We start from the raw sequence: 57671 nt of genomic DNA, 5'->3' as shown, positions 1-57671 counted from the left end.
ATCATATTAAATTCACTCTAACTATACATTAAAAGGGTAAATTATCCAATTTAATTTTCAGACACTTCTAAACTCTTAAGTGTTATTAATTCTATGACAAAGCAATTATCGTTTGAGAGAGTGCTTTTTTGATTATCTAAATTTTAGTTTCAAAATCTATTAATAATAAACAGTACCAATAATAAAAGTCCTTAAAATACATACTTGTACTTTAAGGACTTTTGCTGATTTCATAATTATTTAGCAATTCGTGAACGTAGATATGCATGAATGAACGCATCAATATCGCCGTCCATTACAGCACCAACGTTTCCTGTTTCTTCGTTTGTACGATGATCCTTTACCATTGAATATGGGTGGAATACATAAGAACGAATTTGCGAGCCCCAACCAATTTCTTTTTGCTCACCACGAATTTCATCTAGTTGCGCTTGTTGTTTTTCGATTTCTAACTGATATAGTTTCGCCTTTAACATTTGCATCGCTTTTTCACGGTTTTTAATTTGCGAGCGCTCTGCCTGACATTGCACGACAGTACCAGTTGGAGTATGCGTAATACGAACAGCTGAGTCAGTCGTATTAATATGCTGACCACCAGCACCTGTTGCGCGATACGTGTCGATTTTTAAATCTTCCGAACGCACTTCAATTTCGATGTCATCATTGAATTCAGGCATTACTTCACAAGAAACAAATGACGTATGACGACGCCCAGATGAATCGAACGGCGAAATACGGACTAAACGGTGTACGCCTTTTTCTGCTTTTAAATAGCCGTATGCATTATGTCCAGAAATAGATAACGTTACAGATTTTATACCTGCCTCATCACCTGGTAAATAGTCCATTGTCGATACTTTAAAGCCTCGTTTTTCTGCCCAGCGCGTATACATGCGAAGTAACATTGAACCCCAGTCTTGAGATTCAGTACCGCCAGCACCAGGGTGTAGCTCTAAAATGGCATTATTTCTATCATAAGGCTCAGAAAGTAGCATTTGCAGTTCAAAATCTGCAATTTTCGCTTGGAAATCTGCAAGCTCTGTACCTAGTTCTTCCTGCAATTCTTCATCTGGTTCCTCACGTAAAAGTTCTAAAGTCATTTCTAAATTTTCATGTGTTGATAATAAATCATTATAATCATTAACTATTGCCTTAATACCGTTTGCTTCATTAATAACTACTTGTGCTGCTTGCTGGTCATTCCAAAAGCCTGGCATTAACATCATTTCGTCTAGCTCTTGGATACGTGCCTCTTTGTTTTCTAAGTCAAAGAGACCCCCTAAAGTCCGCCAATTTAGTGGCTGTAGTTTCTAATGCATTTCTTACATCTGCTAATTCAATCATGAGAAATCCTCCGTAAATATGGATATTGTATATAAAAATTGATAAAACCGAGCCATCTACTAATAGATAGCATCGGTTGGATTAATAAATATTCGGGTAAATCGTTTGGATGGTGCTTTGTATTGGTAAGGCGTTAGTATTTGCATGTAAGTTTCGGGTAGTCAGCATCAACCAATTGCACTTAACGTAATCCACGAGAAAACCGCATACAAACACCGAAAAAAACACGCAAGCATGGGGAAACCGCACAGTCATTCCGAAAGCGCACGCTATCACTGGAAAACTGCACAGTCAACCAAGCTTACAAAAAATAGTTTATTTTTTTGACTACTAATTTATACTAAGCAATAGCTAAAAATGATAAATTTTTCTTTACTGTCCGACACCGTGGCAGTTTTTGAATTTCTTACCGCTTCCGCATGGGCAAGCATCATTTCGACCGATGTTTTCAGCCTTACGGATTGGTGCTTTTTTCTTCGGTGCAGCTTCTTCTTTTGGATTCACTGCTTGTCCTTTTGCAACTTCTTCACGCTGTAGGTTGCTACGAATTTCGGCTTTCATTGCATATTTCGCAACATCTTCACGTATAGCTGCAACCATATCCTCGAACATCGCAAATCCTTCTTGTTGGTATTCGCGAAGTGGATCTGTTTGACCATAAGCACGTAAATGGATACCTTGACGCAGCTGATCCATTGCATCGATATGGTCAATCCATTTCGTATCAATTGAACGCAGTAAAATTACTTTTTCAAACTCGCGCATACGCTCTGGAGTTAGCAGCTCTTCTTTTTCGTTGTAACGAACTTGAACAGCTGCATAAATAAATTCAACCATTTCCTCAGCTGTTTTACCTTGTAGGTCGCTTGCTTTCACGGCACCTTCTTCTAATAAGTTCGCCGCAATATAATCTTCTAGCGCGTCTAAGTTCCAATCAAGTTCATCGCCTTGCGTATGCACAGCAACTGCATTTTCAATCGCTTGGAGAATCATCGACTCAACTAGTTCACGCATATTTTCTGTCTCTAATACGTCGTAACGTTCTTTGTAAATAACTTCACGTTGCTGACGAAGTACATCGTCATATTGTAACAAGCGTTTACGTGCATCAAAGTTATTTCCTTCTACACGTTTTTGTGCTGACTCTACGGCTCTTGATACCATTTTAGATTGGATTGGCTGAGAATCGTCCATCCCAAGCTTTGTCATCATCGCCTTCATATTATCTGAACCAAAACGGCGCATTAATTCATCTTCAAGTGACAAGTAGAACTGTGTTACCCCTGGGTTCCCTTGACGCCCAGAACGACCACGTAGCTGATTATCGATACGACGAGATTCATGGCGCTCTGTACCGATTACCGCTAAACCACCAAGTTCAAGTACACCTTCACCCGGTTTAATGTCCGTACCACGACCAGCCATGTTTGTTGCAATCGTTACCGCGCCTTTTTTACCAGCATCTGCGATAATTTCTGCCTCACGCTCATGGTTTTTCGCATTTAACACATTATGAGGAATTTTGTGCTTTGTTAGTAAATCAGAAATAATTTCTGATGTTTCAATCGCAACTGTACCAACTAATACCGGCTGACCTGCTCTATGACGTTCCGCAATATCCGCAGCTACTGCCTCGAACTTGCCTTTCATGGACGCATAAATTAAATCTGGACGGTCATCACGGGCAATTGGTTTATTTGTAGGAATCGCAACAACATCCATATTATAAATGTTTCGGAATTCCTCTTCTTCCGTTTTCGCTGTACCAGTCATACCTGCAAGTTTTTGGTACATACGGAAATAGTTTTGGAACGTAATAGTTGCCATAGTCATCGATTCATTTTGAATATCTAAGCCTTCTTTTGCCTCGATTGCTTGATGTAAGCCATCTGAATAACGACGCCCTTTCATTAAACGACCTGTAAAGCCATCAACGATAACAACTTCTCCGTCTTGCACAACATAATCTACATCTAAATGCATAGATGCGTGAGCTTTTAACGATTGGTTAATCGCATGGTTTAAACGAACATGCGTTAAATCGAATAAGTTATCGATACCAAATGCACGCTCCGCCTTCTCAATACCTTTCTCTGTAAGCGTAACGCCCTTTGTTGATTCTTCGTAGTTATAATCTTCTTCTTTTGTTAGCATACGCACAAACGCATTAGACTGTACGTAAAGCTGTGCTGTTTTACCAGCTTGTCCAGAAATAATAAGTGGTGTACGCGCTTCATCGATTAAAATCGAGTCAACTTCATCGATTACTGCATAATAAAGTGGACGTTGTACTCGCTCTTCCTTGTACAACACCATATTGTCACGCAAATAATCGAACCCTAATTCATTATTTGTTGTATACGTAATGTCAGCTGCATACGCTTCTCGTTTTTCTTCTTTTGATAAATTATTTAAGTTTAAGCCAACAGTTAGACCTAACCAACTGTATAGCTCACCCATTTCTGTCGCGTCACGAGATGCAAGGTACTCATTGACTGTTACTACGTGAACTCCTTTGCCAGTAAGCGCGTTTAAATAAACCGCCATTGTAGAAGTTAGCGTTTTACCTTCTCCTGTTTTCATTTCAGCAATGTTACCGTCATTTAACGCAGCAGCACCCATAATTTGCACACGGAACGGATACATACCAAGCACACGGCGAGATGCCTCACGTGCAACAGCAAATGCTTCAGGCAATAAACTTTCTAATGTTTCCCCGTTTTGAAAACGTGCTTTAAACTCTGCGGTTTTTGCCTGTAATGCCTCGTCATCTAATGCTTCCATTTGTGACGCTAATGCTTCTACTGAGTCTGCTACTTTTTCTAAACGTTTTAATTCTTTTTTATTAAAGTCGAACATTTTATTTAATATGTTTAGCATTTATATTCACCCCATATAGTATCAAATTCCATTTTATCATTACATATGTAGAAGGTGCAAATTGACGTACGTATTTTTGAAAATGTTTGGCAACTTTATTGCAGGAAAAAAAGAAATTGATCCCGTTAAAAGCTCGAGATCAACATTACTTTATATAAAAAGTTAACTATTCTTCATTTTAATTAAATACATACTTTAAATATAGTAAGGGCAGACCGTATCCTTGCTGCTTAATATCTTTTGAAAATGAGGTTAAAAGGCTGCCATCCGTTATGGATTCGTAAGTAGCATCCGTTTTAATTTCTACCCGATATTTATCTTTAGAAATTTTGATTTCAAGGCGTTCTTCGTTTCCACCATTCTCTATAACTATTCGCTTAACTACATCATAAGTTTGATTTCTAAATGCTGGATCGATAAACACTTTAGTGTAAAGGATTTCTTTCAAACAGGGGGCGTCATCTGCTGAACAATCATTTAACATACTTGGCAATATACCATTCAATGCCTGAATATATGCCATTTGTCGTGAATTACCCGGTGCAGTTAATTGATTAGTTCTTTCCCATATACTATCCCAAAGTGGGTCGTATACTTCAGGTTCTTCACCTTCTTCAAGCTCTGCATTTCTTTCCGCAATAATCCTTGCCATTTCAGTATCATATTCTTGGATTGCCGCTTTTGTTGTGGCGAGTATTTCATTTGTCGCGGCAATTGCGCCAAGCTGTGCCCCAGTCGCAGCTTGCTGTTTCACAACATATACACGGGCAATGTTTAATACAATAACCGAAATAATCACGATTGTTGTCATAATCCATAATAAATAAAAGATTGCGCTTCCGTTTTCATTTTTCAAGTATTTCATGGCACAAGTACCTTACCTGTTGCTTTTGAGTTCAATGTAATAAGCGTATTTTCACGCCAACTGTTTGGGAGGAATACTAATGGGTGTTTAGCTGTTACCGTTATTACAAATAAGTCACTGTTATGAGGATCTCGGTTTATTTGAAAGCTATAGTTAGTAAGTAACTCTCCACCTTCAAGTGATTGATTAATTACAGCTTCCGTCTCTAAGTCATTTTCAGACATTGCATAAATTTGAGCCCCTTCTAAAGCAGCTGCCTTTAAATTGAATACGGCAAAGCCTGATGCAACTACTTGCCAAAGAAGAAGAAAAAATAAAAAATAAAATGGTAAAATGCCTAAAAACTCTATCGAAATCGACCCTTTTTCACTTCTCAAAACTTTTTTTGCTCGCATCCATTTCACCCACTTTAGCTTAATGTTTACTCAAAATACACTCATAACTTTTTTGTTCAAATTGCTATGAGATCAACCTTTATCGTTACTCATTTAATCCACATTCCATTTTTAGTAAACCCTTTATAAAATAAAGAACTGAACAAGAAAGTCAACCAGCAACCTACTATATAAAGTATAATGGGCCCCCATACGAACATAAACGGATCACCAAGTACATTGTGCATCTGTCTGACTATTATGATGCTTCCTCCGCCACCTAAAAACATAGCGACGACAGGAATGGCAAAATATACATATGTAAGTTTTCGGTTTTCTCCGCTTTCTGGTAAAACAAGGGCATTTTTTGATTTTTGATCAATGACGGCAAGCAAAATACAAAGAAAATAAAAGAGCACTAATAACAATTGCAGCAGCACATACTCAATAGCTACTTTTATTAAAGGTACTGTAAAGAAAAAGCAAAACAATAACATATTAAAAGATATTATGAATCTTGCTGCATTAGGGCGTTTTTTCTTTTTAAAAATAAATAACGCTATAGGGTAAATGATGATGCTAAAAATGAAGATTGAAATAATAATATAGTTAAAAGTTTGATTAGTATCAGGCATAAAAAATGCAAATAAGCTTGAAATTATCGGCATAAAATAAGAAATTATTGAGGCTTTATATACCCCCACCATACGTTTATTCCTCCTATTGTCATTATCTATCATCCCCCAATTTTCTCTAACTTTTCCACTTGTTCAGGTGTAGCTAACATCGCGGGTGCTATCATGACAAAAAAGAGAGCAATAAAATACAAAATAATACCAACAGGAATCCAGGATTTTGGCTCAACTGCAAGCATGTATGCCCAAATAACACCTCCAACTAAAAGGAGAATACCGACATATAGCATCAATAAACTACTAAATAAGTAATGCTGAGGGTTCACAATCACCTTCGTCACAACTTTATACTTAATTAGTAAAAAGACCGCTAATCCTAAAGTTAATATGAGCAAAAGCCAAAAATAGATGGTTGGATAAAGCCCTTTAAAAACGGGTGACATCAAGTAAAATATAATCCCTATAAATATTACAAAAGAATGTAAAGAAAAATATCGCTTACTATTTTCTTTATGGTAAATCCAAATAATATAATTCGTTATTGCCAATAAAATTGCTAAACTTATATTAATCTTCAACCAGAATGCTATATTTTCTTCTGGCATAAAACTAATACCAAATCCAAGAACCAAATGCAAAAATAACGTTAGAAATACTCTATTTTTTGCGAATGATACATGTTCATTTGAATTTTTCATGAAATCATTCCTTCTCGATTTTTTAACTCAATTGGCCACCCCTATTTGTAAACTCATTTAGAATAACGATATCGGCAATTGTCATTACCGATTATTACCTATTTTTTTGAATTCTTTTACCTGTTCAGGTGTAGCTAACATCACGGGTGCTATCAAGACAAAAAAGAGGGCAATGAAATAAAATATAATACCAATAGGAACCCATGAAAGCGGTTCAAACACACGCATATACGCCCAAAATATCCCCCCAACTAGCATGAGAATTCCAACATATAGCATTAATAAACTACTAAATAAGTAATGCTGTGGATTCACAATCAACTTCGTCACAACTTTATACTTAATTAATAAAAAGACCGCTAATCCTACAGTTAACAAGAGCAAAAGCCAAAAATATACGGTTGGATAAAGCCCTTTAAAAACGGGTGACATTAAATAAAAAATATAACCAATAAACATTACAAAAGAATGTAAAGAAAAATACCGCTTACTATTATCTTTATGGTAAATCCAAATAATATAATTAGTTATTGCCATTAAAATCGCTAAACTAATATTTAATTTCAACCAAAACCCTATATTTATTTCTGGTATAAAACTTGTAACAGTTCCAAAAAACAGATGGGCAAATAGCGTAAGAAACACTCTATTTTTGGCGAATGATACATGTTCATTTGAATTTTTCATGAGATCGTTCCTTATCGATTTTTTTACCCAATCATACTCGACTTTTTGTAAATTCATTTAGAATAACGAAATCGGCAATTGCCATTACCGATTATTCCCTATTTTCTTGAATTCTTTTACTTGTTCAGGTGTAGCAAGCATCACGGGAGCAATCAAGATAAAAAAGAGAGCACAGAAATAAAATATAATACCTACAGGAACCCAAGAGCTTGTCTGTACTGTAAGCATATACATCCAAAATACACCACCAACTAGCAGAAGAATTCCAACATATAGCATCAATAAACTACTAAATAAGTGGTGCTGTGGGTTCACTATCACTTTTGTCACAACTTTATATTTAATTAGTAAAAAGAAAGCTAATCCTACAGTTAAGAAAAGTAACAGCCAAAAATACAAGGTTGGATAGAGACCTTTAAAAATAGGTGACATCGCGAAAACTATAATACCAATAAACATTACAAAAGAATGCAAAGAAAAATAACGTTTACTATTTCTCTTATGGTAAAGCCAAATAATATAGTTCATCACTGCTAATAAAATTGCTAAACCTATATTCACCTTCAACCAAAATCTGATATTTTCCTCTGGCATAAAACTAGAAATAAATCCAAGCATTAAATGCAAAAATAACGTTAGAAATACTCTGTTTTTTGCGAATGATACATGTTCATTTGAATTTTTCATTAGATCATTCCTTCTCGTTTTACGACTCTGCTATCACGTTATTTATAAATTAATAGTAACGAATCAGGCTTTATTGTATTTACCTTTCCTTCACTATTCCCTCTAATTCCTTCACTTTCTCAGGTGTAGCCAACATCACTGGGGCAATAAAGACAAAAAAGAGGGCTATGAAATATAAAATAATACCAACAGGGATCCATGAAATTGGCTCAAACGCAAGCATGTATGCCCATAATACTCCTCCAACAAGCAGGAGGATTCCAACATATAGCATCAATAAACTGTTAAATAAGTAATGCTGTGGATTCACAATCACCTTTGTCACAACTTTATACTTAATAAGTAAAAAGATAGCTAATCCTACAGTTATCATGAGTAAAATCCAAAAATACACGGTTGGATAGAGCCCTTTAAAAACGGGTGACATAAAATAAAATATAACACCTAGAAACAACACAAAAGAATGTAAGGAAAAATACCTCTTACTATTTTCTTTATGGTAAATCCAAATAATATAGTTCGTTACTGCTAATAAAATTGCTAAACTTAAATTAATTTTTATCCAAAACCCGATATTTTCTTCTGGTATAAAACTATTTACAAAACCGAGCATTATATGTAAAAATAGCGTAAGAAAAACTCTATTTTTAGCGAATGATACATGTTCAATTGGTTTTTCCATGGGATCATTCCTTTTCATATTTCGCCAATTTCACTGTGTTTCGTTAATTTTATATTGAATGTAAAATATGTGAAGAAAAAATATAAGATATTTATTTAACTCGATTGCATATGTTACCTCAAAAAATTCTCGCAATCTAAAAATCGAGTAATATAGTAAACCTACAAAAAAGAAAGAGAATATGATTTCATATGATTTAATATTAGCCATTCCATAATCACTAAATACCATTTCTCCAAAGAAATGAATAAACAAGAACAGGAAAGATACAATCGTAAACCATTTCCAAAGACCAAAGTGTATAGTTGTTTTACTTGACATATTCTGCATAGTGTTTTTGTTTTTCAAAAACCAAATGCCTATATATGCTCCAAATGTGATAAATGACAAAACAAAAAGTAAAAACAAGTTTGATTTTTTGAAATGGCTTCTTTCCTCTTTTTGAGCGTTTATTAATAGTTCCATCCATTTCATCTCCATTTATCGTCTATTTACTAAATTGTCCATCTACGCGATATCTCAACGTCAAATAAATATAAACAAAAGGTAATATAAGAATATTTAGCACTACTCTAATAATTAAATAAGCCAACATATTATTATCGTATTGAGAAAAAAATAGCATGACAGTTGCCCAAATCCCAAAGTTAATACTTAAAATAATTAAAAGGTCCCCAAATAGGGCGACATTTTCTTTTGCTATCGCTTCTATTGTACGAACAAATACTTCTTTAACACTCTTACTATCAGAAAAAAACGGGAAAATTAACATTACAAACAAGGCGAAAATCGTTGGAATAAATAATAAATACATTCCTATAAAGCCAATAAAATAAAAACTAGCCGTAAACAATAAAAGAAATCCAAATTGTTGAATAAATTGGGCAATCCCTTCAATTGGATGGAGCAATTCATCTTGCTCATCTTTTAATACCATCTTTACAAATGGTGGAATACAAATAATAAAGTTTATTACAAAAACTAAACTAGTGAAGTAATGCGGTGCAATCAAATCTTCCGATATATTTATAAATATCATCGTTAAGAAACTAAAAATCGTTACTGGCAAAATAATTACAATTGACCAGGTAAGAATCTGTGCCCAATTTCGATTATAAATATCTAAAATTTCACGTATCATGATAGAGCACCTTCTCTTTTATTCTTTATAAATATAGTTACTACCGCAAACATCATACTGACAATAACCGCTAGAGAAATACTTCTTGCAATTGACCCGGCATCTACAAATACTAAAATATTAAATATGAAATGTGATAATAGGAGATTAATAAGTGCTATGACAACAGCACCTAAATATGCGGCAGTATATGGTGCTTGCAGATTCCATTTTGCTCCAAAATACCCTATACTTCCATATGCAAGAATTGTTTGAATGAATAAAAAGATTGCAAAATTATTTATCGGAATGAAGCCTAAAATAAATGAAATTACTACTGTTAATAAAATACTTACACCAACTGCTTGTAAAAATTTCATCGTATTAAACATCATTTCACCTACCGCTCATTTAATATGGATTGCCCCAAATGGAGCAACCCTATCAACTTCCAAAACCAAACAGCTTTTTTGTCCCACTAAGGAAACCTTTCACTTTTTCAGCACCCTTACTATAGATTTTACTTAAGCCATCACTAGCCCATTTCTTAATATTTCGTCCCCGATTAGTTCCATGAATTAGATATGAAGTTCCTATACCTACCAACAAACCTGCAACAGCACCTGCAACTGTTCCCAAGCCAGGCACAACCGAACCTGCAACTGCTCCAGCCGTAATACTTGATGCAATACTCGAAAGAACTGTGGTACCAGCGCCAATCGCAAGATCTACTGTTAAATCAGCATGAAAATTGGAAGAGCTAAAACCTAAATCAGACTTAGTGCCCCATCCATAATCGTATACACTGTTAAAAGCACTTGTAGCAATACTCACAGGGCCATTTAGTTTTAGCACATTAGATTTTGACCGAAAACTTTTGGAAAATATATTAAAACCATCATTCAAACCTGATTTAACACTTTTCCAAGTGCTGCCCAAAAAATCTTTAGCAGATCCAAATTGCGTAAATTTTTTACTCTCAAAAAAACTATCTATTTTGTATTGTTTTGGATTTGTCTTACCCGCAGGCATATAAGCAGATTTATTATCAATCTTATATTTTTTGTAATTATCATAAAAATAATTCATTATTGGATTTTTCAAACTAGCATTACCTTGTACTTTATACTTTCCAGATTTCAACTCATCAAATCTAAAACCTGCGTAAGTGGCTGCCATCCCCTCAGAAAAGTTCTTTCCAAAACTTGTTATAAATCGCTTCCCATCTTTCAAAATTCCAGATATAACCCCTAAAGGTCCTCTACTAGTATCTGTTGAATTAAAAATGATATTCATTGTTGATGGAATATTACTAATGGTTTCTTCTCCTGAAGTACGCCCACCTGTAGAACTATTGCTCCCGTTTGGATCTTCTCCACCTGTCGAACTATTGCTCCCATTTGGACCTTCTCCACCTGTTGAAACATTGCCTCCATTTGGACCTTCTCCACCTGTTGAAACATTGCCTCCATTTGGACCTTCTCCACCTGTTGAGCCATTGCCTCCATTTGGACCTTCTCCACCTGTTGAAACATTGCCTCCATTTGGACCTTCTCCACCTGTCGACACATTGCCTCCATTTGGACCTTCTCCACCTGTTGAAACATTGCCTCCATTTGGACCTCCTCCACCTGTTGAAACATTGCCTCCATTTGGACCTTCTCCACCTGTCGACACATTGCCTCCATTTGGACCTTCTCCACCTGTTGAAATATTGCCTCCATTTATTGCAGTGCCATCACCTGGACCATTACCCCCATTTAACGCATTTCCACCTTCTATAGCATTTCCACCAGTTATTGCTTCACTTGTTACTAACCAATTGTTATTAATAGGTAAACTACCTGCTATATTTGGAATGATGAATTGACCAATTTGTATGTGAGTACCTGGGATTATTGGCTGCCCAGAAACAGGTGCATTTCCTCCTTGATAAATAGAGCCAGGTTGATATGGCTTCCCACCTTGAATAGCGTTGCCCGGTTGGAAAACTTCACCAGGTATAATAAATTGCCCACCAGTAATTGGCTGTCCAGGAATAATTGCATCTCCAGGAGTGATTGCTTCCCCAGGTTTTATTGGCGTACCCGGAGTGATAAAAAATGCCATACTTATAGCGGGGAGTGCAGACCAAAATAATATAAATGCCGTCATAAAGACAGCTACTATTCTCCTCAACTTTCTGTTTTGCACACTTTCACCTCAATTCTTTTACTGGGCGCTTGTGTTTTTTATATATTTATCTTCTAATTCCTGTACCGCTTCCGCATAATTAAGTTCATTTAAAGCTTCTAAATCAGCTTTTAATTTGCCATATTCTTTTTCAATCCAGTCATGATATTCCGCATTTTTTAGTTTTAAATAATCGTGTGATTCTCGGGACATTTTTTGCTTTTGTTGATATAAATGCGTAATCGTAAATCCTAATTCACTTCTTTCTTTACGCATTTTCACATTTTGTTGGCTAATGTAAACGTAAATATCAAGCGAGTTGTTTACTCTGTAATAGCCTAACCAGCCATCTTGAGACTCTTTCCATTGTTTCCACTTTAGCGCGACTTCATTGGCTTCATTCAACTTATCTTGTAAACTTTGCGCATCTGTTACATGCTTATAAGTTCCTTTTGTCGCCTTTGCAATGTTCTGTAATTGCTTCTGTCCTTCATGATCTACGTTAAAACCTATAACGTTCACGATTGGCGTAATGTCTGACTCATACAACATTTTCGCTGCTTGAACTGGATCGTCATCGCAAGTTGAAATGCCGTCACTCACTAAATAAATAATGTTCGTATTGGTATCGCCTTTAAATGCAGACAGATCTTTTTGCGCCTCTGCTATTGCTAATTCAATCGGTGTCCACCCAGAAGGCTTCGATTTTTCTAAAGCTTGATTAAAACCTTCCGCACTATACTTGGAAATTGGATAAACTAATTCACTACTACTGCAGGAAAGTGCTTTATCCGAGCTGCTCCCTGTTCCTTTATGACCGTAAATGCGTAAGCCAACATTCGCATCTTCTGGCAAACCTTTTACAAATTCATCTAACGCCGTTTTTGCGGCATCCATCCGAGTTACACTACCTTCCATATTTGCCATACTGCCAGAAGCATCTAAAATGATGACCACATTTAAATTTTCTTTAAATTGATAGCGAGGGTCTTCAATATCAGGGCTACCGATAGATTGGAATTTAAGTGTTTCTATTATTTCTTCAGGCCCTACAAAGTCCTCTTGAAAAACAGATAAAATGGCTTCATAATACCGATTTAATTGTTCTGTCGTAGGATTATTGGATATATCAGGAATTTCTTCGGTTAACTCATCTATAAGCTGTTGCCCTTCTTCAGAGAGTCTATTAATATATTCCGTATAGCCTACAGATAAGTTTTCAAGCTCCTTTAATGTTGTCGGTAGGGGGGGAGCTATTAAAAATTCTCCCTGATTCTCTTCCACTTTTGTCTCCGAATCAACTATTGACTCTTCTTCATTTGTTTCGTTCTGAACTTCTAAAACTGGATTTTGCACGACCTGTTCTTCCTCATTACAACTAGCAAGTAGAAAACATAATACGATGAGGAACGTAATTAAGCTAAATCTATTTTTCAAAAAACTACACTCCTATCAACATGCCTTCCAAAAGATACAGTACATATTATTTTAGATTTTCAATAATACAAACTTCGCATAGTTTAGATAGACACTTCATTCACTTTAATTCACAAAATCTATTCTCCTACCATTCCAGAAATTTTCGATACTATATTAGCAATTAACTGACCAATTAAACTTTCCTGACCTTTCACAGCAGTCGAGATAATGCCTAGCACTAAAATTAATAATGCGGCTAAGCCCAGCCACTCTAAAGATTGTGCACCTCTCTCGTTTTTTATTGGCTCCATCATTTTGATCCATACTTTCATTGATAATTTTTTCATGTTCATTCCCCTTTTTTAGTTTTATTTAAAAAATTCAAAAATCCCATTGTTTTGACTAAACATATTTATAATCATCAAGCCACCAATTAAAATTAAGGAAGATGGCAAAATAATAAACGTTGTCACTAAAGTCACTTTCGGTGAAGCTTTTGCTGCTTTTTCTTTCACCATCTCTTTTTTTAGTTTTCTCATTTCTTCGGCTTGATGTTTGAAAGAATCTGCTATAGGTACACCTAGTCGTTCGCCTTGAATAAGTGATTTTATTAATAGCTGAAACTCTTTTGACTCATTCCGCTCAAGTAGCAAACGATATGCTTCTACTCGAGGAACACCAATACTAATTTCTTGAATAAAACGGCTAAACTCCTCTTTGATAGGTCCCTCGAAATACGGCACGATATCACGTAAAGCTTGATTCATACTAACACCAGCCTGTAACGTGACACTCATCGTATCGAGAAAATCTGGAAGTTGATACGATATTTCCAACTGCCTCCCCTTCGCTTTCGAACGTATCCAAAAAATCGCGCCCATATAACCTGCTATCGGTAAAAGGATGACGAGAAATTGAGCATATGGAAAACCTAAAATAAGCAAAATTCCACCTAAGATTGTTCCCATAATAAGTAGAAATATTTTTAACCCTTGGAACCGCTCTACCGTCAGTCCATAAGGGTGTCCTGCCTGAATAATCCACTTCTTTACATCTGCATTTTCACTAAAGAAATTAATACGCTGACCTAAGTCCGCAAAATCATCTGCAAAATGCAATGCTTTCTTTATAAGCTTTTCTTTTCGAGTTACTTTCTTTTTAATAACATCATCAACTAGCGTGTCAAAAACCGTGTTTTTCAGCTCTTTATGATTTAGCCAAAATACATATATGGCTCTTAGTCCAACTCCAAAAAAGAGAACTGTAAGCATGATTGTAATTGCAATAATTCCATCCATTTTGTCACACCCTAATATTTGTAATTCTTCGTACGATGACAAATGTAAATATCATTCCTACTACAAAAATAGCTAATAGTATAAGACCAATTCCTGAAAAGAGAGGATCTAAAAAGTCGTCTACAACATTATTCATCATAAGCACGAGAAAAATAGGAATAACCGGTACAATATAAGAAATATATCTTTGCTCAGCAGTCATTGTTTTAATTTCCTGCTTTAGCAATTTTCTTTCATCTAATGTCTGACTCATTTCATCCAACACTATATACAAATTGCCACCAGCTCTTTTCTGAATAAGCAAAGTGGCAGTGAATAAATGGAACTCTTTATTGTCTACTCTTTTTTCTAATGCACGGATTGCACTACCAAAGTCGATTCCTAAAGATAATTCATGAGCTAAATTTTTGAATTCACTCTTTGCAGGTTCCGCCATTTCTTTTGCTACTAATTGAATACCCTGATTTAGCGTCATGCCTGACCTTGTTGAATTTGCTAGAAGCCTACATATTTCAGGCAGTTGCTCGACTAAAATTTGTCGCCTTCTGTTTTTTCGGATACTAAAGAGCATTCTTCTTCCACCTTCCAAAACGAGGAAAGAAATCAATATCGCAATGAATGTTGGTACGTTAAAAATGTTGACGAGCACGAACAATATGCCCATAAATGAAACAACAAGCGCGCCGATAAATTCTGAAGGAGTAAACGGAATATTTGCATCTGCTAATTTCCCTTCCATTTCTTTAGCGGTATCGGTTTTATCGAATTTAGTTCCTAAAATAATAAGCATACTTCTTCGGCGTTCGCCTTCGAGATAAAATTGATGCGTCTTTTTACGCCATTCTCTTTTTTCTTTACGATAGCCTAGCAAATTGTATAAACCAAAAAGTAAAAGAATAGTTGATATTGTAGCTATGGAAGCGACAATCATATGTTTACCTCCTGCTGCCGCGACCTAAATAAACTATCTTGAATCGTGATTCCAAACATTCGTATCCTTTCTAAACATTGCGGCCTATTTCCTGTAGGTATGAAGTAACCAATGACATCTCCATTTTCCGACATACCCACTCTTTTAAATTTGAATATTTCGATAATCCTAGATGTACCATCATCATTTTTTTGAACTTCTGAAATCGATACTATTTTCCTTGTTCCATCCGTTAACCTTGTTGCTTGTATAATAATGTCTAATGCACCGACAATAAACTCACGGATAATGGAGGACGGTAGATCCATACCAGCCATTATGACCATTGACTCAACCCGTCTTAATGCATCGTCTGGCGTATTAGCATGGACAGTTGTTATCGACCCTTCATGTCCAGTATTCATTGCTTGAAGCATATCGAACGCTTCCCCACTTCGTACTTCTCCAACAATGATACGATCCGGTCGCATCCGAAGTGCATTTCGAACGAGATTTCGGATGGACACTTCTCCTTTTCCTTCCACGTTTGCTGGTCTCGCCTCCATCCCTACTACATTTGGACGATTTAATCGAAGCTCTGCAGAATCCTCTATTGTGATGACGCGTTCATATGGAGGAATAGCGTTTGCTGCAACATTCAACAGTGTTGTTTTCCCTGAGCCTGTCCCACCTGAAATGAGTATATTCATTTTCGCCTTGACTACGCATTCAACGAAATAAGCCATATCCTCACTTATGGAGTTTAGTTCAAGTAAATCTTTAATTTGAAAAGGTTCTGCTCTAAACTTTCGAATTGAGACAAGTGTACCGTTTAAACTAATCGGTGGTATGACAGCATTCACACGGCTCCCATCTGGTAATCGGGCATCAACCATTGGGGAACTTTCATCAATTCGACGACCAAGTGGCGCTACAATCCGGTCCACAATGTGTCTGACATGTTCATCATCTCGAAAAGATATTTCAACCTCTTCAAGCTTGCCATTTCGTTCCGCGTACACTTCGTTATAGCCATTTATTAGGATTTCTGTAATATTCGGATCATTGATAAGAGGCTCTAGTGGCCCTAGCCCAACTGATTCATCTAAAATACGTGTAACTAAGAGCTCTTTATCATGACGTGAAATGACAACGCGTTCCTCAGACATAAATTGTGAGACATATTGTTCAATCTTCAGTCTCATTTCTCCCTGTGAGAGCTGTGTTAACGCCTCTAAATTCGTATCTCGAAGCAAGCGATTTTTATAATGCTCCACAAGCTCATCAACAAGATGATTGTCATATTGATAGGAAACGGCTCTCATTTGGCTAGCCAATTCTTTTCTTCTCTCAAAAATAGAAGCCACTACTGCACCCCCTTATCGTTTCAATATTTCATGCGTTAATTTACGAACATCCTTTGCGAATGGAATTAATTTTCGTTCTTTCGCAAGCTTTCGAACAGGCTCACCTTTATTAATAAATGGTTGCAACCCTTTTACATCCTTGCGAAGAGCTGCTGCGATTGGAAACTTAAGAATTTGCTTTAAATCCTTTTGCTGAACTTCATTTTCTTTTGAAATAAAATTCAAAATAACCTCCATTCTATCCATTAAATTAACGCCAATTCGAGCTGATAAATCTTCGTATTGCTTTAGTACTTTTAAAGATGGCGTATCTGGTGTTAATACGTAAAAAATCTTATCTGATTCCTCCATCGCTGTTATGACAGGGCCAGAAAGCATGGCAGGTAAATCAACAATGACATAATCAAATGCCCTCCTTGAAATACGTAGTAATTTAGCAACAAATTCATCCCCAAGTGATTCAGCTACCTCTGCATCATTCGGACTAATTAATATTTCAAGCTTTGAGTGTTGCTCTGTCTTAGAAACATTTCTTATATGACTTTCATTTAACTCTTCAATAACTGGCAATAAATCTGCTAAAGAACGATTCGACTCAATAGAAAACATCGACTCAATCCCACCGTATTGACCATTTAAATCGATAAGTATAACTTCTGCAGTTGATTCTAGCTTTAACGTTTGTGCAAGAACCGAAGAAGTGACTGTTCTTCCACTTCCACCTTTTCCACTATAGAAAGAAAAGATTTGACCTCTTCCTCTACCGAACGAAATAGACATGCCATTTTCTCTTGAATTTTTCTTAATGGCGTAATTTTTTACGGTTGTTGAAAACCTACTTGTAAACAATGAGGTTTCTTCTGGGAAAACAAAAAATTCATCTACTCCTGCACGCATCATATTACGTAATAAAACAAAGTCTGTTTCTTGCGCAATAAAAATAATGAGAACGAGTGGATTGATTTGTCGCATCAATTGAACCATTTCAATTGCCATGTCCGTTTCAGGTTGAGTCATGATAACGATATCTCTTGTTTCCCTATTCATTTCCCGAATTGCATCTGTAGTTGTAGCAGCTAGTACAATTTCATCTGTGCTCTCTGCAATAGTCGTAAGCTGCTGCACTTGAACTGAATTATCGCTAACAATTAAAATATTTAACTTTTTTTCCATGCTACAACCTCCTGCTTCATGAATTCCCCTCAGTTTTTTGCTCGTCTGCTCTAACTTTAGATTCCTCGGTCGGAACTTCTTCGGTCACGCCTTCACCTTCTTCTATTTCAGCAATCTCTTCCTCAGCCACTTGACCATCTTTACCGACATTCGCCTTTAATACACGGATATATTCCGCATAATTTTGCATATGGATGAGCTTTGGGGCGTCTGTCATAGAGATTTCTACTGCGATTCCAGCAAAATTCTCCCTCGTTCCTTGAGCAAAAGCTACAGGCACATCCTTCATAAATATTTCGGTTGTCTTTTCACCATTCTTGTCGTGTGATACAACTATATCTACCCGATCCAAAGCAGCAATTTCCTGATCAAATTGCACTTTATCGGTTCTATAAAGTGCTACTAGTCGATTATTTTCATTTTGAAGATTCGCAAAATTCTTTAGCATATTTTTCGTAACAATATCCCCTTCTTCTAAAGGAACCACTGATACATACCCAATAATCTCTGAGTCTGCCGTAATATGCGAATCTGTTAAAAACTTTTGAGGTATTTCCATTTTTGATAATTGGTTTGGTTGAAGCAATGTACGTGTAGGGATATTTCCATTTGAGACATAAATCTCAACCATCCCTCCAAGTTCTGCATTTAGCTGTTTTACTTTTTCTAATACTAAATAACCCACTACAGCCGCCATCAGAAAGGCTAATATTAAAAAGATTGCAGCGCGTCTTTTTGCTTCTAACATAGCTACCCCTACTTTCAGATAATAGAGAATGTTATAAATAATAAATACTTACAATTTTTAGTATAATTTAGAAGTGATGGATGTCAAAGATAGTTAGAATTTTCCAAATTCAGAAGTAGCCTAATTGTCTTAGGATAAATTATCTTATTCCCCAAAATATATATAGTTTACTATTTTTGAGTATTATTTTTTTATAGATTTTTTTGTTTTTGGGGTCTGTAGACGTATAATAATTTTCATTTTTAAGTCTTAATAATCATTTTTGGAGAACATTTATTCTCGAGAGTTTTTTCCATATTAAAGTAAGGTGAAAGATGGATCTCTATATTGATTGTTCAGGGGAACTTTAATCTATTTTATTCGGTTGAATTAGTGACTCTTGAGTGCGAATTTCGTTTTACCAGCGCTTACTGGTACCTGCGGGCGAATTTTCGAATCCCACGAGCGATTTTCGAGGTCCCATGGTCGAATTAAGGTTCCCAGTATTTCTTGGTTGTGGATGTAGTTTAATAATAGAATTTTATTCATAAAAATAAAAAGAGGACCCCCGCCAATTTGGGAATCCTCATTATTTACATAATTAATTTGTTTCAATTAAGCCGTATTTTCCATCTTTGCGTTTATAAACGATATTTGTGCTGTCTGATTCTGCGTCTGTGAAAATATAGAAATCATGTCCAAGCATGTTCATTTGCAAAATGGCTTCTTCTTGATCCATTGGTTTAAGATCAAATTGTTTTGTGCGAACTACTGAGTACTCTTCTTCAGTTACTGGTATTCCTGATTGTGTAATGTTTGCAAAGTATACACCAGCACCTTCACGGAATTTACGATTTACTTTTGTTTTATGTTTTCGAATTTGTCGCTCTAATTTATCGACGATTAAATCAATTGCAGCATACATATCGTCATGGCGCTCTTCTGCACGTAGCGTTAAATTTTTCATCGGAATCGTTACTTCTACTTTTGTTTGCTTATCATTATACACTTTCAAATTGACGTTAGCGTTCGCATTGATATCATCACTGAAATAACGTTCTACCTTTTCAATTTTGTTTTCAACGTACTCACGAATCGCTGGAGTTACCTCAATGTTCTCACCACGAATATTAAAGTTTAGCATATGAAACTCCTCCTTAATTTAAAGCTATACTAATTCATTTCGACGCAAATTTAAAAACTCCTGCTGATTTATGAAAAAAACTTTTTCATTTCTCGACATTTTTCTACATAGACGGTTTATGTTTCTTCACTTCTTTTTTACGTCGACTTTTTAATTCATTTATGATTAAATCCTCCACAGAAGGTTGCTCATGAAAAATGATGCCATATTGTTTACCTCGCCCAAAAGGCTTTACCCACATTATTTCACCAATTCCGACAATATCCGTCATATCGAGTACGAAATGAATTTCTAACTGGAGCTTCTCATTATAATGTGCACCAAAATCTGACTCACTAAACACTTTCATTCCGCGTGGGCTAATATCCAAAATACCACATTGATGCCTTGTGTTTTCTATATCGACTGGTTTGCCATCCACTAAAACGACCACACTTGCCGGAATCGGGTCGTCAAATGAAAACCGAAAACCTTCATTACGTTTAAAAAACATACAATTCTCCTCCGAACAGAATAACATTTTTTGTAAAAACTATGTACGTATTCATTATTATGTATATAATGTTTTGCTGTCTATCTACTTTATACCTAATTAACCGAAATAATTAGAACAATTTTGTCATATATATATTTTACTAAATTCAGCAAATCATTTAAATTAAAAAAAACACTCAAAAAACCCGCTACTGGATTTTTTGAGCATTTGGCAATTATTTAAATTTGCTCAGCATTACCGTATTGCTGCTGACGAGTAATTTTCAGTACTTCCTTCCACGTATCACGGAACTCAGTAACTAATCCCTCAACCTCTACGATAATATGTATATCATTTTGAATATTTGCCTCTACTAAACGACGATTCATATACTCATATAATGGCAGCATTTGCTTAGAAATTTCAATATCTATATTCAATGTAGACATTAGCTCTGCAATAATTGCTTGTGCCTTTTGGATATTTGTATTTTTTTCTTGAATATCTTTATCTTCAATTGCTTTTTTTGATTTTGTTAAAAACTTTAAACAACCATTATAAAGCATTAATGTTAATTCGCCTGGCGATGCTGTAGTGACACTATTTTGTTTGTACGCATTGTATGCTGCCGTTTGTGCTGCCAATAAGAGACACTCCTTTTTGAAGCATTTGTTACATTTAGTTTACACGATTATGGTAATAATTACGATTAAAAATTCAGTAGTTTGTGAATAAAGTAGCACATTTCCCCCTACTTCTTCTTGTCATAATACATGCCATCCATCGTGCGCACGTTGGAATAGGGATTCATACTTCAAACCGTTTTTTCAAGAGATATTTAGAAAAGGTAATAATGCCCCCAACCTATTGGCATTTGTAATAATAAGAGCATTAATTAACGTTGAACTATATAAGCTCCAGGCTTTTATACGAATACAAATAAACTAATGCAGTCCTATAAATTCATGTTTACAGAACTGCATTAATACTAATTATTCGTTAAGATCTATTTCGTCATCTTTAACTTTGTATTCGATAAAACGTTCAGCAATAAACTGTGACATATGAGTCGTACGTTGCTCCATTTTCGACTTTAATAAATGAGCATGATTGTACCTCTTTAAGAATTCCTTATGTTTTACTGGAATAACAAACTTCAATCCACTCGTTAACGTTACTTCCGTTTCGTTATCTCCGCTTCTGCCGAAAGTTAGAATACAGTCAAGTGCAAACCATCGTAGACTTGGATTTTTCATTGATTCGCTTGGGAACCATATTATATTTTTCGCTATGTTGATCGCTATAGGATACATATGAATATTACCTAAAATTGCACGCGATCCATCTCTAGCCCCCCGGAAGCTTGACCCATAATAATTCAGATTAATTTCTATTAACTTTTGCATTGGCATGTTTACTCGATAGATGCGTTTATTTTCAACTATTACTGTAAAGTATTCGCCGTACTCATTTGTCATCTGACCTAGCATTGCCGTATTAGTATTAAAAATATAATGATCTAATATTAACATGTCTTTCCCCCCTTTATTTTTTGAAAAAAAGGAGTATACTGAAAATTAACCGGTATACTCCGGTTCCCAAAATCCTTTAGTACGGTCTTTAGCGGGATCTAGTACTAAAGGGTTTTTATTTTTGTTTTATTATGCAATTTCTCACTCCTTTCATCGCGAGCATGTCCAGTTGTGTTAGCAAACGAAAAATAAAGCGCTTTCATTCCAACGCAAATAAATCCCCACCAGTTCTGCATGGAAAAACTTTAAGCCAATTAAGTTTTTAATGAAATGGAATTTTTAAACGCTACGGGGTATTCGTCAATGCTTTGTTCAAGCCTGCTTACTATTGTAGCTAATACTCTGAGGGTGCAAAGGTTCAGGTCTAATCGTATTGCTGGCAATTGACAAAAACACCGCTACACAAACATCATCCTGGACGCATAGAAGTAGTAAAAAGACATTGATTTCATGCAGTCAATCGATTGATTACCCTAAATAGTTACACATAGGTACATCGATAGACATCTACATAAATCAAATATACTTTAAACCACTTCTTATTTTACGCTATTCCGACTATTCAGTCTACATATTTCTGTTATAAATTTCATATATCGGTAGAATTGCCCTAGCTAATTTGATTAAATGAAGTTTGGTCCAGCATGTTAATATGAAAAAACCGAGCTATTTTTTAGCTCGGTTTTCTTCACGACATTGTACAAATCACTAAATCTGATCCTGATTAACGAATTGTTGCTGGCGCGTAATTTTAATAACTTCCTTCCATGCATCACGGAATTCAGTTACTAAACCCTCTACTTCATCAACAATGGCAGCATCATTTTTAATATTTGCTTCCGTTAATCGACGTTGCATATATTCATATAATGGCAGCATTTGTTTTGAAATGTCAAAATCCATATTCAATGTAGCCATTAACTCTGAAATGATTGCTTGTGACCGTTGAATATTGTAATTACGTTGCTCAATATTTTTGTCATCGATTGCTAATTTTGTTCTCGTTAAAAACTTTAAACATCCATTATATAACATCAACGTCAGCTCACCTGGTGAAGCTGTCGTCACACTGTTTTGTTTGTAGGCGTTGTAAGCTGCATTTTGTGTTGCCATGGAGACACTCCTCTATAAAAATAACTGCTATTTTTTTCCGTCATAATAACGACCTTCTAAAATTCGTAAGCTTTCATACGGATCGATATATTGCTGCTCATGCTTTTTCGTATTTTGCAATTCTTTTATATCTTCCTTAACAACTTCCATAACGATAGCTAATCTTTCTTGAATGCCTTTATCTAATTCAAATAATGTTTGATGCATTTTAATTGTTTCATTATATTTAAAGTTAAACTGTTTTAATTGGTCTACTAGTTTTCCGCGCTCATCTAAATATTCATTAATTTTATTAATATATTCAGTACGTTCTTCGCCAGTTGGAATTTGCGTCAAATATTTAAACAGCTGGGCAGATGTCTGCAAATAATTAGTTAATATTTTATCCATATTGCTCTCCAAAATTATCCTTGTGCAAACATACTAGATTGTGAGTTAGCTTTTTGAATAGCTTGCTCCATTGCCGAGAATTGCTTAAAATAACGCTCTTCTATTTTTTTTAATTTAGTTTTCCACTCTGTAATTTTGGATTCAACTGAAATTAAATTTTTGCCTAAAGTAAACGAATTTTCAACTGCACCTTCTTTTCCTGCCTTTGTAGCAATAGAATCAATACCTGTTTTCGCAATACTTCGCAATTGTGTTACAAGTCCGCCTTTATCTTCAGTACCATTTGTCCCAGCAGTACGTGTAAATAAATCTGATATTGCATCCGGGTTTGTTTCAATTGCTTTTCTAAGCTTCTCTTCATCAATTACTAATTTACCGCCATCCGTATATTTATCGGAAGTAGTAATACCCATATTAAATAAAGTATTGTATTTATCATCCTTATTAGTGCTAATTGAATAAATAGCTGTGCGCATCTCCGAAACAACTGTGCTAATTGCATTGTCATTACGTAGTAAACCTTGCTTTGCCTTTTCTTCCCACTTCTTAATTTCATCTTCTGACATTGCTGATTTTTCGGCATCAGTTAAAGGCTTATAATTATAATCTTTTCTTTCTTTAATAGGATTATTCAAACTTTCAACTAGGCCATTGTATAGTTCAACAAAGGATTTCACCTTATCTACAACTGAATTTGTATCAGTTGATGAACTAATTGTTACTTTTTCATCTGCTTTCATTGTTTGTTTTAGGGTAATTGAATAACCTGATTCAGTAAATGTATTAGAATGGGATGTTTTTTCAATACCGTTTATAGTATATTTAGCATCTTGACCATCTGCAATTTTTCCAATTGCTTCAATTTCATTTGTAGGTTTAGAGAAACCAATTGAAGAAAGTAAAGGTGATTTACCTGTATCTGAACTAACTTGTAATGAACCTCCAGCAGCTTCACCTGTCGCTACTGTGCTTAATGATAACTGACCATTACTAAAAATAGCGGTTACCCCTGCACCTGAGCCATTAATTTGTTTTACTAACTGATCAATTGTATCAGTTTCTTTATATTCAATTGAAGTTGCTTTCATTGAACCATCATTTTGAAGAACATTAAATGTTATGATTCCAGATTCTTTGTCACCTAAATCAAGCCCTAAATCTTTTAGAGTTGATGAACTATTAGCTGTAAAGTTACCACTAATGCTGGATGTCGCTGTATCCTTTAAAGTTTCATTTTCAACCACATCAAAACCAAGTCTATCTAAAAATTCAATATTATCTTCTGTTACTTTTACATCTTGACCTAATGAAAACGAGCCATTTTCAAATTTAGCATTTTCAAATCCAGTAGACTTTAATTTTGAAACAATAGAATTGATTGAATCACTTGGATTAAATACTAGCGATTTTTCTTCATTATTAATTGTGAATTTCGCCGCACCACTAGTTCCAATGCCCAAATCAGACAATTTATGGTTACCGTTAAGAGTTTTAACAGTATTTAAATTTTCATTTGCTGATGCATTTTTTGCTAATTGTGTGACAGATGAAATTTCTAATAACCCCGCTGCTGAAGACCCTGCAATAACGGAAACCTTACTAGAATCAGACACTGAAGCAGTCTTTGATAAAAATGAACTTGGCTTATATTTATCGTACGCTTCTGTTCTAAAGGCTTCCATTTTTCTATTTATGTCACGATAAGAATCACGTTGCCATTCATACTTTTGCTTCTGTTGCTGAAGCTTTTCCATTTTTGCACTTTCAGCTTTCATTAGCTTTTCAACAATTGAATCAATATCCATTCCTGAAGCTAATCCTGTAAAGCGATTACCTGCTGTACTTAAATAAGAAAATGAAGTTGCGTTAGTTGATGCCATACTTTTTACCTCCAATAATTAAATTTTTTCATCTACAATCATGCCTAACATTTTTTGCATTTCATAAAAGGCATCTAGTAGCTTTTTGGGTGGAATTTCTTTTACTACTTCGTCTGAATCACTATCAACAACAGTAATGTAATAACGACCTAATCCCTCGTGATATACAAATTTTGAAGTACTATGATTAATATTCAGTACTTCATTCATTGTCTTAACAGCTTGTTCAATTTTACTTGTATTTTTATCATTAACTTCTACATACTGACTTTTCTCTGATGAAATTGTAGTATCTTCACTTCCTTGTGTAACTACCTTGCCTGTTGACGAATCAATATCATGACTAGTTTTAGTCAATGTTGTTTGTTCAACTAAAGACTGAGAGGTAATACGCATCATATCCATCCTCCTTGAAATTAATTAGAGCGTATCGAATTACTTTCTTTTTATATCGGAGAAACTTTTCTTTATTTTACTTAAAACTACAAATATCACAGTTGAAAAGAATTAATTACTATATAGCTGTTATTCTTAATTGGTTTTATATATAAGGGAAGAGAGCAGATGTAATTAATTAATATTCGAGTCAATTTTACAAATATTATTTCCATAAAGATACACGAACTATTTGATATGAGCGGAAGGCGACGACTCCAGGTGGCAAGCAGAAAGAGACCATGGGCTGAGCGTAGCTAGGGAAGCTGCTCGGTGCTTGCCCGCTATAAGCGTCCGCTTATAGCGGATTATATATAGTTATACTAACAAATATTTTAATTGTGCTCTTACTTATTGGTAAAAAACAGATTATAAAATTAAAAAATTAATTCAATTTAATACATTTTAATTTTATACACTAATACAGGAACATAATCTTCCACAACTGAATAATAAGATGTCATCTTATCTTCTTACAATCTATATTATGCATTAAAAATACAGAGTCAATTTTAATCTTAAACTATTTGTTAAAACAAAGTCTGATAATTTAAAGGGGTCCCTTTTTTCATAGATTTGTTTGCTACTTTTCCTAGTATATTTTCATAGTATTTCGGTTCAAGACCATACCCTGGACGTACAATTTTAATATTATCCTTTGTAAACTCTTCACCCTCTTCAATATCTTTAGATACATAAATCGAACGGCGGAATTTTAATGATGCTTTTTCTTTTTCTGTTGGACCATAAGTAACTTTCCCCATCGCTAACCAAGCACGTTCTGTTTCTTCTACAAGTGCTTTCATTTCGGCTGGCTCCATTGAAAATGCCGAATCCACCCCTCCGTCAGCACGGTTTAGTGTGAAATGTTTTTCAATGACCGTTGCACCTAACGCAACACTGGCTACAGCTACACCAATTCCCATCGTATGATCGGATAATCCAATTTGTACATCTTCAAATAATTCCCTCATATGTGGAATAGTTAATATATTCGTATTTTCAGGTGTTGCTGGATAAGTACTTGTACATTTTAATAGTACGAGGTCTTTACATCCCGCTTCTTTTGCAGTACGGACTAATTCGTCTAATTCAGCTAATGTTGCCATTCCAGTAGATACAATCATTGGCTTTCCTGTAGCTGCCACTTTTTTGATTAGTGGTAAATCTGTATTTTCAAAAGAGGCAATTTTATATAGCGGTACATCTAACTCCTCTAAAAAATCAACAGCTGTTTCATCAAACGGCGTACTAAAAGCAATCATGCCTAATTCTTTTGCTCGGTCAAAAATGGGTTTATGCCATTCCCATGGAGTATGCGCTTCATCATATAACTCATGAAGTTTTCTACCATTCCACAAGTTCCCTTCATCTGCAATCATAAAATCAGGTGAATCAACATCTAGGGTAATTGTATCAGCAGTATATGTTTGTATTTTTAAAGCATGAACTCCACTTGCTGCAGCTACTTCAACTATTTCTAATGCACGTTCGAGAGACTGATTATGATTTCCAGACATCTCTGCAATGATGAATGGTTTTTCTTTATATCCAATTTTATATTGACCTACTGTGATTGGCTTCACTTAAATCTCTCCTCTAATTCTAACTTTAATTCAATTCTTTTTTCTTCCCATTCATTAGCAAATAAACTGTAAACATAAATATCTTCATACCTATCATTCCGTTTAATATGTTTACGTAATGTACCTTCTAATTTAAATCCTAATTTTTCATGAAAACCGCAACTTATTTTATTTGTTTCAATAACTTCTGCACATAATTTGCGAAACTTTAATTCTTTAAAAATGAACTCCAGACACGTATAGCCTAATAATAACCCTGTACCTTTAGGTGACTCTATTTCCCCTATGTAAAAGCCCCATGAACATTTATTAGAATATTTATCTATATCATTAATATTTAAAACACCATAAGTAACATCCTTAAAAGTGAACATTTTAGAAATTTTACTTTTTTTATTCTTTAATTCATTGTACCAATCCATATGTTGTTGCCATGAAATAATGTTATTGTTAAACATAACAGATCTAATATGTTCTTGATTACGCCATGCTAAAATCTTTTCTAAATCATCAACAACTATGTCTCTAAGTGATGCATCAAACATTGTATTACTTCCCTTCACGACATCAAATTACTACAATTTTGTTTGATTTGTATTAATTCAGTAGTATCTCTATAAAGATGTTCAACAATTGTAAGTACTTGCTCACGGTTTACTTCATTAGCGGTACCTAAATAAAAAATTGCCCTGGTACTCGCTACTGCTTTTGCAACTTCTATTTGATTCTGCGCAACTGCAATAACAATAGAGGGTAATTCCAAAAAAATTCTTTCCCACGTAGTTGCCCCACCTGCACCTATTGCTAAATCTGCTTGTGCCATTAATTGGGCTATATTATTCACTTGGCAATAATAATAGGCATTTTCAATTTTATCACATATTTGTTTAATTTCTAATTTGTTCGGATTCGAATTACCTACAACGACATCAACACTTAATTTATATCGCTCTATTATCGGCTTGATTGCAAATAAAACTTTCTCCGTTTCATTTGTTGGATCACTACCACCAAAGAAAATAAATAAACGCTCCAATTTACCATTAAAAGGTCTAATGTGCATTTTTTCTTCGATAAACTCTTCACGTAATAAAGCATAGGTTGGACCGAGTAGCAGTTTTGCATTAAGGGGAACTAGAGCTTCGTATCTAGTTTCCATATTCAAATAAAAATTTTGGTCTAGTAATATATCGCAATCATGCTGACGATTTGCCAAATCATCAATTACCATTATTTGTTCTGTAAAAGGGCGAATTAATTGCTCCCACTTAATATCGATTGAATAATGATCAATAATAAGCTGTGCTACTTTAAAATTGCATAAAATATCAATCGTTTCTTTAGCATCTTTTTCCCATTGTTCTTCAACATACGCCCATAATGTTCCCTGAAAATTAGACAATTGATATACTTGAAAGCCTTGTTGTTCGATTAATTCTATACAATCCCCTTCTGTCCCTCGACAAATAAAAGCGACAGTTTTCCCTTCTTTTTTTAGTCGATGTGCTAAAGTTAAACAACGCATAACATGTCCTGTACCAATTTCAACAGAAGCATCTACTCGAATAAATACGTTCATGCTATCACCTATAATTTCTTTTGTTCTATATGAGCATTAATGTAAAACCAATCGGGATTTTTATCCATAATATTCACTGTATCTTGTAAAGTAAATTGTGGATTTTTATTATATAGTCCTTGAATTATTTTTCTTATTAATTCCAAGTCCTCTTCAGTATCAACAGTCCAACGATATTTACTGTAATTCTTATCATTTTTAATATGACCAATGGAAAATACATCAGGGTTTGAATAGAAAAAAGCAGTTACATGCTCGCGGTCTCTTTCTAACAAAGCCTCATTATACGCTTTTTTTAGTGCCGCAAATGAAAATATTTCTGTATCTAACCCTCGTGGATATGTTCTCTCTACCGTATTTGAAACATAATCGAATTTATTACTTTCTATAAAATGCTGTATCGTTAAATCTACAATTTGTACATCAATAATTGGGCAATCTGAAGTAATACGAACAATTGCATCTGCTTTAAAAGCTGAAGCTGCCTCATAGTATCTAGCTAAAACATCGGTTTCAGAACCTCTATAATACGATATAGAGTTTTCCTTACAAAACTCTACTATTAAATCATCTTGCTGTTTAATTGTTGTAGCTATCACTAATTCATCTATATACTGACTTTGTTGTAAACGTTCAATTTGATAAGAAAGTAGTGGGCGGTTATTTACTTTTTTTAGAATTTTACCCGGTAAGCGTGTAGACCCCATTCTTGCCTGAATTATCGCAACTATTCTCATGTTCTCACCTTTTCTAGCTCCGTTTTTACTGCATAAATTACATCTTGTACGTCACTATTCGACATTTTTGGGAATAAGGGTAATGTAATAATAGCTTCATATAGTTCCTCAGCTTTTGGCATAGAACTTTTCTTATAACCTAATTGTTGATAATACGACAGAGTATGCACTGGAATGTAGTGAACATTTACTCCAATATTTTGAGCTATCAATGCTTCAAAAATATCTTTTCTAGTTGCATTTACTTTTGCTAAGTTTAATTTAATAATGTATAGATGCCAGCTAGAATTTCCCTCTAGATGTTGTTTAGGAGTAATAATCAATTCATTTTCTATAAATGCTTCATCATAAATTTTAGCTATCTCGCGACGACGTGATACAAATTCTTCTAATTTACTCATCTGACTAATACCGAGAGCAGCTTGAAAATCTGTCATTCTGTAGTTATAGCCTAAAAACTGCATATCATAATACCAAGGTCCTTCATTTTTCCATAAACTTTCCGAGTCTTTCGTAATACCGTGAGAACGGAATTGTAATAGCTGTTTATAGAAATATTTATTATTAGTTGTAATAACGCCGCCTTCACCTGTTGTCACATGTTTTACAGGATGAAAGCTAAACATTGTCATATCACTCAATGCACCAATTTTTTCCCCTTTATATTCAGCACCGAGCGCATGTGCAGCATCTTCAATTACAATTAAATTATGCCTTTTGGCAATAGCATGAATTTCATCTAGTTGTACTGGTTGTCCTGTAAAATGTACAGGAATGATCGCTTTAGTATTTGGCGTGATATTTTTTTCAATCTCTAAAGGATCTATATTATATGTATCTTCCTTAATATCAGCAAAAACTACTGTCCCACCAACATAACGTACACAATTTGCACTTGCAGCAAAAGTTATCGGTGTTGTAATCACTTCATCTCCTTCACCTATACCTGCAGCAAAACATGCAGCGTGAAGAGCAGCTGTCCCATTCGAAAATGCTACTGCATATTTTGCTCCAACATATTCAGCTACTTTTTGCTCAAAACAAGCTATTGTTGGACCAGTCGTTAAATAATCACTTTTTAATACTTTTATTACTGCATCTACATCATCATCTTCAACCCATTGCTTCCCATATGGTAAATAAGAATCTCTCAATATTATTCTCTCCTTATAGAAAAAAATGCAGTCAAAGACTACATTTTCTCCACCAACTCTTGTAATTGATCAACTGTTAACCACTCTGAATTATTATCACTCGTATAGGCAAAACCTTCAGGTAAAGGTTTACCGCCATTTAATTGCCCTTGTGGCCACCAAGCTAACTCTGGTTGGATAATATAGTATTTGTCAAACTCTATTGTATGGCGTGCATCGTCTTCCATAATCATTGCTTCGTGTAATTTCTCGCCAGGGCGAATACCGATAATTTCAATTTCACAATCTGGTGCTATTGCTTTTGCTAAATCAGTTACCTTCATGCTTGGGATTTTTGGTACAAATATTTCGCCCCCATACATACGCTCTAAATTATCTAATACAAATTGTACTCCCTGATCGAGGGTAATCCAAAATCGTGTCATCCGATCATCTGTAATAGGTAATTTGCCTGTATGCTTAATCTTTTTAAAGAATGGCACAACGCTACCTCGACTTCCTACTACGTTGCCATAGCGCACAACTGCAAACCGAGTTTTCTTTTCTCCTACATAAGCATTTGCCGCGACAAATAATTTATCAGATGCTAGTTTTGTTGCACCGTATAAATTCACTGGGCTACATGCCTTGTCTGTGGAAAGTGCTATTACCTTCTCAACTCCGCGATCGATTGCAGCCTCGATAATATTTTGAGCTCCATGAATATTTGTCTTCACTGCCTCAAAAGGGTTATATTCACACGCATCTACGTGCTTCATAGCAGCTGCATGGATGACTATATCTACTCCGTCAAATGCTCTGTACAAACGATCTTTATCACGTACATCCCCAATAAAGAATCGGATTCGTTCATCTTTAAATTCCTGTTTCATCTCATATTGTTTTAGTTCATCACGACTAAAAACAATTATTTTCCTTACACCTAATGTTAAAGCTTTACGAATAAATTTTTTACCAAATGAACCTGTTCCACCAGTTACTAGAATAACTTTATCTTTAATTTCATTTTTCATAATTCTTTCACTTCCATACTTAATCTAATTTTTTTATTGTATCGAACATTTTATTTATTCTATGCTCAAAACTATGTTCATTTTTAGTAGTTTCATAACCTGATTGTGCAATTTCCAATCTTTCTGTTTCATGGTTTAAATAATAATTTATAATTTCGTCTAAATCTTTTAAATCTCTATAAATCACCAAATCTCTTCCCGGCTTAAATAGACGATGAATATCTTCTTTATCATTAGTTACTAGAAATCCTTTAGATCCCAGTACGTCAAATACTCTCATTGGTAATCCAGACTCTACAAAAGATCTAGTAATATTTAAGTTAATTTTTGAATTTCTGAAAATTTCGGGCATTTCACTATAATGATCAGCCTCACCACGATAAATCTTTTTTATAATTCCATTTTGGTCTTCTCTTAACCATCCTTCTTCTCCATATAATGATACATCAAATTTAGATGATAAGTTATTAATAATTGTTTTTCTTTCTACATAACTGTGATATCGCCCTAAATAAAAAGCTAATAAATCTTCATTACTTAAATGTTTAAACTGAATATTAGTTAACTTTATCCGTCCTTCTTTTGTGAAAACATCCAAAAAATTCTTATCGACTAAATCTTTTATAATATAATTATTCGATAACATTTGAATTTCAATTATTTTTTCTACTAATTCTTTTATTTCATTGGATAAAGCTGGATAATAATGATTCAAATACTCATTATGTGAACAACAACTACCTAAAAAAGAAACATCAGAAGAATATTTAACATCCTTTTTTAATATGTTATCAAGTCTATCTACATCAACTGCTACAGGTAAATAGTAAACATTCGTTGCACCTTTTTGCTTCAAATCTTTTACAATTGATTTATCATAAATAAATATGTATGAGTAGTTAAAATTCAAATCATTAATATAAAGTGAATAACAAGGCGTATCTACAACCCAAGATAAATATTTTATATTCGCTTTCTCGCATATGTTCGCTATAGAATTATAAAAATTTATCGTGAAAATATAATCATAGTGGTTAGAATTAAGCCTTTCTATTAATTCACTTAAATTTTTCAAATTAATTGTGTCTACTTCAAATCCCATTTTTTCGAATGATTTTACACAATCTAACATTACCGTTGGATGTTCAACAACCAATATTTTTAACATGTTTTTTTTAAATTTTATATAATCTAACACTTCTTTAAAATAGTTCTTACTAATATTCATTAAATTATCGTTTATTACTATTTGTATTTTCTTATTAAAAACTAGTTGTTTATATTCATCCCCATAAACCAAAATTACATTTTCCGGTAAATTCTTATTGTGCTTTATAAATTCTATATTATTTTCTAATACATAAATAATTTTATTCGTTTTCTGTCTAATTAAATTTAATTCATACCCTAATCCTAACCCTAAAAGTAATATAATTTCAGTGTCTTCATTTATATTCACTTCAAAATTTATTTTTTCAGGAATATATTTTGAATACAAATATTTATATTTATCATTCTCTAAATATTTACACGTATATTGTTGATTTTTAGCAAGCTCTATTATTATTTTATTCATAGTTTACTGCCTATTAATAATTTCATAAGGACTAAGGCTTTCAAAGAAAGGTTTCATTTCATATTCAATAATATCAGCTACTAATAAATAGTCTTTATTTTCTAGACCATCATTTATTTCTATAAGAAAAGACTTTATTTCATTACTATCTATTAAATCCCCTATATTTAACTCGAAAAACTTTTTATTTACTGAAATTAGCCATTCAATTCCTTCACTCAGTAACATTATATTATTCAGTAATGTTTGTTCATGATTTCTTAATTCTTCAGAGATTGTCTCGCATCCTATTATTAATTTTTTGATATACTCATTATAGGATTCCATAGTTTCTTTAATAATTTGATTCATTTTGTTCTCCCTCTATTCTACTAATTAAATTTTCCAAGAATACCTTAGTGTCCTCACATGCTTCAGCATATTTAGAATATAACAATTCATTTTGTTTAAATATGCGTAAATACGCTTCTTTTTTTGTCTCGTTTTTTGGGGGAGCAAAAGATTTTAATATTCTTAGATTAACCGGTCCCATAATAATATTAACTGGACTTTTTGATTCTAGTTCTAAAATTTTTTCATCATTTTTATCCAAGCTCCGCAAAACATTAAAAGAGAATTTAAAATGATTTGTATTAGATTTTAACATTTTTAAATTTTCACTCGATAGTTTATTAATTTTTTCAACAATCACTATATCTTCTTTAATTTTACTTATCAATTCTTTATTGGAATATTTTAACGATTGGTCTTCTAAGACTATATCAGAAGGAGTAGTCATATTTTTTTCACAAAATTCTTGGAAAGGAATCTGAGTAAATCCATCTAGTTTTATTCCACCCTCAGTACAATTAGAAACATCGTTATCAACAAAATATTCTTTAAGATTTTCAAAATTTTGTTTCATAGACAAAAAAGGATAATCCGTAACAACTTGATCTCCATAATAGCCCTCAGCAGATGTATATCTTTTTCTTCTAATTTCTTCATCGTTTAATTGTTTAAAATGTTTATTTGCCTCTGCATGTGTTTGATTATTTGTATATGCTAAATCTTGACCAATTAAAGCAATTGGGCCATTTGTTATATAACTTGCAATTGACAATGCATAATTGGCCACTGAAGCCCCACCAGCAATTAATGGCACTTCTTCATCTGTTATATTTTGCAAATGTTTTTGGAAGTGTGAGTCTGTTATTCCAAGAAAATAATACGAAGTTTTTTTAAAAGATTCCGGAATTCCATAATGATTATACATATGGTAAATTAAACTAGTATTTTTTAAATAAAGGTCCTTGAAATGATTATAATTTACCTCTTGACTATCTATCGATATGGCATAATCTGGTTCTATATTAAATTTTAATAACGTATTAATTGTAGACCCAGATGATATTAAAATCATTTTATTTCTATATTTTTCTATTAAAGGTATTTGCTTAGTTAATGAAGGACCACCCGATGCAATTACTATCGGACAATCGGTAACCTTTTCTAATTTCTTTAAAGAATTTCCTTTTAAAGCATTCTGAATATTATAAAGATAATTTCTTTGCCACTCTTTCGCCATAAAATTAATTGTATTTTCATTTACGAATTGGATGTATATATTTCTCTTGATAGTGCTAAATACTTCTTTATAAGTATCCATACAAACTTTGTCATAGTTTGGCGAACAACAAAATGTGACCATATCTGTCGACCCAATAATATTTTTCAATAATTTTTCAACAGAATGATTTTCCTTTCCTTTAATGTTAATTATTTGTACATTCTTTAATTCACATTTTTCGATATTAAAAATAGGCTCTATTACTATTAATCTTTCATTATTAACTAACCGCTTTGAAAATTCCTCCACTATATATCCTAAACCATATCCAAATAAAATATGTAATCTCTTTCCCTTATAATTTTTATCAACAAACCGTATTGATTCTATTATAGGATCGAATTTACTATGTAAAAAAAAACCGTTCACTTTTACAGTGTCCATCATATTTTTTGTTTTAATTTCTTCTATGTTAAATGAAGTATTGGACATAAAATCACCTCACATTATTTATCGGTAAAATAAAGATTTAATAAATAGATTAGCAATAAAAAAGAAGGCAATCATTTTATTGATTGCCTTCTTTTTAAAACTCACTTTAAGTACTTAATTATTGTAATAATTGAAGTACTCCTTGTGGTTGTTGGTTAGCTTGCGCTAACATAGATTGCGCCGCTTGTGTTAAGATATTGTTTTTAGTGAATGCCATCATTTCTGCAGCCATATCTGTATCACGGATACGAGATTCTGCAGCAGTTAAGTTTTCAGAAGCAGCACCTAAGTTGTTGATAGTGTGCTCTAGACGATTTTGAACGGCACCAAGAGAAGAACGTTCAGTAGAAACCGCTTTAATAGCTGCATCGATTTTAGAAATCGCAGCACTTGCAGCAAGACCAGTTGAAATATCAAGACCATCAAGTGTACCACCAGCGATAGCATCAACGTTCATATCACCGATTGCCATTGTCATTGTTTGACCAGAGTTAGCTCCAATTTGGAATACTAAATCGCCTGTAGAACCGTCTAATAATTTCTTTTCGTTGAATTCAGTAGTGTCAGCAATACGGTCGATCTCTGATAATAACTGATCGATTTCATCTTGTAAGAAATCACGGTCTGAATCCTGGTTAGTATCGTTACGAGATTGTACTGCTAGTTCACGCATACGTTGTAAAATAGCATGTGTTTCGTTAAGTGCACCCTCAGCAGTTTGGATTAAAGAGATTGAATCTTGAGAGTTTTTAGTCGCCATATCAAGACCTTTGATTTGTGAGCGCATTTTTTCAGAAATCGCTAAACCAGCAGCATCATCGCCGGCACGGTTGATTTTGTAACCTGAAGATAATTTCTCAAGGTTTTTAGCTGATTGAGAGTTGTTGAAAGTTAGGTTACGGTGTGTGTTTAAAGCTGAAATGTTGTGTTGAATTCTCATGATAGAATTCCTCCTTGAATTTTTGTTTTATGACCCACATCCTTGTGGGAAAGTTTGGTTTTGGATGAATGAACTTCCTCCGCCTTACACTTTATATATCGTAAGCAATCGAGAAAGTTTAATAGTTTATTTAAAATATTTTTATATATTTTTTTGTCTTTTTAAAAACAGACTTGAGTTTTAGGTAAAGCGAATTCCCATCTCGAATTATCACATTTGTCGAAATATGTAGTATCTCGTTTTGGCTATATCGATAAACTCGATGAGAAAATTGTTATAGATGATGAAATTTCATCAGTAGTAGATATTTTACTATAAAAAAATCGAAGTACAGATTAGTTAATTTAGATTCATTTTCCTACAAAAAACACCTATCACTTTAAAAAGTAATAGGCTGAAGTTACAAACGCTATTTTTTCTTTAATTGTTCTAAAAAATTCGGTGTTGCAGATAATGCTTCTCTATTCTGCTCCTGAATTGCCTCAAATACTTCAGAGCGGTGTACTTTTACCGTTTTAGGGGCAACAATACCGAGCTTTACTTGATCGCCATCAACAGCAAGAACTTTTATTTCAATGTGGTCACCAATCATAATCGATTCATTTTTTTTTCGGGAAAGGACTAACATTATTTCGCACTTCCTTCCAAAGCACCGATTGACTGGCGTAATGGATATTTAATATTATCTTGCAACACGACCTGTTTGCCTAGCTTGTGCTTTACATTTAATACGATTGGTGCAAGTAGATTCATCGTTGAATCCTCGAACTTTTCTTGTAATGTCACAATGGTATAAGCTAACACATCATCCTCATGCTCAATTTTTAAATCTTCCTTGTCCTCTTCACCTAAGTCAAAGGAATAGTCCTTTTTAAAAGCAAATGGGAATGCAACAACGAATCCAATTTCGGAAAGCTCAGTTGATTGAAGTAATACTAATGGCAATTCTGCATCTAGTGGAAGTACAACAAAGCTCATTAAATCCGGAAAGCCTAGCAAACCATTTTTAAATGAATAAATATCTTCTTCCATAATTTCAACTTCACCTAAAAATTTCGTTTCAATATTCATGTTAGTAGCTCCTTTTAACCTATTACGTCAATATCAACACGCGGTCTTTGAATCATTGTACCAGTTACTTTACCTGGTGTGTATTCATGGACAGGTTTATTTACTTTTGCGTAAATTTTTGGTTTTTGTGCAGTAATATTCACATCCGTTGTACCAGGAGTATAATCAATTTTTACCGAGCCAATTGACGGTACAAATTTAATATTGTAAGGGCCTGCACGTTTCGGACCATGGTTTTGCTTGGCGATATTTTGAAGTATAGCACGCCCTTGGTCTTTTCCTGCATTCTCCATTAATTGTCTACCTTCACGTGCACGTCGAGCCATCCCTTTTAACGAATCTTGTTTTCCTTTTTCAGCGTAATTACTACTAGATTCAAGCGGACCAATTAAGCCTAAATCACGTCTTGCCTGTGATGAATCGATTTTCAGTACACCTCTAGTCGTGTTGATTTCGAGAATAGCTGCTGGCTGCTCAATCGTCTGTGTTGCTTTAGGTTGTCTTATTTCTTGACGAGGTTTTGCAATATTTAAGTCCATCTCAATATCAGTTGTTTTAATTTGAATTTGAGGTAGTCTCATTTTATCAATCCTTTCAAGAAAAGCGTCTGAACAAGTTTGTCCAAACGCTTTTTTTGGGAATGGTTGAACTTCGTTAACTTCGTTTCCCCTGTCACTTCGCATTGGGGGGAGAATACTAGTTAAATTTTATCTAATAAAGTCTACTAGTGTTTGTGGCTGTCGCATTCGCTTTCGCCACAGATTATCATTGTCTCATAAGATTAGTAGAATTCTACTTCAACTTTTGTGTTTAAATTATCTAATGAAGTCTACTAAAGTTTGCTGAATTATTTTAGCACCTACTGAAAGCGCTGCTTGGTGAATGGATTCTTGCGTCACCATTTCAGTAATTGCTGCTGCATAATCTGTATCTTCATTTTCTGACATTTGCTTTGAAACGTTAACAAATTGGATATCTAATCGATTCCCCATCATTTCAATACGATTTTGTCTTGCTCCAACATCAGCACGAGCTGTCAACACATTTTCATAAACTGTGTCTAACCCTGGGAATGTACCGTTAACAGTAGTTAAATCTGCACCTAGCGCCTCACTTATCTCCGCTCCAGTAGCACCACTATTCAATAATTCAGAAACTTCACCCATGAACTCATCGATATCGTTAAATAGTTTACTACCTTGTGTATTCACTTTAATAGAAATGCCATCAAAAACATCGATTTTAAATTCATTTTCTGCACCAGGAATCGATACATCTGGATTTTGTCCTGGAGCTGTAGGATCCGTATAAAGTGGTTTTCCTGTATGTGTACCCGAGAAAATATATTTATCGCCCACTTTTGTGTTTGCGATATCGCGTAATTGCTGCTTGATTTGTTCAATTTCTGAATTAATTTTTTGTCTGTCTTCACTTGTGTTCGTATCATTCGCAGCTTGGACAACGAGTTCTTTTACTCGCTTCAGCGCTTCGCCTACTTGCCCTAACGATTCGTCCGTCGTATCAAGCCATGAATTTGCCTCACCCATATTACGTTGGTATTGATTAATTTTATCGATATCCGTTCGATATGCCATTCCTTTTACCGCAGTAACAGGGTCATCAGATGGTCGATTAATTTTTTTGCCAGATTCAATTTGTTGTTGAATTTTCGACATTTTACTATAACTAGTATTTAAATTACGTAGCATGTTATTTGATAACATTGACTGTGTAACGCGCATTTTCTTTCTCCTCCCTATGGAAAAGGCAATTTAAACATATGCGCTTTTCCACTCAACAAATATTATGTAGGCTCTTATAAACCTACGCGTCCCATACCGTTAATAATTTTATCTAATGTTTCATCTACTACTGTAATCATACGAGCATTCGCATTGTATGCTTGCTGGAATGTAATCATATTAGTCATTTCTTCATCTAAAGAAACAGAACTTACCGAGGCACGATCATTTTCAATTGATAATCGTAAAGTAGCTGCATTATACGCTTCCCGTACTGCTTCTTGTCCTTTAACGCCTAAATCACCTACTAACGACTCGTAGTAAGATTGGAATGTCCCTCCATTTAGGTTGTCTTGTACCTTAGACTGAAGTTTTGCTAATAATAGTATATTTTTATTATTTCCTTCCTCACCATCTTCATCTGAAGCAGCTATTTGCTTTGGATCTGTAATCGCGACTGCAATATCTTTAGCAGTTGTACCCGTGAAGAAATCTACACCCGTTGAACCATCTAATCCATAACCAGCATTGTGTGCCGTGTTAAACTCTTTAACAAATTCTGCAGCGAGTTTATTTAAATTGGCAAGCATTTCTGGATATACACCTTGTCCGCCACTATGACCGTATGCATCGATAAGAGATTTTAACTTCCCTTTTCCTTTGTCCATATCTGCATATTCGATTTCTGATGCAACCGTATCTTCTGGTGGTTCTCCAACTTCTGAAATTGTAATTTTACCAAATTCACTATAGCCATTCGTTGCTTCATCATCAACGCCACCATCAACTGGATCACCTTCAGCATCTAAAGTAGAAAGTTGTGCATAGTTTTTACCATTTACGAGCTCCACACCATTATAGTAAATTGTCAACGTACCTTCTGCGACATCACTTGCATTACCGCCAGACTTCACTTGCTCAGTTGTGATTGGTAAATAAGTGCTTAATTGATCGACTAATACATCGCGAGCATCATACAAGTCATTTGTGACATAGCCATTCGGTTCTACTTTTTGAATTTGTTTATTAATCGATGCAATTTGTTTTAAAATTGAATTTACTTCATTTGTAGATACTTTTATTTCATTTCCAATATTACCTTGGATTTTTTTTAGCTGTGTATCAATATAGTTAAAAGATTCTGCTAATGCTTGCCCTTTAGAAAGCATTACTTGGCGAGCTGCCGTATCTTTAGGATTGGCAACAATATCTTCCATAGACTTCCAAAAATCTGTGAAAGATTGATTTATACCGTACTCAGATGGTTCCGTCATAATATCTTCCATTTGAGAAATCGATTTTGTTTGTGCTTCCCAGTACCCTAAACTATTCGTTTCTTGGCGATATTGACGGTCAATAAACTGATCACGAACGCGTTGAATCGAATGAGCCTCTGCCCCAGTTCCGAGATGCCCTGGCAGTTTCGCTGAATTTAGTCCCGGATAAGAAAATCCCGGTAAAGATTGCATATTAACTCGCTGACGTGAATAACCTGCTGTATTTGCATTCGAAATATTATGCCCAGTTGTGTAAAGGGCTGTTTGTTGTAAAAACAAGCCTGACTTACTCGTTTCTAATCCCATAAACGTAGATCGCATGAGTGTTCCTCCTTATGTAGGCATAGTTAAACGCTTGGCATTACACGTAAAACGTGCAATACCATGCGACTATGCTTGTGAGTCGTAATATGATTTTTTCCCAACATTCGATTGGCCGCGCACTTCTTCACCAGAGTAGTTAAAGGAATCAGGTCTTGCTGGTCGCATAGCTTCTAATGTGAGATTGACAAATTGCAATGATTGAAAAACTAGTTTCTGATTTAAGTCATTTTGCATTTTCAACTCTGTTACTAATGAAAGAAGACGTTCACGCAAAGCGATTAACGCTTCTTTATCTGATTTAGTAGCCGCGTCAATCAGCTCCGCAACAGTTGGCTTGTCAGTGTAAGCAAGTCCATTTGCTCTAAGGTAATCCGTTACCATCAACTGACGCTGTTGCTCAAGTGTATCAATCGCAGCTATATGTGCTTGTTCGTTTTTTAGTATTTGATCTAGCTCAGACATGTCATTAGATTTAATGATTTCTGTTTTTTTGTACGCGAGCTCGAGTAAACTTTTATGCATACGCTCTAATTTTTCAAGCATAGCGAGTATTAGTTGAACAGACATATTTTACATGCTCCTTTTTCTGCTTAGATTAGAAGCGGTAATATTTCAGCATATCTTCTGCGACTTTACGTGCATTTACTTTATAGTTCCCTGACTCTATATCCGCTTTTAATTTTTGTACTCGTTCTGCTCGCTCAGCACTGTAACTAGATGTTTCTTGCATTTCTTTGGCAGCAGATGAGATTTCAATTTTATCAGCAAATGACTGGCTATTTTGGACCGATTTTGCTGTGCGTTGTTGTGCACTATAAGGATTAATCGGCTTCATACTAAATGGATTGATTTTCATTATTGTTTCCTCCCTTCATTTCTGTTTCTATATTTTATATTTCGGTGCGTTCACATAAATGTTTAATTTCCAATACAAAAAGCATTGCTATTTTTTGTGTATACAAGCAAAACCATCTGCTAAATAGCTGAAAGGGACTATCAAAAGAGAAATAATTTCATTTTTAAATTATCATTTTCATCTTTAGAAATTTATAGAAATCTATTGTATATTCGTGGCTTGTGTTCGCTTTCATACCTTTTGCGTTCACTTTCACACTGTTTGCGTGCGCTTCCCCGTAACTACTATCTGCTTTTCAACTCAAAAAAAGATGTGTTGGTTGTTCATCCAACACATCCATCCATATTATTTTTTTCTATCCGCGAGATAAGTTCCTCGTTCACGAGATACTATTTCTTTTCGGAATTCCTTTGCAGCCTCAAACGTTCGCAAATCTGCTTTAATCGAATTTTGACAGCTATCGCATAACTTTCCTTTATGAGTAATATGACCGCAATTATCGCAAGGGTAACCTAAATTCGGGAATGTCGCTGGATGTAAACGCCCTTTACGCACCCATTTGTATAATAATTCTTTGTCTACACCTGTTGCTTCTTCAATGCGATCAACCGTTGCAGCACGATTTTCACGTTTACGTAAAAATCGGTACACAACTTGATATAAATCCTCTTCCTTTTGCGCACATTTATGACAAACTTCTCTTAAACCCGTATAATTGAAAAAATCATCACACATCGGGCAATTTCTTAATTCTGCCATATTCCCCCTCCTAACATCCCGTACATTTTCTTAACATTATACATCAAAAGTTGCTACTTTATTAATCGGTAGTTTGTACGATTTGTTAATGTTTCATTTCTATAAAATAAGTTATATTAAGCGAAAATAAAAAAATTCACTTCGAAAAAAGCGCACTTATACAAACTAGCAAGCTTTAACCTCTTATTAAAACAAATGCCGTCACACTTTTTGCTCCAGCATCAAGTAATGTTTGTTGTGCATGCTTAATTGTCGTTCCTGTCGTGTAAATATCGTCTACTATTAAATAATCTTTAGGTTCAACTTGCTTATTTATATCAATTTGAAATAATGATGCCACTCGCTGCCGCTCTTCCTTCGACTTACCGACCTGTGTATCGGTTGTAGTTTTTTCAAGTAGATGGATGTACGAAATTTGAGCAGCATTTAGTAACTCATCGACATGTGCAAAAGTACGTTGCCTTAGCTTTTCAGGATGCATAGGAATCGGAACCATTGTTTCTGTTCGATGCGATAACGCTAAGTGAATTTCATTACGAAATACTTTCGCCAGCACAACATCATGCATAAACTTATATTGATGTAGATAATCTTTCATCGCCTCATTATAGCTATATAAAATTTGTACACTATCTTCTATGTTATCATTAAGTTCAAATTTCCCTGCGCATTTGTCGCAAATAGTTTGTGGCCAGTTACGTTCAAGCAATGTTTGCCAAGTAACAATATTTTGTAATTCCCGTTCGCAAAGTAAACAATAGTAGATTTCCTTTTTCATAGTTCACCTCCAAAGCCCAGTTCATTTAAATTTTCAATCTCTTCCTTAGCACTATCCATCTCAGTCGTAATACCGTGATGATAAAATACGATATCTCCGCCATGGAAATGCGCATTTCTTCCAACTCGACCGGCTATTTGTATTAGCGCGCTTGCTGTAAAGATCGAACTTTCCGCACCGACCACAGCGACCTGCACATTTTTTATTGTTATGCCGCGCTCTAAAATAGTTGTTGTTAATAAGCCCGGAATTTCAGCATTACGCAGTTGCATTACTTTTTCTTTACGATTAACATCTTCAGCATGAACACTAGTAATAGAAGCGTGCAATTTTTGAAATAGCGGCATCGCTTTTTCCAGTAAATCAATTGTTGGGAAAAATATGAGGAACGGTTCTTCGCTTGCCAATCGTTGTTTCGTCCATTCCATAAGCTTTGTTGGTAATTGTTCTTTTTTTATTTGCTTTTCATAATTCCAAAGCGAAGAAAAACGGGGTACTGGTAGAGGGAAATTATGATATCTCTTTGGGATAAAGGAGTATCCCTCTTTATATGCAAGTAATTTTTCTGAAGGTGTTGCAGTTACATAGGCAACCGGAGCATTTGGCTTTTTCGCTTTTTGTACCGCCTTTTGTAAAGCTGAGTCAAATGTATATGGAAACGCATCTGCCTCGTCAACGATCATGACATCAAATGCATGCTCGAAACGATAAAGCTGATGTGTTGTAGCGAGAACGAGCTGTGGATATCCTTTTTGCTCTGGTCCCCCTCCGTATAAAGCATGTAGTATCGTATTTGGAAATACTTTTTGAAAACGAGGAAATAATTCTAATACAACATCTGTTCTAGGAGTTGCAACACATATTCGCAAACCTTTCTTTAACGCTTTGTATATTGCTGTAAAAAGAATTTCAGTTTTTCCAGCCCCACAAACTGCGTGAATTAAATGCTGGCGTTTTGCCGCAATACTATCCGATAATTCTTGCGAGGCTCGTGCTTGGAGTTTAGTAAATGTACCGTCCCAACACATTTCGTGGTTTTTAGAAATATGCGGCTGCGGTCCATTCCACGCAATCAAATTTGCACAACTAATAATTCTCCCCATCGCAATACAGTGCCTGCAATACGTACATATTTGATCACACTTCGCACAATCAAAATGTATAAATTTTGATTGTTGGTCATTTAAACAGCGCCCGCATTTATAATGCTTTCGAAATAGTTTTGTCGTTATCTCAATAGCAGGCTTTATGTGGAATAGCCGATATTTAATGTACGTTTCAATTTTCGCTTGCGGAAACGGTGTATTTACTTTTGTTAAAATACGCCCTGCAGCAAAATTAACAATGGCCGGCTCAATAATTAATCCTTTATAACTCGCTTTTATTGTGTTTTTGAACATGTAATATCCAATCCTCCAGTTCTTTAAAATTTGTCGGGGTATTCGATTTTTGTTAGTAAATCTAATAAAGTCGCCGGTGTTTTTTGTTTTTCGCCGGTAAATCACCCAAAGTCGCCGGTATTTCTTGATTTTCGCCGGTAAATCACTCAAAGTCGCTGGTATTTCCAATCAACAAAAAAACAGCCCCTACATTATTTGTAGAGGCCGTTCCTAAAACTTTATTTTTTCATCCATCCAAGTGCGAGTGCGCCTTCACCTAAATGGGTACCGATAACGGGACCGAAATAAGTTAGTTTGAAATCCACGCTTGGATAAGTAGCTTGAAGATGTTGCATCCACTCAAGCGCTTCTTCCTCGCAGCAACTATGGATCACTGTTGCTTGCAAGTCAGGGTGTTTTTCTACAGCTGACGCTAGCATTTCTTCTACACGACGTAGTGCTTTTTTACGCGTACGAATTTTTTCGAATGGCACGATTACTTTGTCGACAATATGCAATACTGGCTTCACTTGTAATAGCCCACCAATTAGTGCTGCAGCAGCCGATAAACGACCACCGCGCTGTAAATGACCTAAATCATCTACAACGAAATAAGCATCCACCGTCGTTTTCAAATCTTCTAGCTTCGCATAAATTTCTTGCGCTGATGCACCTTGTTGAGCCATTTTAGCCGCTTCAATTGCGAACATCCCCTGCACATAGCAGGCAACTTCGCTATCAAAAGCAGTAACTTTTATGTTTTCTACCATATTTCCAGCTTGTATCGCACCTTGATAAGTACCACTAATCCCACTTGATAAATGGATTGTCACTACTTCATCATAGTCTTTTGATAGTTCTTCAAATAGTTCCACAAATTTACCAATAGGCGGCTGTGTCGTTTTCGGGAACGTCTTTGCTCCACGCACTTTTTCATAAAATTCGGAAGCAGTAATTTCCACTTCTTCTTCATATGTACCGTCCTCTAAATTAACGCTTAGTGGAATCATGTGAATATTATAAAGCTGGCGTTCTTCCGGTGATAAGTATGCCGTACTATCCGTTACAATTGCAGTTTTCATTAATTTCCCACGCTCCTATTCTCTCAATATTACCGTATATAGCTTTAGTTGTGAATTAAAAAATACTAAAAGCGCTTCGAGATTCGCCTTGCCTAACAGGTACTCGAAACGCTTTATTTATTTACTCTATTTAGTTATTCGTTTCCAATATAATAAACACTCGTTACTTTCCAATCATCCTGCTCTTTCGTAAATACTGTAACTTGACGTCCATTACTTGCAAGCTCAGTTGCAGTTGCATCTTCAGTCATCTTCACCGCAATGTTGGCAAATACATGGGCTTCGTTGTCAGTATATTTTACAATAGTAATATCTTCTGCATCTCGAGTGATTGTATAATCATTAAAAACTTTTTGTGCCTCTAGTAAATCTTGGTCATAATTAAATCCTTTTGCATTTTTTGACAATGTTGCACTATAGCGCTCAATATCTTCTGCATTAAAAGCATCTACATATTCAGTAAATGCCGCTATTAGTTGCTCTTTTACTTCTACTGGTACATTTTGTGCTTCTTCAATATTTCCGCCTAATACTTCAAAGCCAATTGTACCCTTTTCAATTTCTTTTGCAGCCTTTTCAGCGTCGAATTCCCCTTTATCACTACATGCAGCTAAAACAAACACCGCCATTAATGCGATTAACCATTTTTTCATGTTCCAAAACCTCCCGCGCATGTATTGTAGCATAGATGTAAACATAATGCCCATTAGTGAATTACATAAACATATTGCACTTAAAATCTATAGACGCTTCTCTCTGAAAGGAGTTCCACTGCGAGAATCCACATTAACACGTAAAGAATCAAACTTATTTAACAGCAATTAGCCAATTCTAAGCAGCTAATTTTGTAATAGCGACAATATGATTTAGCATATAAAAAAGCTACTTCGTAAGTAAAATCTTACAAAGTAGCTTTATCATTTAGCGCACTTCTACCCAGCCGTTTTTAATAGCTGTAACAACTGCTTGTGTGCGGTCGTTTACATTCATTTTTTGTAAAATACTTGAAACGTGATTTTTCACTGTTTTCTCAGAAATATAAAGCGTTTCACCAATTGTACGGTTGCTTTGTCCGTCTGTTAACAATTGAAGCACTTCACATTCACGCTTCGTTAATAAATGGAATGGACGACGAATTTCTGTTTGATGGAAATTGCCTTTATTTTCATGCTCTGATAGGCGTCGGAATTCCGCCACTAAATTTTTTGTTACTTTCGGATGTAAATATGAGCCGCCGTTTGCAACAACCTTGATTGCTTCAACAATTTCATCTGCATCCATTTCTTTCAGCATATAGCCAAGTGCGCCGGATTTTAATGCATGCGTTACATACGACTCGTCATCATGAATCGATAACATAATTACTTTTGCTTCTGGGAATTCAGCAATTAGGTCAGCTGTTGCCTCTACACCATTTTTAGCTGGCATATTAATATCCATTAATACAACATCTGGCATATTCATGCGATATAAATGAACTATATCAGTACCGTCATCGCCTTCAGCTACTACTTCAAACGTATCTTCAAAATCTAAAATACGCTTTACCCCTTCACGGAATAATTGGTGGTCATCTACAATAATAATTTTTGTCATCACTTTGCCCCCTATAATTTAATACGAATAAATTCATTTATTTAATCTTTTAATAAAGGAATTTTAAACATTATAATCGTACCTTTGTCAACTACGCTGTGAATATCTATTTCACCTTTTAATAAATCAATTCGTTCAGTCATACCAATAATTCCAAAAGATTGATCTTTTATATTATTTTTATCGAAGCCTTTGCCATTATCTTTGACACTAATATTGATTGTTTTCGGGAGCCATTCGAGTTTAACGAATATTTCACTAGACTCTCCATGTTTAATTGCATTTGTTACCGATTCTTGAACGAGGCGAAAAATAGCAACCTCATAGTTTGTAGCTAATCTCTTCTCTTGGTTAAAAGATTGGAAATGAATATCAACGCCTCTATTATATTCCATTACTGTCGATAAATATTTTTTCAAAGTTGGTACAATACCTAAATCATCAAGTGCCATTGGACGCAAATCATAAATAATACGGCGTACCTCTGACAAAGCATTACGTACTGTGATCTTTAAATCAGATATTTCGCTAATCGCCTGTTGAATCCCTTTTTCTCGGTATGTTCGTTCAATTAAATCTGAACGCATTAATACATTCGCCATCATTTGGGCAGGTCCATCGTGAATTTCACGCGACAGGCGTTTTCTTTCTTCTTCTTGTGCAGCAATAATTTTAATGCCGAAATCTTGCTTTAATTTTGCTTGTTCTAAAGCTAGTCCAACATCCTTTAAATCGGATGTCAAATAATTTACTACAACGTTTACTTGGTTTACTATATGATCTGCGCGCTCAATTGTATCGTATAATAATTTCATACGACGGTCTAAATCATCTCGCTTTTCTCGAAGTTGCTTTTCTTTAGCCTGCACGAGTGATAATCTTACTTGAAGATCATTAGCTGTTTCATATGCTTCACGCACTTGAGCTTCTGTAAAATTATCAAAAGCCTTACTTACAATGACGAGACGCTGCTTTGCAAGTTGCGTAGATTTTTCTAAATGGTCTGTTTCATCGATGACAATAGATATTTCTTTACGAACTATTTCTAATTCTTTTTGCATTTCTTCGAAGCTTCGACGACTTTGTTCGCTTATAATGAAAATATCATCTTTTGAATTCGCAATTGTTTCAAGCATTCGATTAAAAATTACATCGAGTGAAGCGATATCGAATTTTTCATTTGAGAACATATTTTTTCCCCATTCTGATCAGTGTGTATACGTTATTAAGCTCTATGTATTTACACGTTTTTACCAATAGATACAATAGTTCTACACTATTATAGCATTTTCTAAACAATTTTTAAGTAATTTTATAACTATACTAACATCTATTTTTTGGATATTAAAGGAGAATTTATAGTGAGAAAAGACTATATTACCGTAAAAGGCTACGGCGAAAAAGAAATTATTGTGTCCAAATCACGCTTCATCACTTATGTTGACCGCGCAGAAAATGAGCAGGAAGCACTGGACTTTATCGCTAAAATTAAGAAGATGCATCCTTCTGCTACTCATAATTGCTCCTGCTATATAGTTGGAGAATTCGACAATATTCAAAAGGCAAATGATGACGGGGAACCAAATGGCACAGCTGGCGTTCCTATGTTAGAAGTACTAAAAAAACAAGGATTAAAAGATACTGTCGTTGTAGTGACACGTTATTTTGGTGGCATTAAGCTTGGTGGTGGAGGCCTTATTCGCGCTTATGGAAAGGCTACAACTGAAGGCATTGCTGCCGCACAAGTGGTAGAAAGAAAATTGCATCATTTAATGAAAGTTTCAATCGATTATACATTTCTTGGCAAGGTAGAAAATGAAATACGCGGATCTAGTTACACTCTACGTGATATCCAATACGTGGATGCTGTCGATGTTTTTGTTTTTGTCTTAAAAGATGAAGAAACGGCATTTACATCCTGGATGATTGAACTCACTAATGGGCAAGCAGTTATTACTTGTGAAGACAAACAATTTATCGAATTCCCCCGAATGTAAGGTAATTTTGATTTACTGAAATAAGCGTGCATAGTATAATAGATAGGATTGATTAATTTTATCTATTAAAATATAGTAAGATTCCTAATACTAGAGGAGAATTAACATGAAACGAACGTACCAGAATAAGAAAAAGGGCTCTAGGTTTTCTCTAATTCTTAAAATATGTTTAATATTAGCTACTTCCGTACTCATTTGCGCGTCAGCTTATGGGATGTATTTAACAAAAAAGGCGGAACATGCTGTCGATCAAGCATATGAAGCTGTCGAAAATCGTGATGTGTCTGTCAAACGTGAAGCGAAAGTAGAACCAGTACAAGATAATGTCTCTATTTTATTTGTAGGTATTGACGATAGTGAAACTCGTGGTCAAGGTGAGGGTTCTCGCTCTGATGCATTGATACTCGCTACATTAAATAATAAAACAAAAACAGTAAAATTAGTTAGTATTCCACGTGATTCATATGTTTATATTCCTTACGTAGGTTATGAAGATAAAATCACCCACGCCCATGCATACGGAGGTACACTTGCTACAATTGAAACTGTCGAAGAACTATTCGATATTCCGGTTGATTATTATGTACGAATGAACTTTGATGCATTTATCGATGTTGTCGATGCACTTGGTGGTATTGAAGTGGAAGTACCATACGCAATGCTTGAAAAAGATGAATTTGATCGCAATACGATTAATTTACAGCCAGGTCTACAGCAATTAGACGGTCGAGAAGCACTAGCACTAGCTCGTACTCGTAAAAAAGACAACGATATCGAACGCGGTAAACGCCAACAAGAAATTTTAAAAGCGATTGCGAAACAAGCTGCTTCCGTTTCATCTATTACAAAATACGATGATCTCATCGAAGCAGTTGGTAATAATATGAAAACTGATATGACGTTTAAAGAAATGAAAGGCTTCTTTAGCTATTTAACTCAAGGTGTACCACGAATCGATACATTGACGTTACTCGGTGATAATGATATGTCAACTGGCGTGTATTATTATAAATTAGATGAACAGTCACTTTCTGAAACACAGCATATTTTAAAAAGTCATCTCGGTTTAATACCTGATACAACAAATGTATCTAACACATCTACATCAGACGGTATTGAACAAACACAATTAGAATCAACAAATACATCAACAGTACAACAGTAAAAAAATACCCTAACAGCGAGTGAACTGTCAGGGTATTTTTTTGCATATTACAGCAGCATTCGTTGTATGAAATACGGGTGCTATTGACCATATTTCGGATCCTATTGACCTAATTTTAGATTCTATTGACCTTATTTCAGATTCTATTGACCTTATTTCAGATTCTATTGACCATTGCCCCAAAATCTCCTGCGCGACCATGAAAAAAGCCACTATTCACAATGAATAGTGGCTTTCCTTATTTATTAAATATACGCACTAAATTTAAAAGTGGTTTGTAGTTTTTTCCGGCTAGTCCAATCACTTCAACGAAGAGCTCGATTGCGACCAAAATAACTGTAACGAGTAAAATCGCACCCCATACTTTCGCCATGGAGAAGATAATTGCCATCAAACCGAATATCATCGCAATACCATAAATAATGAGTACTGTTTGACGATGCGAGAAACCTAAATCAAGTAAACGGTGATGTAAATGCGATTTATCCGGATCTGACCATTTCTTTTTCATACGCAAACGTCGTACAATCGCGAAAAATGTATCAGAAATTGGCACACCTAACATAATAACTGGAATAATTAATGCTATGACTGTTATGTTTTTAAATCCTAACAAAGAAAATACGGAAATCATAAACCCGAGGAATAACGCCCCGGTATCACCCATAAAAATTTTCGCAGGATGGAAGTTGAAAAATAAAAAACCAATAGTTGCAGCCGCTAATATCGACGCCATAGCAATGACAAAACCGTTGCCAATGATCATCGCCATTGCAGCTATTGTTATAAGGGCAATTGTAGAAACACCCGCTGCCAGTCCGTCTAATCCGTCTATTAAGTTAATCGCATTTGTAATTCCGACAATCCATATAATCGTTATCGGAATGCCCAGCCATCCAAAACTCAATGTACCTTCAAATGGTAAGTTAATGAATTCAATTTGAATGCCACCTACAAATACAACGATGCATGCCGCAACAAGCTGCCCAAGCATTTTAGCTTTAGCAGAAATTTCACGCATATCATCAATAACACCTGTAATAACTATAATTGTTGCCGCAATTAATATGGCAAAAGCATATTTACTTTCAAACCCTGTCGTTAATTTCAGAAAAATAAAACCTATTATAAACGCACCAAATATGGCCAAGCCACCTAGTCGAGGCATTATGCGTGCGTGCACTTTTCGATAATTAGGTGCATCAACCGCACCAATACGAAATGCTAAACGCTTCACAAGTGGAGTTAGTATTATGGACGCTAAAAACGCCACGATTAAAGACACGTAAATCATGTCTCTCCTCCTTAAAATTAATATACATTTTAAACCAACTTAATTATACCATGATTGCAGTTCAAAATATAGCATTTATCTTGAAATGGATAGCACTTATTTATTAGAGCATTTCTCACATTATTCCTAAAAAAATAAATGTGTATCTTTATTCCAATTTACTTTTAAATTGCCACCTTTCTCTTAACCTTAAGTAGTAATACGTCCTAAAGTTTGATAAAATAATTAAGTGTCTACTATATGATAGACAATTTTAAAGGAGCGTAAAAAAATGTTCTCAATTTTCAATCGTAACAAAGAGCAAACGAGTACTCGTGAGTTAAAAAAATACTACAAAATAGTAGATCAAATTAATCAGCTTGAAGCAACTTACTCACATATGACAGATGAAGAGCTTCAAGGGATGACATTAACATTTAAAGAACGATTAGAAAACGGCGAAGAAATTATAGCAATTATTCCTGACGCATTTGCTGTCGTTCGCGAAGCTTCTAAACGTGTTTTAAATAAGCGCCATTATGATGTTCAAATTATTGGCGGTTTAGTTTTAACGGAAGGTAATATTGCTGAAATGCCAACTGGTGAAGGGAAAACTTTAGTAGCCTCACTCCCTTCCTATGTACGTGCTTTAGAAGGTAAAGGCGTTCATGTTATTACAGTCAATGACTACCTAGCTAAACGTGACTTCGAGGAAATCGGGCAAATTCACCGTTTCTTAGGCTTAACAGTCGGCTTAAACGTACCTATGATGGAGCCAGCCGATAAAAAAGAAGCTTACAACGCGGATATTACATATGGTGTTGGTACTGAATTTGGCTTCGACTACTTACGTGATAATATGGCACACTCTATTGCTGATAAAGTGCAACGTCCATATGCATTTGCGATTATTGACGAAGTAGACTCTGTGTTAATCGATGAAGCTAAAACACCGCTCATTATTGCCGGAAAAATGTCTGCAAATGAAGAATTACACCGTATTGCAGCCATGTTAGCTAAACGTTTCAAACTGGATGAAGACTACGATTTCGATGATGAAACGAAAGCAACTTCGTTAACAGAGCAAGGAATTGAAAAAGTTGAGGCTGCTTTTGGCGTAGATAATTTATATGACTTAGAGCATCAAACTTTATATCATTATGTCATTCAAGCAGTTCGTGCCCACGTTATGTTCGAACGCGATGTAGATTATATCGTGCGCGATGATAAAATCGAACTTGTTGATATGTTTACAGGTCGTATTATGGAAGGTCGTTCTCTGTCAGACGGCTTACACCAAGCGATTGAAGCGAAAGAAGAAGTAACAATTACGGAAGAAAATAAAGCACAGGCACAAATTACAATTCAAAACTACTTCCGTATGTATCCGAAATTGTCAGGAATGACGGGTACAGCAAAAACACAAGAAAAAGAAATTTTGGAAGTATACAATATGCGCGTTATTCAAATTCCAACGAATCGTCCACGCCAGCGTATCGACCAAAAAGATATTGTTTTCGAAACATCTGAAGACAAATACGAATTTGTTGCCAAAGAAGCATTGCGCCGTCACGAAAAAGGACAGCCTATATTAATCGGCACAACTTCAATTTTGCAATCTGAAACAGTATCAAAGTATTTAAAAAAATACGGCTTGAAACACCAATTGCTTAATGCAAAAACAGTGGAACAAGAAGTCGAATTAATATCTGAGGCTGGTCAAAAATCACGTATTACTGTCGCAACAAATATGGCTGGTCGCGGTACTGATATCGTCTTAGGTGAAGGCGTTGACAAACTTGGTGGTCTTTACGTAATCGGTACTGAAAAGCATGAAAGCCGTCGTGTTGACAATCAATTACGCGGTCGTTCTGGACGTCAAGGCGACCCAGGTGAAAGTCAGTTCATCCTATCAATCGAAGACGATATGTTTAAACGTTTCGCAAAAGATGATGTAGAAAAATTCAAAAAGAAAATGATAGTAAACGATATTAAACGTATCGAGAATAAAGAAATTAATGAGCTAATCGATCGTACACAACGCATTGTTGAAGGCGCACACTTCTCAATGCGTGAATATAACTTAAAGCTCGATGATGTCATTAATGATCAACGTCGAATTGTCTATGACCTTCGTGATAAAGTACTAGCAAGAGAAAATCTGCTTGAGCAAATTACTCGCATGATGTATGAAACAGTAGATTTTGCAGTACGTGACAATGCCCCTGAGGAAGTTGATATTTCTGAATGGGATTTTGATAAGATGGAGCGCACAGTAAATTCACTTTTACTAACACCTGCGACAATTGATCGCACTGAAAGTAAAGTAACGAAAATTCTAGATTCATTAAATACAAATGTATTTGAATTACGTGATTTTATTGAAAGCTTTAAAGAAAATGAACAAGTGATGCAAATTATTCCACAAGTAATGCTAAGCTTCATCGATAGCATGTGGGTAAAACATTTAGAACAAATGGCGCATTTAAAAGAAGGTATTGGATTACGTCACTACCAGCAAGAAGATCCAATGCGTATATACCAACGTGAAGGATTAGAATTATTCGGCAAAAACTACCAAGAGCTACGTCGTGGTATTGTTGAAGAACTTGTAATATTTATGAAATCAATTACAGCAGTACATGAGCAGGAGGAACAATAAAATGGGTTTATTTGATTTTTTCAAAAAAGGCGATAAAGTCGGTACTGATAGTGCAATCGACTCTAAAGAATTAGCAAAAGGTACAAAACAAACAAAAGGCGACAGAGACGTTATTACAAAGCTGTCATTCCATCCAGAATGGGACGTTCCACAAGAACAACAATATGTCTTTAACTTTTTAGCAAACGAGCTACAACCATTAAAGCCAAACCAATTATCACTTTCTGCAATTAATATCGAAACAAATCCGCGTTCAGGCGCTTGGAATGTAAAAGCCTTTTTCCGTTCTTCTCTTCCTGAAGCAATTGAACTTGGTGAAATCGAACTATTTATTTTAGATAAAGACGATAAACGTATAGCATCAAAAATGTTCAATTTTAAAGATCTTGGTGTTATTCCAGCAGAAAGTGCACGCCCTTGGGTATTCGAGTTCGATGCCAATTCAATCGAAGCAGATGAAGTACCTGAAGAAGGTTGGAAAATTGCATTTAATTTAATATCATTACGCGGTCACCAATTAGACTTAGACGATACTTGGAAAAAGCAATTACCTAAAGAACAACAAGAAGAGTTAGCGAAAATTGTGAAAGATTTACCGAAGCTTGGAAAAACAGAAGTGAACTTCACAGGTTTACAAGCTAAGTTACAAAACGATAAAAGCTTACATGTTTCAATCTTTATCCGAAATGGTAATGATAAAGCAATTAACTTAGAGCAATTACCACTTGAAATTATCGATGCAAAAGGTAACCAAGTGGCAAAAGGTTCATTTAAATTAGACCCTATTTTAACGGTGCAGCCGAATACGACTAAACCTTGGACATTTATCTTCCCTGCACAATTAGTTAACGTCAAAGGTATCGATCTATCTCGCTGGACAGCACGCGTACCTCAATAGCATTTGAAAACCCCTACCGAAATTTTATTTTCGATAGGGGTTTTTTACATGGAGTGGATAATACAAATAATTTATTTTACTTTGGGATTTACCTGCTAAATTACGGATTTTACATATGTATAACCTCATAGTCAGACGAAAAGCGCACTCAAATCAGGGTAAACGCACGCAGGAGTGTAGAAAGCGCACTCTAACTCGGATAAACCGCACTCAATCTCAGAAAACCGCACAGTCAGACGAAAAGCGCACGCAAATCAGGGTAAACGCACGCAGGAGAGTTAAAAGCGCACGCTAACTCGGGTAAACCACACTCAATCTCAGAAAACCGCACAGTCTGACGAATTGCACACTATAACTCGGGAAAAACCTCATTTTTAATTAGTTTATGTCATCTATCTAAATAGAAAATCCCCTATCTAATATAGATAAGGGATGCTAGTTTATATTTTATATATTGGAGTATATATGCGATGATTAGTCAAATGTAACGCTGGCAACGCGCTTTGCACCTACATAACGATCTGCCCAATAATATTTTTCATTAATACTTGTAATACTTACACCTATATCCGTTTGTGAATGAATGAAATCTCCACCACCTAAGTAAATTCCTACGTGAGAAATTCCACTACCTGAAGTATTAAAGAAAACTAAATCGCCAGGGATTAAGTCATTTTTATCAACAGATTCTCCAACTCCATACATTGAAGCTGATGAACGAGGTAATGATACGCCTAACTCTTTGAAAACAGTAGTAATGTATCCAGAACAATCGAATCCTTTTGAAGTTGTACCACCATATAAATAAGGAGAGCCTAAATATTTTTGAGCTATTTCCTTAACCTCTTTAGTGCTAAAATCCGAAGCAGATGCCTCTTTATCGCCAATTGGGGATAATAAAATAGCTATAACTGCAACGAATGTTAAAACTGTATTACGAAAGTATTTATTAAAATTCATCTATAATCCTCCAATATGTCCAGTAATTATCTGAATACTTATTGTTATTAGATTATCATGAGTTGGGACTTTATAACATTACAGTTCTGTAACAATGAAGTTACGCATACCCTATTATGTTATATAATAGAAACACTTCCTTATTTCCCTTTATATCAAGGTTTTAAACACATCTACCTACTATCCTCTTATAATTAACCCCAAAAAATTCGTTATAATCTGACATATAAGCAATAATCAATTGTAACATTTGTAATATTTACCCTTATTTAATAACAATTATTACTTTCGCATTCATTGCTTCACGTAATATTCACACTTTTTAGTACGAAAGCAATAAAAAAAGGGCGTCTAATATATAGCTAAGACGCCCCATACTTTACTAACTTTTAGAAATCAATACACAATAATTGATAACTGTCATATCTTCAACATATAATTTACTTTACTGAATCGAATTAAAGCGTTTAAAGGCGACAAAGCGATCTTGCCAGTAAGGGTTTGTAACGTTTGAAACTTCTACCCCAGCACCTCCTGCATGGATAAACTCATTATCTCCAATATAAATGCCCATATGAGAAATATTAGAAATATATGTGTTTTTAAAAAACACTAAATCACCTGGCACTGGATTTTGAACGATTGTTGTATCTTGTAAAAAATAATTCAAGCTACTTTTACGTATAATTGGCATACCTGTATTCGCATACACATATTTTACAAAACCGCTGCAATCAAAACCATCTACCGTATTACCTCCGTACATATACGGCGTACCAACTAGCCCCTGAGCAAGCGCTAGAACACTCTCATACTTTGCTTGTCCTTCCCCACCTGGTTCGTAAGTTAATACCGTTTCTTTTGCTAGCTGACTTGCAATTTGCGTATCCGCGCTAATAATTTCCTGCTCCGTAAACTGTCCGCCAACATCATTGTCAGACTCTGTTACTTCATCTACAGGAGAATTAGTATTAGTTTCCTCAACTTCTTCCTTGCCAAATTTCAAAATTTGACCAACAAAAATCGAATCTGAATTCAGATTATTCCACTCTTTTATTGATGCTACTGTCACATTGTATTTTTTAGCGACTTTTGTTAATGTATCGCCCTTTTGTACTTTATATGTTTGTGTGTCTACTTCTACAGTATTTGTTACTTGCCCTTCTTGTTTATTATGAGAAATAGGATTGTGAACTATATTTGTGGCAGGTGGCTTCGA

59 protein-coding genes (1 of these 59 cut by a window edge) are annotated in these 57671 nt (G+C 34.9%); 4 read left to right on the top strand and 55 right to left on the bottom strand.

Going from position 1 to position 57671, the window contains the following annotated elements:
• Nucleotides 1-236 precede the first annotated feature (236 nt).
• From prfB to AAFN87_RS11975, 52 genes are all read right to left on the bottom strand, one after another.
• A protein-coding gene (prfB, locus tag AAFN87_RS12230; RefSeq protein WP_347791461.1) for a peptide chain release factor 2 occupies nt 237-1341 on the bottom strand; the annotation gives its coding sequence in 2 pieces (ribosomal slippage) (nt 237-1268 and nt 1270-1341; 1104 coding nt in all).
• A 375-nt stretch (nt 1342-1716) separates the two neighbouring features.
• Nucleotides 1717-4224, bottom strand: coding sequence for a preprotein translocase subunit SecA (gene secA, locus AAFN87_RS12225; protein WP_347791349.1), 2508 nt, complete (start codon nt 4222-4224; stop codon nt 1717-1719).
• Between the two features lie 178 nt (nt 4225-4402).
• Nucleotides 4403-5089, bottom strand: a complete 687-nt coding sequence (locus AAFN87_RS12220; RefSeq protein WP_347791348.1) for a hypothetical protein — start codon at nt 5087-5089, stop codon at nt 4403-4405.
• On the bottom strand, nt 5086-5484 hold the full coding sequence (locus tag AAFN87_RS12215; RefSeq protein ID WP_347791347.1) for a pilus assembly protein: 399 nt from the start codon (nt 5482-5484) through the stop codon (nt 5086-5088). The genes AAFN87_RS12220 and AAFN87_RS12215 overlap by 4 nt, the downstream gene beginning before the upstream one ends.
• Nucleotides 5485-5573: 89 nt before the next feature.
• On the bottom strand, nt 5574-6170 hold the full coding sequence (locus tag AAFN87_RS12210; protein ID WP_347791346.1) for a hypothetical protein: 597 nt from the start codon (nt 6168-6170) through the stop codon (nt 5574-5576).
• Between the two features lie 29 nt (nt 6171-6199).
• Complete coding sequence (locus AAFN87_RS12205) at nt 6200-6796, bottom strand: hypothetical protein (protein ID WP_347791345.1); 597 nt, start codon at nt 6794-6796, stop codon at nt 6200-6202.
• Nucleotides 6797-6880: 84 nt separating this feature from the next.
• Complete coding sequence (locus tag AAFN87_RS12200; protein ID WP_347791344.1) at nt 6881-7483, bottom strand: hypothetical protein; 603 nt, start codon at nt 7481-7483, stop codon at nt 6881-6883.
• Nucleotides 7484-7567: 84 nt separating this feature from the next.
• A complete protein-coding gene (locus tag AAFN87_RS12195; protein ID WP_347791343.1) occupies nt 7568-8170 on the bottom strand; it encodes a hypothetical protein in 603 nt (200 codons plus the stop codon).
• A gap of 79 nt (nt 8171-8249) precedes the next feature.
• The gene (locus tag AAFN87_RS12190) at nt 8250-8852 is read right to left on the bottom strand and encodes a hypothetical protein (protein WP_347791342.1); all 603 of its coding nucleotides are present in this window, start codon (nt 8850-8852) and stop codon (nt 8250-8252) included.
• A gap of 30 nt (nt 8853-8882) precedes the next feature.
• Nucleotides 8883-9317, bottom strand: coding sequence for a hypothetical protein (locus AAFN87_RS12185; RefSeq protein WP_347791341.1), 435 nt, complete (start codon nt 9315-9317; stop codon nt 8883-8885).
• 22 nt (nt 9318-9339) lie between these two features.
• A complete protein-coding gene (locus AAFN87_RS12180) occupies nt 9340-9993 on the bottom strand; it encodes a hypothetical protein (RefSeq protein WP_347791340.1) in 654 nt (217 codons plus the stop codon).
• Nucleotides 9990-10367 (bottom strand): hypothetical protein, encoded by a 378-nt coding sequence (locus AAFN87_RS12175; protein ID WP_347791339.1) that lies wholly within the window; start codon nt 10365-10367, stop codon nt 9990-9992. Before AAFN87_RS12175 ends, AAFN87_RS12180 begins: the two co-directional genes overlap by 4 nt.
• A gap of 49 nt (nt 10368-10416) precedes the next feature.
• On the bottom strand, nt 10417-12126 hold the full coding sequence (locus AAFN87_RS12170; protein ID WP_347791338.1) for a hypothetical protein: 1710 nt from the start codon (nt 12124-12126) through the stop codon (nt 10417-10419).
• 57 nt (nt 12127-12183) lie between these two features.
• A complete protein-coding gene (locus AAFN87_RS12165) occupies nt 12184-13581 on the bottom strand; it encodes a vWA domain-containing protein (protein ID WP_347791337.1) in 1398 nt (465 codons plus the stop codon).
• 119 nt (nt 13582-13700) lie between these two features.
• Entirely contained in the window at nt 13701-13910 is a 210-nt protein-coding gene (locus AAFN87_RS12160; protein WP_347791336.1) for a hypothetical protein, read from the bottom strand.
• Between the two features lie 21 nt (nt 13911-13931).
• The gene (locus AAFN87_RS12155; protein WP_347791335.1) at nt 13932-14861 is read right to left on the bottom strand and encodes a type II secretion system F family protein; all 930 of its coding nucleotides are present in this window, start codon (nt 14859-14861) and stop codon (nt 13932-13934) included.
• A gap of 4 nt (nt 14862-14865) precedes the next feature.
• On the bottom strand, nt 14866-15792 hold the full coding sequence (locus AAFN87_RS12150) for a type II secretion system F family protein (protein ID WP_347791334.1): 927 nt from the start codon (nt 15790-15792) through the stop codon (nt 14866-14868).
• Nucleotides 15789-17138, bottom strand: coding sequence for a TadA family conjugal transfer-associated ATPase (locus AAFN87_RS12145; RefSeq protein WP_347791333.1), 1350 nt, complete (start codon nt 17136-17138; stop codon nt 15789-15791). Before AAFN87_RS12145 ends, AAFN87_RS12150 begins: the two co-directional genes overlap by 4 nt.
• Nucleotides 17139-17150: 12 nt before the next feature.
• Nucleotides 17151-18311 carry a CpaE/TadZ family protein gene (locus AAFN87_RS12140; protein WP_347791332.1) on the bottom strand — a complete coding sequence of 387 codons (1161 nt, stop codon included), beginning with the start codon at nt 18309-18311 and terminating at the stop codon, nt 17151-17153.
• Between the two features lie 16 nt (nt 18312-18327).
• Complete coding sequence (locus AAFN87_RS12135) at nt 18328-19059, bottom strand: flagella basal body P-ring formation protein FlgA (RefSeq protein ID WP_347791331.1); 732 nt, start codon at nt 19057-19059, stop codon at nt 18328-18330.
• Nucleotides 19060-19639: 580 nt separating this feature from the next.
• A complete protein-coding gene (gene hpf, locus AAFN87_RS12130) occupies nt 19640-20182 on the bottom strand; it encodes a ribosome hibernation-promoting factor, HPF/YfiA family (RefSeq protein ID WP_347791330.1) in 543 nt (180 codons plus the stop codon).
• Nucleotides 20183-20285: 103 nt separating this feature from the next.
• Nucleotides 20286-20675: a PilZ domain-containing protein gene (locus AAFN87_RS12125; protein ID WP_347791329.1), complete on the bottom strand. Its 390-nt coding sequence runs from the start codon at nt 20673-20675 to the stop codon at nt 20286-20288.
• A 221-nt stretch (nt 20676-20896) separates the two neighbouring features.
• Nucleotides 20897-21301, bottom strand: coding sequence for a flagellar export chaperone FliS (gene fliS, locus AAFN87_RS12120; RefSeq protein WP_347791328.1), 405 nt, complete (start codon nt 21299-21301; stop codon nt 20897-20899).
• Nucleotides 21302-21649: 348 nt separating this feature from the next.
• A complete protein-coding gene (locus AAFN87_RS12115) occupies nt 21650-22189 on the bottom strand; it encodes a competence protein ComK (protein ID WP_347791327.1) in 540 nt (179 codons plus the stop codon).
• Between the two features lie 708 nt (nt 22190-22897).
• A complete protein-coding gene (gene fliS, locus AAFN87_RS12110) occupies nt 22898-23302 on the bottom strand; it encodes a flagellar export chaperone FliS (protein WP_347791326.1) in 405 nt (134 codons plus the stop codon).
• A 27-nt stretch (nt 23303-23329) separates the two neighbouring features.
• A complete protein-coding gene (gene fliT, locus AAFN87_RS12105; RefSeq protein ID WP_347791325.1) occupies nt 23330-23692 on the bottom strand; it encodes a flagellar protein FliT in 363 nt (120 codons plus the stop codon).
• A 14-nt stretch (nt 23693-23706) separates the two neighbouring features.
• Nucleotides 23707-25572, bottom strand: a complete 1866-nt coding sequence (gene fliD / locus AAFN87_RS12100) for a flagellar filament capping protein FliD (RefSeq protein ID WP_347791324.1) — start codon at nt 25570-25572, stop codon at nt 23707-23709.
• Nucleotides 25573-25590: 18 nt separating this feature from the next.
• Nucleotides 25591-25971 (bottom strand): flagellar protein FlaG, encoded by a 381-nt coding sequence (locus AAFN87_RS12095; RefSeq protein WP_347791323.1) that lies wholly within the window; start codon nt 25969-25971, stop codon nt 25591-25593.
• A 566-nt stretch (nt 25972-26537) separates the two neighbouring features.
• The gene (gene pseI, locus AAFN87_RS12090; RefSeq protein WP_347791322.1) at nt 26538-27593 is read right to left on the bottom strand and encodes a pseudaminic acid synthase; all 1056 of its coding nucleotides are present in this window, start codon (nt 27591-27593) and stop codon (nt 26538-26540) included.
• Nucleotides 27590-28138, bottom strand: a complete 549-nt coding sequence (gene pseH / locus AAFN87_RS12085; protein ID WP_347791321.1) for a UDP-4-amino-4,6-dideoxy-N-acetyl-beta-L-altrosamine N-acetyltransferase — start codon at nt 28136-28138, stop codon at nt 27590-27592. Before pseH ends, pseI begins: the two co-directional genes overlap by 4 nt.
• A 14-nt stretch (nt 28139-28152) precedes the next feature.
• Nucleotides 28153-29172, bottom strand: a complete 1020-nt coding sequence (gene pseG / locus AAFN87_RS12080; protein WP_347791320.1) for a UDP-2,4-diacetamido-2,4,6-trideoxy-beta-L-altropyranose hydrolase — start codon at nt 29170-29172, stop codon at nt 28153-28155.
• Between the two features lie 8 nt (nt 29173-29180).
• Nucleotides 29181-29909, bottom strand: a complete 729-nt coding sequence (locus AAFN87_RS12075) for a cytidylyltransferase domain-containing protein (protein ID WP_347791319.1) — start codon at nt 29907-29909, stop codon at nt 29181-29183.
• Nucleotides 29906-31063 carry a UDP-4-amino-4,6-dideoxy-N-acetyl-beta-L-altrosamine transaminase gene (gene pseC, locus AAFN87_RS12070; protein WP_347791318.1) on the bottom strand — a complete coding sequence of 386 codons (1158 nt, stop codon included), beginning with the start codon at nt 31061-31063 and terminating at the stop codon, nt 29906-29908. The genes AAFN87_RS12075 and pseC overlap by 4 nt, the downstream gene beginning before the upstream one ends.
• Before the next feature lie 38 nt (nt 31064-31101).
• Nucleotides 31102-32076, bottom strand: coding sequence for a UDP-N-acetylglucosamine 4,6-dehydratase (inverting) (pseB, locus tag AAFN87_RS12065; RefSeq protein ID WP_347791317.1), 975 nt, complete (start codon nt 32074-32076; stop codon nt 31102-31104).
• 19 nt (nt 32077-32095) lie between these two features.
• Entirely contained in the window at nt 32096-33652 is a 1557-nt protein-coding gene (locus AAFN87_RS12060; protein WP_347791316.1) for a CgeB family protein, read from the bottom strand.
• 3 nt (nt 33653-33655) lie between these two features.
• Nucleotides 33656-34003 (bottom strand): hypothetical protein, encoded by a 348-nt coding sequence (locus AAFN87_RS12055; protein WP_347791315.1) that lies wholly within the window; start codon nt 34001-34003, stop codon nt 33656-33658.
• Nucleotides 33987-35693: a motility associated factor glycosyltransferase family protein gene (locus AAFN87_RS12050; protein ID WP_347791314.1), complete on the bottom strand. Its 1707-nt coding sequence runs from the start codon at nt 35691-35693 to the stop codon at nt 33987-33989. The genes AAFN87_RS12055 and AAFN87_RS12050 overlap by 17 nt, the downstream gene beginning before the upstream one ends.
• Before the next feature lie 118 nt (nt 35694-35811).
• Nucleotides 35812-36633: a flagellin Hag gene (hag, locus tag AAFN87_RS12045; RefSeq protein ID WP_347791313.1), complete on the bottom strand. Its 822-nt coding sequence runs from the start codon at nt 36631-36633 to the stop codon at nt 35812-35814.
• A gap of 409 nt (nt 36634-37042) precedes the next feature.
• Nucleotides 37043-37261 (bottom strand): carbon storage regulator CsrA, encoded by a 219-nt coding sequence (gene csrA / locus AAFN87_RS12040; RefSeq protein WP_347791312.1) that lies wholly within the window; start codon nt 37259-37261, stop codon nt 37043-37045.
• Entirely contained in the window at nt 37261-37704 is a 444-nt protein-coding gene (gene fliW / locus AAFN87_RS12035) for a flagellar assembly protein FliW (RefSeq protein WP_347791311.1), read from the bottom strand. The genes csrA and fliW overlap by 1 nt, the downstream gene beginning before the upstream one ends.
• A gap of 14 nt (nt 37705-37718) precedes the next feature.
• Entirely contained in the window at nt 37719-38285 is a 567-nt protein-coding gene (locus tag AAFN87_RS12030; RefSeq protein WP_347791310.1) for a DUF6470 family protein, read from the bottom strand.
• A gap of 234 nt (nt 38286-38519) precedes the next feature.
• A complete protein-coding gene (gene flgL / locus AAFN87_RS12025) occupies nt 38520-39446 on the bottom strand; it encodes a flagellar hook-associated protein FlgL (protein WP_347791309.1) in 927 nt (308 codons plus the stop codon).
• 74 nt (nt 39447-39520) lie between these two features.
• Nucleotides 39521-41044, bottom strand: coding sequence for a flagellar hook-associated protein FlgK (gene flgK / locus AAFN87_RS12020; RefSeq protein WP_347791308.1), 1524 nt, complete (start codon nt 41042-41044; stop codon nt 39521-39523).
• A 69-nt stretch (nt 41045-41113) separates the two neighbouring features.
• Nucleotides 41114-41614, bottom strand: a complete 501-nt coding sequence (locus AAFN87_RS12015; protein ID WP_347791307.1) for a flagellar protein FlgN — start codon at nt 41612-41614, stop codon at nt 41114-41116.
• A 28-nt stretch (nt 41615-41642) separates the two neighbouring features.
• Nucleotides 41643-41903 carry a flagellar biosynthesis anti-sigma factor FlgM gene (flgM, locus tag AAFN87_RS12010; protein ID WP_347791306.1) on the bottom strand — a complete coding sequence of 87 codons (261 nt, stop codon included), beginning with the start codon at nt 41901-41903 and terminating at the stop codon, nt 41643-41645.
• 345 nt (nt 41904-42248) lie between these two features.
• Nucleotides 42249-42662 (bottom strand): TIGR03826 family flagellar region protein, encoded by a 414-nt coding sequence (locus tag AAFN87_RS12005; RefSeq protein WP_347791305.1) that lies wholly within the window; start codon nt 42660-42662, stop codon nt 42249-42251.
• Nucleotides 42663-42837: 175 nt separating this feature from the next.
• Entirely contained in the window at nt 42838-43440 is a 603-nt protein-coding gene (locus tag AAFN87_RS12000; RefSeq protein ID WP_347791304.1) for a ComF family protein, read from the bottom strand.
• Nucleotides 43437-44840, bottom strand: coding sequence for an ATP-dependent helicase ComFA (locus AAFN87_RS11995; protein ID WP_347791303.1), 1404 nt, complete (start codon nt 44838-44840; stop codon nt 43437-43439). The genes AAFN87_RS12000 and AAFN87_RS11995 overlap by 4 nt, the downstream gene beginning before the upstream one ends.
• A gap of 218 nt (nt 44841-45058) precedes the next feature.
• A complete protein-coding gene (locus AAFN87_RS11990; protein ID WP_347791302.1) occupies nt 45059-45901 on the bottom strand; it encodes a DegV family protein in 843 nt (280 codons plus the stop codon).
• A 134-nt stretch (nt 45902-46035) separates the two neighbouring features.
• The gene (locus AAFN87_RS11985; protein WP_347791301.1) at nt 46036-46554 is read right to left on the bottom strand and encodes a nuclear transport factor 2 family protein; all 519 of its coding nucleotides are present in this window, start codon (nt 46552-46554) and stop codon (nt 46036-46038) included.
• A gap of 268 nt (nt 46555-46822) precedes the next feature.
• On the bottom strand, nt 46823-47497 hold the full coding sequence (locus tag AAFN87_RS11980) for a response regulator transcription factor (protein WP_347791300.1): 675 nt from the start codon (nt 47495-47497) through the stop codon (nt 46823-46825).
• Nucleotides 47498-47538: 41 nt separating this feature from the next.
• Nucleotides 47539-48687 (bottom strand): sensor histidine kinase, encoded by a 1149-nt coding sequence (locus tag AAFN87_RS11975; RefSeq protein WP_347791299.1) that lies wholly within the window; start codon nt 48685-48687, stop codon nt 47539-47541.
• A gap of 171 nt (nt 48688-48858) precedes the next feature.
• Here AAFN87_RS11975 and AAFN87_RS11970 point away from each other — a divergent pair, with 171 nt between their 5' ends.
• Together AAFN87_RS11970 and AAFN87_RS11965 are read left to right on the top strand one after the other, a co-directional pair.
• Complete coding sequence (locus AAFN87_RS11970) at nt 48859-49494, top strand: YigZ family protein (RefSeq protein WP_347791298.1); 636 nt, start codon at nt 48859-48861, stop codon at nt 49492-49494.
• A gap of 106 nt (nt 49495-49600) precedes the next feature.
• Nucleotides 49601-50659 (top strand): LCP family protein, encoded by a 1059-nt coding sequence (locus tag AAFN87_RS11965; RefSeq protein ID WP_347791297.1) that lies wholly within the window; start codon nt 49601-49603, stop codon nt 50657-50659.
• 238 nt (nt 50660-50897) lie between these two features.
• On the opposite strand, the gene AAFN87_RS11960 is transcribed toward AAFN87_RS11965, so the two are convergent.
• Nucleotides 50898-51953 carry a glycosyltransferase family 4 protein gene (locus AAFN87_RS11960; RefSeq protein WP_347791296.1) on the bottom strand — a complete coding sequence of 352 codons (1056 nt, stop codon included), beginning with the start codon at nt 51951-51953 and terminating at the stop codon, nt 50898-50900.
• 271 nt (nt 51954-52224) lie between these two features.
• Here AAFN87_RS11960 and secA2 point away from each other — a divergent pair, with 271 nt between their 5' ends.
• Both secA2 and AAFN87_RS11950 read left to right on the top strand, forming a co-directional pair.
• The gene (gene secA2 / locus AAFN87_RS11955) at nt 52225-54594 is read left to right on the top strand and encodes an accessory Sec system translocase SecA2 (protein WP_347791295.1); all 2370 of its coding nucleotides are present in this window, start codon (nt 52225-52227) and stop codon (nt 54592-54594) included.
• Nucleotide 54595: 1 nt separating this feature from the next.
• The gene (locus AAFN87_RS11950; RefSeq protein WP_347791294.1) at nt 54596-55492 is read left to right on the top strand and encodes an accessory Sec system S-layer assembly protein; all 897 of its coding nucleotides are present in this window, start codon (nt 54596-54598) and stop codon (nt 55490-55492) included.
• A 474-nt stretch (nt 55493-55966) separates the two neighbouring features.
• On the opposite strand, the gene AAFN87_RS11945 is transcribed toward AAFN87_RS11950, so the two are convergent.
• Together AAFN87_RS11945 and AAFN87_RS11940 are read right to left on the bottom strand one after the other, a co-directional pair.
• Nucleotides 55967-56452 (bottom strand): C40 family peptidase, encoded by a 486-nt coding sequence (locus AAFN87_RS11945; protein ID WP_347791293.1) that lies wholly within the window; start codon nt 56450-56452, stop codon nt 55967-55969.
• A 445-nt stretch (nt 56453-56897) separates the two neighbouring features.
• Nucleotides 56898-57671 carry the 3' portion of a C40 family peptidase gene (locus AAFN87_RS11940; protein ID WP_347791292.1) on the bottom strand. The gene runs 222 nt beyond the window's last position, so only the last 774 of its 996 coding nucleotides appear in the window; its start codon lies beyond the right edge, outside the window; the stop codon is at nt 56898-56900.

Origin of the sequence: Solibacillus sp. CAU 1738, assembly GCF_039888725.1 — a bacterium.
GTDB lineage: Bacteria > Bacillota > Bacilli > Bacillales_A > Planococcaceae > Metasolibacillus.
This window is presented reverse-complemented; position numbering and strand designations above follow the sequence as displayed.

Coding starts and splice junctions, on each gene's coding strand:
- AAFN87_RS11985 (WP_347791301.1), bottom strand. CDS start 46,554: ATGAAAAAATGGTTAATCGCATTAATGGCGGTGTTTGTTTTAGCTGCA.
- fliT (WP_347791325.1), bottom strand. CDS start 23,692: ATGGATAAAATATTAACTAATTATTTGCAGACATCTGCCCAGCTGTTT.
- flgM (WP_347791306.1), bottom strand. CDS start 41,903: ATGAAAATCAATCCATTTAGTATGAAGCCGATTAATCCTTATAGTGCA.
- AAFN87_RS11965 (WP_347791297.1), top strand. CDS start 49,601: ATGAAACGAACGTACCAGAATAAGAAAAAGGGCTCTAGGTTTTCTCTA.
- AAFN87_RS12175 (WP_347791339.1), bottom strand. CDS start 10,367: ATGATGTTTAATACGATGAAATTTTTACAAGCAGTTGGTGTAAGTATT.
- AAFN87_RS12125 (WP_347791329.1), bottom strand. CDS start 20,675: ATGTTTTTTAAACGTAATGAAGGTTTTCGGTTTTCATTTGACGACCCG.
- AAFN87_RS12030 (WP_347791310.1), bottom strand. CDS start 38,285: ATGAGACTACCTCAAATTCAAATTAAAACAACTGATATTGAGATGGAC.
- AAFN87_RS12195 (WP_347791343.1), bottom strand. CDS start 8,170: ATGAAAAATTCAAATGAACATGTATCATTCGCAAAAAACAGAGTATTT.
- fliS (WP_347791326.1), bottom strand. CDS start 23,302: ATGGCAACACAAAATGCAGCTTACAACGCCTACAAACAAAACAGTGTG.
- AAFN87_RS11960 (WP_347791296.1), bottom strand. CDS start 51,953: ATGATTTACGTGTCTTTAATCGTGGCGTTTTTAGCGTCCATAATACTA.
- AAFN87_RS12150 (WP_347791334.1), bottom strand. CDS start 15,792: ATGATTGTCGCTTCCATAGCTACAATATCAACTATTCTTTTACTTTTT.
- AAFN87_RS11975 (WP_347791299.1), bottom strand. CDS start 48,687: ATGTTCTCAAATGAAAAATTCGATATCGCTTCACTCGATGTAATTTTT.
- flgL (WP_347791309.1), bottom strand. CDS start 39,446: ATGCGCGTTACACAGTCAATGTTATCAAATAACATGCTACGTAATTTA.
- flgK (WP_347791308.1), bottom strand. CDS start 41,044: ATGCGATCTACGTTTATGGGATTAGAAACGAGTAAGTCAGGCTTGTTT.
- AAFN87_RS12055 (WP_347791315.1), bottom strand. CDS start 34,003: ATGAATCAAATTATTAAAGAAACTATGGAATCCTATAATGAGTATATC.
- AAFN87_RS11980 (WP_347791300.1), bottom strand. CDS start 47,497: ATGACAAAAATTATTATTGTAGATGACCACCAATTATTCCGTGAAGGG.
- hpf (WP_347791330.1), bottom strand. CDS start 20,182: ATGCTAAACTTTAATATTCGTGGTGAGAACATTGAGGTAACTCCAGCG.
- AAFN87_RS12140 (WP_347791332.1), bottom strand. CDS start 18,311: ATGGAAAAAAAGTTAAATATTTTAATTGTTAGCGATAATTCAGTTCAA.
- pseG (WP_347791320.1), bottom strand. CDS start 29,172: ATGAACGTATTTATTCGAGTAGATGCTTCTGTTGAAATTGGTACAGGA.
- csrA (WP_347791312.1), bottom strand. CDS start 37,261: ATGTTAGTCCTTTCCCGAAAAAAAAATGAATCGATTATGATTGGTGAC.
- AAFN87_RS12075 (WP_347791319.1), bottom strand. CDS start 29,909: ATGAGAATAGTTGCGATAATTCAGGCAAGAATGGGGTCTACACGCTTA.
- AAFN87_RS12015 (WP_347791307.1), bottom strand. CDS start 41,614: ATGTCTGTTCAACTAATACTCGCTATGCTTGAAAAATTAGAGCGTATG.
- AAFN87_RS12180 (WP_347791340.1), bottom strand. CDS start 9,993: ATGATACGTGAAATTTTAGATATTTATAATCGAAATTGGGCACAGATT.
- AAFN87_RS11990 (WP_347791302.1), bottom strand. CDS start 45,901: ATGAAAACTGCAATTGTAACGGATAGTACGGCATACTTATCACCGGAA.
- AAFN87_RS12095 (WP_347791323.1), bottom strand. CDS start 25,971: ATGATGCGTATTACCTCTCAGTCTTTAGTTGAACAAACAACATTGACT.
- AAFN87_RS12115 (WP_347791327.1), bottom strand. CDS start 22,189: ATGTTAATATTAGATCATTATATTTTTAATACTAATACGGCAATGCTA.
- AAFN87_RS12210 (WP_347791346.1), bottom strand. CDS start 6,170: ATGGTGGGGGTATATAAAGCCTCAATAATTTCTTATTTTATGCCGATA.
- AAFN87_RS12160 (WP_347791336.1), bottom strand. CDS start 13,910: ATGAAAAAATTATCAATGAAAGTATGGATCAAAATGATGGAGCCAATA.
- AAFN87_RS12135 (WP_347791331.1), bottom strand. CDS start 19,059: ATGTTAGAAGCAAAAAGACGCGCTGCAATCTTTTTAATATTAGCCTTT.
- AAFN87_RS12000 (WP_347791304.1), bottom strand. CDS start 43,440: ATGAAAAAGGAAATCTACTATTGTTTACTTTGCGAACGGGAATTACAA.
- AAFN87_RS12185 (WP_347791341.1), bottom strand. CDS start 9,317: ATGGAACTATTAATAAACGCTCAAAAAGAGGAAAGAAGCCATTTCAAA.
- AAFN87_RS11945 (WP_347791293.1), bottom strand. CDS start 56,452: ATGAATTTTAATAAATACTTTCGTAATACAGTTTTAACATTCGTTGCA.
- AAFN87_RS12050 (WP_347791314.1), bottom strand. CDS start 35,693: ATGTCCAATACTTCATTTAACATAGAAGAAATTAAAACAAAAAATATG.
- AAFN87_RS11995 (WP_347791303.1), bottom strand. CDS start 44,840: ATGTTCAAAAACACAATAAAAGCGAGTTATAAAGGATTAATTATTGAG.
- secA2 (WP_347791295.1), top strand. CDS start 52,225: ATGTTCTCAATTTTCAATCGTAACAAAGAGCAAACGAGTACTCGTGAG.
- AAFN87_RS11950 (WP_347791294.1), top strand. CDS start 54,596: ATGGGTTTATTTGATTTTTTCAAAAAAGGCGATAAAGTCGGTACTGAT.
- AAFN87_RS12190 (WP_347791342.1), bottom strand. CDS start 8,852: ATGGAAAAACCAATTGAACATGTATCATTCGCTAAAAATAGAGTTTTT.
- secA (WP_347791349.1), bottom strand. CDS start 4,224: ATGCTAAACATATTAAATAAAATGTTCGACTTTAATAAAAAAGAATTA.
- AAFN87_RS12220 (WP_347791348.1), bottom strand. CDS start 5,089: ATGAAATACTTGAAAAATGAAAACGGAAGCGCAATCTTTTATTTATTA.
- AAFN87_RS12060 (WP_347791316.1), bottom strand. CDS start 33,652: ATGAATAAAATAATAATAGAGCTTGCTAAAAATCAACAATATACGTGT.
- pseH (WP_347791321.1), bottom strand. CDS start 28,138: ATGTTTGATGCATCACTTAGAGACATAGTTGTTGATGATTTAGAAAAG.
- AAFN87_RS12155 (WP_347791335.1), bottom strand. CDS start 14,861: ATGGATGGAATTATTGCAATTACAATCATGCTTACAGTTCTCTTTTTT.
- fliD (WP_347791324.1), bottom strand. CDS start 25,572: ATGGCATCAACTAACGCAACTTCATTTTCTTATTTAAGTACAGCAGGT.
- AAFN87_RS12215 (WP_347791347.1), bottom strand. CDS start 5,484: ATGCGAGCAAAAAAAGTTTTGAGAAGTGAAAAAGGGTCGATTTCGATA.
- AAFN87_RS12005 (WP_347791305.1), bottom strand. CDS start 42,662: ATGGCAGAATTAAGAAATTGCCCGATGTGTGATGATTTTTTCAATTAT.
- AAFN87_RS12200 (WP_347791344.1), bottom strand. CDS start 7,483: ATGAAAAATTCAAATGAACATGTATCATTCGCCAAAAATAGAGTGTTT.
- fliW (WP_347791311.1), bottom strand. CDS start 37,704: ATGAATATTGAAACGAAATTTTTAGGTGAAGTTGAAATTATGGAAGAA.
- AAFN87_RS12170 (WP_347791338.1), bottom strand. CDS start 12,126: ATGACGGCATTTATATTATTTTGGTCTGCACTCCCCGCTATAAGTATG.
- hag (WP_347791313.1), bottom strand. CDS start 36,633: ATGAGAATTCAACACAACATTTCAGCTTTAAACACACACCGTAACCTA.
- pseB (WP_347791317.1), bottom strand. CDS start 32,076: ATGAAAAATGAAATTAAAGATAAAGTTATTCTAGTAACTGGTGGAACA.
- AAFN87_RS12205 (WP_347791345.1), bottom strand. CDS start 6,796: ATGAAAAATTCAAATGAACATGTATCATTCGCAAAAAATAGAGTATTT.